The 56,689-nt window shown below is 65.6% G+C and carries 48 protein-coding genes, 3 tRNA genes and 1 pseudogene (1 of these 52 running past the window's edge); 32 read left to right on the top strand and 20 right to left on the bottom strand.

The window, feature by feature from the left end; translation table 11 throughout:
• The 6 genes from rpsD to XarjCFBP7645_RS16785 all read left to right on the top strand — a co-directional run.
• Positions 1–75: the 3' portion of a 30S ribosomal protein S4 gene (gene rpsD / locus XarjCFBP7645_RS16810; RefSeq protein WP_002811641.1), read on the top strand. It extends 552 nt beyond the left edge of the window; 75 of the gene's 627 nt are visible here — the last part of the coding sequence; its start codon lies beyond the left edge, outside the window; the stop codon is at positions 73–75.
• A 53-nt stretch (positions 76–128) separates the two neighbouring features.
• Complete coding sequence (locus XarjCFBP7645_RS16805) at positions 129–1,127, top strand: DNA-directed RNA polymerase subunit alpha (RefSeq protein ID WP_002811635.1); 999 nt, start codon at positions 129–131, stop codon at positions 1,125–1,127.
• 181 nt (positions 1,128–1,308) lie between these two features.
• On the top strand, positions 1,309–1,692 hold the full coding sequence (rplQ, locus tag XarjCFBP7645_RS16800; protein WP_003486665.1) for a 50S ribosomal protein L17: 384 nt from the start codon (positions 1,309–1,311) through the stop codon (positions 1,690–1,692).
• A gap of 325 nt (positions 1,693–2,017) precedes the next feature.
• A complete protein-coding gene (locus XarjCFBP7645_RS16795; protein WP_039523787.1) occupies positions 2,018–2,536 on the top strand; it encodes a disulfide bond formation protein B in 519 nt (172 codons plus the stop codon).
• A 48-nt stretch (positions 2,537–2,584) separates the two neighbouring features.
• Positions 2,585–3,976 (top strand): class II 3-deoxy-7-phosphoheptulonate synthase, encoded by a 1,392-nt coding sequence (locus XarjCFBP7645_RS16790; RefSeq protein WP_104538413.1) that lies wholly within the window; start codon positions 2,585–2,587, stop codon positions 3,974–3,976.
• 84 nt (positions 3,977–4,060) lie between these two features.
• Complete coding sequence (locus XarjCFBP7645_RS16785; protein ID WP_047128220.1) at positions 4,061–5,188, top strand: mechanosensitive ion channel family protein; 1,128 nt, start codon at positions 4,061–4,063, stop codon at positions 5,186–5,188.
• On the opposite strand, the gene XarjCFBP7645_RS16780 is transcribed toward XarjCFBP7645_RS16785, so the two are convergent.
• The 3 genes from XarjCFBP7645_RS16780 to typA all read right to left on the bottom strand — a co-directional run bounded on the left by XarjCFBP7645_RS16780 (position 5,178) and on the right by typA (position 9,207).
• Positions 5,178–6,782 (bottom strand): amidase, encoded by a 1,605-nt coding sequence (locus XarjCFBP7645_RS16780; protein ID WP_181126413.1) that lies wholly within the window; start codon positions 6,780–6,782, stop codon positions 5,178–5,180. The two genes, XarjCFBP7645_RS16785 and XarjCFBP7645_RS16780, sit on opposite strands and share 11 nt — an antisense overlap.
• Before the next feature lie 105 nt (positions 6,783–6,887).
• Positions 6,888–7,307: a DUF2127 domain-containing protein gene (locus XarjCFBP7645_RS16775; RefSeq protein WP_181126412.1), complete on the bottom strand. Its 420-nt coding sequence runs from the start codon at positions 7,305–7,307 to the stop codon at positions 6,888–6,890.
• 70 nt (positions 7,308–7,377) lie between these two features.
• Positions 7,378–9,207 carry a translational GTPase TypA gene (typA, locus tag XarjCFBP7645_RS16770; protein ID WP_104538410.1) on the bottom strand — a complete coding sequence of 610 codons (1,830 nt, stop codon included), beginning with the start codon at positions 9,205–9,207 and terminating at the stop codon, positions 7,378–7,380.
• A gap of 218 nt (positions 9,208–9,425) precedes the next feature.
• Here typA and XarjCFBP7645_RS16765 point away from each other — a divergent pair, with 218 nt between their 5' ends.
• The gene (locus XarjCFBP7645_RS16765; protein ID WP_104538409.1) at positions 9,426–9,920 is read left to right on the top strand and encodes a peptidylprolyl isomerase; all 495 of its coding nucleotides are present in this window, start codon (positions 9,426–9,428) and stop codon (positions 9,918–9,920) included.
• A gap of 116 nt (positions 9,921–10,036) precedes the next feature.
• The gene (locus XarjCFBP7645_RS16760; protein WP_104538408.1) at positions 10,037–11,023 is read left to right on the top strand and encodes a malate dehydrogenase; all 987 of its coding nucleotides are present in this window, start codon (positions 10,037–10,039) and stop codon (positions 11,021–11,023) included.
• Positions 11,024–11,207: 184 nt separating this feature from the next.
• Here XarjCFBP7645_RS16760 and XarjCFBP7645_RS16755 read toward each other — a convergent pair whose 3' ends face one another.
• From XarjCFBP7645_RS16755 to XarjCFBP7645_RS16740, 4 genes are all read right to left on the bottom strand, one after another.
• Positions 11,208–11,822 (bottom strand): glutathione S-transferase family protein, encoded by a 615-nt coding sequence (locus tag XarjCFBP7645_RS16755; protein ID WP_104538407.1) that lies wholly within the window; start codon positions 11,820–11,822, stop codon positions 11,208–11,210.
• A gap of 62 nt (positions 11,823–11,884) precedes the next feature.
• Positions 11,885–12,346, bottom strand: coding sequence for a cell wall hydrolase (locus XarjCFBP7645_RS16750; RefSeq protein WP_104538406.1), 462 nt, complete (start codon positions 12,344–12,346; stop codon positions 11,885–11,887).
• 1,234 nt (positions 12,347–13,580) lie between these two features.
• Entirely contained in the window at positions 13,581–15,620 is a 2,040-nt protein-coding gene (locus XarjCFBP7645_RS16745; RefSeq protein ID WP_104538405.1) for an NADPH-dependent 2,4-dienoyl-CoA reductase, read from the bottom strand.
• A 316-nt stretch (positions 15,621–15,936) separates the two neighbouring features.
• Entirely contained in the window at positions 15,937–16,959 is a 1,023-nt protein-coding gene (locus XarjCFBP7645_RS16740) for a zinc-binding alcohol dehydrogenase family protein (protein WP_104538404.1), read from the bottom strand.
• 416 nt (positions 16,960–17,375) lie between these two features.
• Between XarjCFBP7645_RS16740 and XarjCFBP7645_RS16735 the strand changes: the two genes are divergently transcribed.
• The 3 genes from XarjCFBP7645_RS16735 (at position 17,376) to XarjCFBP7645_RS16725 (ending at position 20,052) form a co-directional block, all read left to right on the top strand.
• Positions 17,376–18,473, top strand: a complete 1,098-nt coding sequence (locus XarjCFBP7645_RS16735; RefSeq protein WP_104532906.1) for an OmpA family protein — start codon at positions 17,376–17,378, stop codon at positions 18,471–18,473.
• A 192-nt stretch (positions 18,474–18,665) separates the two neighbouring features.
• Positions 18,666–19,181, top strand: coding sequence for a hypothetical protein (locus XarjCFBP7645_RS16730; protein ID WP_024938551.1), 516 nt, complete (start codon positions 18,666–18,668; stop codon positions 19,179–19,181).
• A 19-nt stretch (positions 19,182–19,200) separates the two neighbouring features.
• Positions 19,201–20,052 carry a pseudouridine synthase gene (locus XarjCFBP7645_RS16725; protein WP_104538403.1) on the top strand — a complete coding sequence of 284 codons (852 nt, stop codon included), beginning with the start codon at positions 19,201–19,203 and terminating at the stop codon, positions 20,050–20,052.
• On the opposite strand, the gene XarjCFBP7645_RS16720 is transcribed toward XarjCFBP7645_RS16725, so the two are convergent.
• Together XarjCFBP7645_RS16720 and kbl are read right to left on the bottom strand one after the other, a co-directional pair.
• Entirely contained in the window at positions 20,006–20,395 is a 390-nt protein-coding gene (locus XarjCFBP7645_RS16720; RefSeq protein ID WP_104538402.1) for an HNH endonuclease, read from the bottom strand. The two genes, XarjCFBP7645_RS16725 and XarjCFBP7645_RS16720, sit on opposite strands and share 47 nt — an antisense overlap.
• A complete protein-coding gene (kbl, locus tag XarjCFBP7645_RS16715; protein WP_104538401.1) occupies positions 20,395–21,603 on the bottom strand; it encodes a glycine C-acetyltransferase in 1,209 nt (402 codons plus the stop codon). Before kbl ends, XarjCFBP7645_RS16720 begins: the two co-directional genes overlap by 1 nt.
• An 89-nt stretch (positions 21,604–21,692) precedes the next feature.
• Between kbl and XarjCFBP7645_RS16710 the strand changes: the two genes are divergently transcribed.
• From XarjCFBP7645_RS16710 to XarjCFBP7645_RS16695, 4 genes are read left to right on the top strand one after another with little or no spacing between them, the layout of a single operon-like run.
• A complete protein-coding gene (locus XarjCFBP7645_RS16710; protein ID WP_104538400.1) occupies positions 21,693–22,793 on the top strand; it encodes a sulfate ABC transporter substrate-binding protein in 1,101 nt (366 codons plus the stop codon).
• A gap of 3 nt (positions 22,794–22,796) precedes the next feature.
• A complete protein-coding gene (gene cysT / locus XarjCFBP7645_RS16705; RefSeq protein WP_104538399.1) occupies positions 22,797–23,657 on the top strand; it encodes a sulfate ABC transporter permease subunit CysT in 861 nt (286 codons plus the stop codon).
• Positions 23,654–24,607, top strand: a complete 954-nt coding sequence (gene cysW / locus XarjCFBP7645_RS16700; protein WP_104538398.1) for a sulfate ABC transporter permease subunit CysW — start codon at positions 23,654–23,656, stop codon at positions 24,605–24,607. The genes cysT and cysW overlap by 4 nt, the downstream gene beginning before the upstream one ends.
• Before the next feature lie 7 nt (positions 24,608–24,614).
• Positions 24,615–25,646, top strand: a complete 1,032-nt coding sequence (locus tag XarjCFBP7645_RS16695; protein WP_104538836.1) for a sulfate/molybdate ABC transporter ATP-binding protein — start codon at positions 24,615–24,617, stop codon at positions 25,644–25,646.
• 597 nt (positions 25,647–26,243) lie between these two features.
• Here XarjCFBP7645_RS16695 and tdh read toward each other — a convergent pair.
• Entirely contained in the window at positions 26,244–27,278 is a 1,035-nt protein-coding gene (gene tdh / locus XarjCFBP7645_RS16685) for an L-threonine 3-dehydrogenase (protein ID WP_181126365.1), read from the bottom strand.
• A 527-nt stretch (positions 27,279–27,805) separates the two neighbouring features.
• Entirely contained in the window at positions 27,806–30,151 is a 2,346-nt protein-coding gene (locus tag XarjCFBP7645_RS16680) for a TonB-dependent receptor (protein WP_104538396.1), read from the bottom strand.
• Between the two features lie 194 nt (positions 30,152–30,345).
• Here XarjCFBP7645_RS16680 and XarjCFBP7645_RS16675 point away from each other — a divergent pair, with 194 nt between their 5' ends.
• The 11 genes and pseudogenes from XarjCFBP7645_RS16675 (at position 30,346) to XarjCFBP7645_RS16630 (ending at position 42,331) form a co-directional block, all read left to right on the top strand.
• The gene (locus XarjCFBP7645_RS16675) at positions 30,346–32,427 is read left to right on the top strand and encodes a phosphocholine-specific phospholipase C (RefSeq protein WP_104538395.1); all 2,082 of its coding nucleotides are present in this window, start codon (positions 30,346–30,348) and stop codon (positions 32,425–32,427) included.
• 11 nt (positions 32,428–32,438) lie between these two features.
• Positions 32,439–32,612, top strand: a pseudogene (locus XarjCFBP7645_RS21810) (S46 family peptidase); the annotation flags it as partial.
• Between the two features lie 105 nt (positions 32,613–32,717).
• Positions 32,718–33,362 (top strand): histidine phosphatase family protein, encoded by a 645-nt coding sequence (locus XarjCFBP7645_RS16670; RefSeq protein ID WP_166774913.1) that lies wholly within the window; start codon positions 32,718–32,720, stop codon positions 33,360–33,362.
• A 110-nt stretch (positions 33,363–33,472) separates the two neighbouring features.
• Positions 33,473–33,961 (top strand): hypothetical protein, encoded by a 489-nt coding sequence (locus XarjCFBP7645_RS16665; RefSeq protein WP_258079578.1) that lies wholly within the window; start codon positions 33,473–33,475, stop codon positions 33,959–33,961.
• A 149-nt stretch (positions 33,962–34,110) separates the two neighbouring features.
• Entirely contained in the window at positions 34,111–35,403 is a 1,293-nt protein-coding gene (folC, locus tag XarjCFBP7645_RS16660; protein WP_104538393.1) for a bifunctional tetrahydrofolate synthase/dihydrofolate synthase, read from the top strand.
• A 59-nt stretch (positions 35,404–35,462) separates the two neighbouring features.
• Complete coding sequence (locus XarjCFBP7645_RS16655; protein ID WP_104538392.1) at positions 35,463–36,530, top strand: SPOR domain-containing protein; 1,068 nt, start codon at positions 35,463–35,465, stop codon at positions 36,528–36,530.
• 224 nt (positions 36,531–36,754) lie between these two features.
• Entirely contained in the window at positions 36,755–37,501 is a 747-nt protein-coding gene (locus XarjCFBP7645_RS16650) for a CvpA family protein (RefSeq protein WP_104538391.1), read from the top strand.
• A gap of 30 nt (positions 37,502–37,531) precedes the next feature.
• Positions 37,532–38,998, top strand: a complete 1,467-nt coding sequence (gene purF, locus XarjCFBP7645_RS16645) for an amidophosphoribosyltransferase (protein ID WP_104538390.1) — start codon at positions 37,532–37,534, stop codon at positions 38,996–38,998.
• A 266-nt stretch (positions 38,999–39,264) separates the two neighbouring features.
• Positions 39,265–40,068, top strand: a complete 804-nt coding sequence (locus tag XarjCFBP7645_RS16640; RefSeq protein ID WP_104538833.1) for a ferritin-like domain-containing protein — start codon at positions 39,265–39,267, stop codon at positions 40,066–40,068.
• Positions 40,069–40,522: 454 nt separating this feature from the next.
• Positions 40,523–41,776 (top strand): zinc-dependent metalloprotease, encoded by a 1,254-nt coding sequence (locus tag XarjCFBP7645_RS16635; protein ID WP_104538389.1) that lies wholly within the window; start codon positions 40,523–40,525, stop codon positions 41,774–41,776.
• 135 nt (positions 41,777–41,911) lie between these two features.
• A complete protein-coding gene (locus XarjCFBP7645_RS16630) occupies positions 41,912–42,331 on the top strand; it encodes a hypothetical protein (RefSeq protein WP_104538388.1) in 420 nt (139 codons plus the stop codon).
• A 253-nt stretch (positions 42,332–42,584) separates the two neighbouring features.
• Here the strand turns inward: XarjCFBP7645_RS16630 and lpxH are convergent, their stop codons facing one another.
• The 8 genes from lpxH to XarjCFBP7645_RS16590 all read right to left on the bottom strand — a co-directional run bounded on the left by lpxH (position 42,585) and on the right by XarjCFBP7645_RS16590 (position 53,132).
• Positions 42,585–43,328 carry a UDP-2,3-diacylglucosamine diphosphatase gene (gene lpxH, locus XarjCFBP7645_RS16625; protein WP_104538387.1) on the bottom strand — a complete coding sequence of 248 codons (744 nt, stop codon included), beginning with the start codon at positions 43,326–43,328 and terminating at the stop codon, positions 42,585–42,587.
• Between the two features lie 144 nt (positions 43,329–43,472).
• The gene (locus tag XarjCFBP7645_RS16620) at positions 43,473–44,015 is read right to left on the bottom strand and encodes a phosphatase PAP2 family protein (RefSeq protein ID WP_104538386.1); all 543 of its coding nucleotides are present in this window, start codon (positions 44,013–44,015) and stop codon (positions 43,473–43,475) included.
• Positions 43,996–45,132, bottom strand: a complete 1,137-nt coding sequence (locus tag XarjCFBP7645_RS16615; RefSeq protein ID WP_104538385.1) for a glycosyltransferase family 4 protein — start codon at positions 45,130–45,132, stop codon at positions 43,996–43,998. The genes XarjCFBP7645_RS16620 and XarjCFBP7645_RS16615 overlap by 20 nt, the downstream gene beginning before the upstream one ends.
• Before the next feature lie 216 nt (positions 45,133–45,348).
• Positions 45,349–46,869: an exopolyphosphatase gene (gene ppx, locus XarjCFBP7645_RS16610; RefSeq protein ID WP_181126411.1), complete on the bottom strand. Its 1,521-nt coding sequence runs from the start codon at positions 46,867–46,869 to the stop codon at positions 45,349–45,351.
• 63 nt (positions 46,870–46,932) lie between these two features.
• Positions 46,933–49,035, bottom strand: coding sequence for a polyphosphate kinase 1 (gene ppk1, locus XarjCFBP7645_RS16605; RefSeq protein ID WP_104538383.1), 2,103 nt, complete (start codon positions 49,033–49,035; stop codon positions 46,933–46,935).
• 122 nt (positions 49,036–49,157) lie between these two features.
• Positions 49,158–50,486, bottom strand: coding sequence for a phosphate regulon sensor histidine kinase PhoR (gene phoR / locus XarjCFBP7645_RS16600; RefSeq protein WP_166774906.1), 1,329 nt, complete (start codon positions 50,484–50,486; stop codon positions 49,158–49,160).
• Between the two features lie 76 nt (positions 50,487–50,562).
• On the bottom strand, positions 50,563–51,252 hold the full coding sequence (gene phoB / locus XarjCFBP7645_RS16595; protein WP_002806631.1) for a phosphate regulon transcriptional regulator PhoB: 690 nt from the start codon (positions 51,250–51,252) through the stop codon (positions 50,563–50,565).
• A 173-nt stretch (positions 51,253–51,425) separates the two neighbouring features.
• On the bottom strand, positions 51,426–53,132 hold the full coding sequence (locus tag XarjCFBP7645_RS16590; protein WP_181126363.1) for a M48 family metalloprotease: 1,707 nt from the start codon (positions 53,130–53,132) through the stop codon (positions 51,426–51,428).
• An 88-nt stretch (positions 53,133–53,220) separates the two neighbouring features.
• Here XarjCFBP7645_RS16590 and grxC point away from each other — a divergent pair, with 88 nt between their 5' ends.
• The 3 genes from grxC to XarjCFBP7645_RS16575 all read left to right on the top strand — a co-directional run bounded on the left by grxC (position 53,221) and on the right by XarjCFBP7645_RS16575 (position 55,288).
• Positions 53,221–53,529: a glutaredoxin 3 gene (gene grxC / locus XarjCFBP7645_RS16585; protein ID WP_104538381.1), complete on the top strand. Its 309-nt coding sequence runs from the start codon at positions 53,221–53,223 to the stop codon at positions 53,527–53,529.
• Complete coding sequence (locus XarjCFBP7645_RS16580) at positions 53,526–53,921, top strand: carboxymuconolactone decarboxylase family protein (RefSeq protein WP_104538380.1); 396 nt, start codon at positions 53,526–53,528, stop codon at positions 53,919–53,921. Before grxC ends, XarjCFBP7645_RS16580 begins: the two co-directional genes overlap by 4 nt.
• 359 nt (positions 53,922–54,280) lie before the next feature.
• Positions 54,281–55,288 (top strand): isocitrate dehydrogenase, encoded by a 1,008-nt coding sequence (locus XarjCFBP7645_RS16575; protein WP_104538379.1) that lies wholly within the window; start codon positions 54,281–54,283, stop codon positions 55,286–55,288.
• Positions 55,289–55,404: 116 nt separating this feature from the next.
• On the opposite strand, the gene XarjCFBP7645_RS16570 is transcribed toward XarjCFBP7645_RS16575, so the two are convergent.
• On the bottom strand, positions 55,405–56,166 hold the full coding sequence (locus XarjCFBP7645_RS16570; protein ID WP_104538378.1) for a Bax inhibitor-1/YccA family protein: 762 nt from the start codon (positions 56,164–56,166) through the stop codon (positions 55,405–55,407).
• A gap of 152 nt (positions 56,167–56,318) precedes the next feature.
• On the opposite strand from XarjCFBP7645_RS16570, the gene XarjCFBP7645_RS16565 reads away from it, so the two are divergent.
• From XarjCFBP7645_RS16565 to XarjCFBP7645_RS16555, 3 genes are all read left to right on the top strand, one after another.
• A tRNA-Pro gene (locus XarjCFBP7645_RS16565) sits at positions 56,319–56,395 on the top strand.
• Between the two features lie 43 nt (positions 56,396–56,438).
• A tRNA-Arg gene (locus tag XarjCFBP7645_RS16560) sits at positions 56,439–56,515 on the top strand.
• A 31-nt stretch (positions 56,516–56,546) separates the two neighbouring features.
• Positions 56,547–56,623: transfer RNA gene (locus tag XarjCFBP7645_RS16555), tRNA-His, on the top strand.
• Positions 56,624–56,689: the final 66 nt, after the last annotated feature.

Genomic DNA, 56,689 nt, shown 5'->3' with positions numbered 1-56,689 from the left:
AAGGCCGTTCCGGATCGCGCTGACCTGCCTTCGGATATCAACGAAGCGCTGATCGTCGAGTTGTATTCGAAGTAATTCACATTGGAGAGCCTCCGGCACCGCCGGAGGTTCGCAGGAGACCCCGCAACATGACGGTTACCGCCAACCAGGTTCTGCGCCCCCGTGGTCCGCAGATCGAACGTCTTACCGACAATCGCGCAAAGGTCGTGATCGAGCCCTTGGAGCGCGGTTACGGGCACACGCTGGGCAATGCCCTGCGTCGTGTGCTGTTGTCGTCGATCCCGGGTTTTGCGATCACCGAGGTCGAGATCGACGGCGTGCTGCACGAGTACACCACGGTCGAAGGGCTGCAGGAAGACGTGCTTGACGTCCTGCTCAACCTGAAAGACGTGGCGATTCGCATGCATAGTGGCGACAGCGCGACGCTGTCGTTGTCCAAGCAGGGTCCGGGCACGGTCACTGCGGCCGACATCAGGACCGATCACAACGTTGAGATCATCAACGGCGACCACGTGATCTGCCACCTGACCAAGGACACGGCGCTGAACATGCGCCTGAAGATCGAGCGCGGTTTCGGCTATCAGCCGGCTGCCGCGCGTCGTCGTCCGGACGAAGAGACCCGCACCATCGGTCGTCTGATGCTGGATGCGTCGTTCTCGCCGGTGCGTCGCGTTGCCTATGCCGTGGAAGCTGCGCGCGTTGAACAGCGCACCGACCTCGACAAGCTGGTGATCGATATCGAAACCAACGGCACGATCGATGCCGAGGAAGCCGTGCGCACCGCCGCCGACATCCTCAGCGATCAGCTGTCGGTGTTCGGCGATTTCACCCACCGCGATCGCGGTGCGGCCAAGCCGGCTGCCAGCGGCGTGGATCCGGTGCTGCTGCGCCCGATCGACGACCTCGAGCTGACCGTGCGTTCGGCCAACTGCCTGAAGGCCGAGAGCATCTACTACATCGGCGATCTGATCCAGAAGACCGAAGTGGAGCTGCTCAAGACCCCGAATCTTGGCAAGAAGTCGCTGACCGAAATCAAGGAAGTGCTGGCACAGCGCGGCCTTGCGCTGGGCATGAAGCTGGAGAACTGGCCGCCGGCCGGTGTCGCCCAGCACGGCATGCTTGGTTAATGCATCACCGCATGGGCGTCTTCGGGCGCCCATGCTGTTTTTTTTACATCGACGGGCCAAAGCCCGCGGTGACATCCGGTCAAAGGACGGCCGGCTCGGACCAACCGCAGTCCATTCAACAGCGCCAGGATGGCGACAACGTCTCTCAAGCAGTCTCAACATTTCTTAGGAAATCACACTCATGCGTCACCAGAAATCCGGTCGTAAATTCAACCGCACCAGCGCGCACCGCGAAGCCATGTTCCGCAATATGGCCGCGTCGCTGTTCAAGCACGAGCTGATCAAGACCACCTTGCCGAAGGCCAAGGAACTGCGTCGCGTCGCCGAGCCGCTGATCACCATCGGCAAGGTCGATGGCGTTGCCAATCGTCGTCTGGCGTTCGCTCGCCTGCGCGACAAGGAAGCAGTGGGCAAGCTGTTCGTCGAACTGGGCCCGCGTTACGCGACCCGTCCCGGCGGCTACCTGCGCATCCTGAAGGCCGGCTTCCGTGCCGGTGACAATGCGCCGATGGCGTATGTCGAGCTGGTCGACCGTCCGGTCGTCGCCGAGGAAGTGGCCGAGTAATCGGTTCGCTCTTCGCAAAGATTCTCGAAAAGCCCGGCTAGCGCCGGGCTTTTTTATTGCCGGTGCCGGACCATGGCAGTCGATCTTGGTGCCGGTCTTGCACCAGCGCAGCGCAGTGACGTGCGGGGTCGAGGCTGATCGAGACAGACACTGCAAAAGTGACCGCATCCGGCAGCGTCGCACGGTCTGCAGGGTGGCGCATGATTGTCGACCTGCATGGCTGCACGGGGCCTGCTGCCAGGCAACCTGCCCGATGCAGGCATCCGTGGTCACCGCCGCAGCGATGGCTGATAATCGGGCATTCGATCCTAGGCAAGCGGTAGCGATGAATCCATTTCGTTGGGGTTTCCGGGCGCAGTTTTTGCTGGGCTTTCTTGCCTGCGCAGGACTGCTTGCCTATGCGATCTATGTGCAGCTGCATCTTGGGCTGGAGCCTTGCCCGCTATGCATCTTCCAGCGGATCGCGTTTGCGGCGCTGGCGGTGTTGTTTCTGCTGGGCGCCTTGCATGGGCCGCGCGCAGCGGGCACGCGCAAGCTCTATGGCGTGCTGAGCTTCATCGCTGCGGGCGTCGGCATGGGCATCGCGGCGCGGCATGTCTGGGTGCAGATCCGGCCCAAGGACATGATGTCCTCGTGCGGGCCGCCGTTGAGCTTCCTGAGCGAGACGATGGGGCCGTTCGAAGTGTTCCGCACCGTGCTGACCGGCACCGGCGACTGCGGCAATATCGATTGGCGCTTTCTGGGCCTGAGCATGCCGATGTGGAGCATGCTGTGGTTTGTGGGCCTGGCGCTGTGGGCGCTGTATGCCGGCTTCAAGCAGCGTGGTCCGCGCAAACTGTTCTGATCGTTTCGTTCCGGCGCTGGCCGGCGCCCGAGATTTCTGGAGTTCACGATGTCCGCTTCCCCTCATTCGTCCGTCAACCAGGCAGACCAGTGGTCGCCGCAGAGCTGGCGGCAGCGTCCGGCGTTACAGATGCCGGTCTACCCGGACGCCGTTGCGCTGGAACACACGCTGGGCGAGTTGCGGCAGCTGCCGCCGCTGGTGACCTCCTGGGAAATCTTCGCGCTCAAGCGCCAGCTGGCGGAGGCGCAGGAAGGCAAGCGTTTCCTGCTGCAGGGCGGAGATTGCGCCGAGAATTTCAGCGATTGCGAATCGGGCACGATCTCCAATCGCCTGAAGGTGCTGCTGCAAATGAGCCTGGTGCTGGTGCATGGCCTGCACCTGCCGGTGGTGCGGGTAGGGCGCTTTGCCGGGCAGTACGCCAAGCCGCGCTCGGCCGATACCGAAACCCGCGACGGGGTGACCTGGCCGAGCTACCGCGGCGATGTGATCAACGCGCCAGCCTTCACCGAAGCGGCGCGCGTGCCGGATCCGCAGCGCATGATCACCGCGCATTCGCGCTCGGCGATGACGATGAATTTCGTGCGCGCCCTGATCGACGGCGGCTTTGCCGACTTGCACCATCCCGAATACTGGAATCTGGACTGGGTGGGGTATTCGCCGCTGGCGGCGGACTACCAGAAGATGGTGGCATCGATCGGCGACGCGGTGCGCTTCATGGAGACCCTGTCCGGCGCGGAGGTCTACAACCTCAACCGCATCGACTTCTATACCTCGCACGAGGCGCTGTTGCTGCCGTACGAGGAAGGCCTGACCCGGCAGGTGCCGCGCCAGTGGGGCTGGTTCAACCTGAGCACGCATTACCCGTGGATCGGCATGCGTACCGCCGCGCTGGATGGCGCGCATGTGGAATACCTGCGTGGCGTGCGTAATCCGATCGCGATCAAGGTAGGGCCGTCGGTGCAGTCGGATCAGCTGTTGCGTCTGATCGACGTGCTCAATCCCGAAGACGAACCCGGCCGCCTGAGCTTCATCCATCGCATGGGCGCGGCGCAGATCGCCGAGAAGTTGCCGCCGCTGCTGGAGGCGGTCAAGCGCGATGGGCGTCGGGTGTTGTGGGTGTGCGATGCGATGCACGGCAATACCGAAAGCACCGGAAATGGCTATAAAACACGGCGTTTCGACAATATCCGCAGCGAGGTCGAGTTGTCGTTCGATCTGCATGCGGCCGCCGGGACGCGGCTGGGCGGGGTGCATCTGGAACTGACCGGCGAAGACGTCACCGAATGCACCGGTGGTGCGCGCGAGCTGACCGAGCGCGACCTGGAACGCGCCTATCGCTCCAGCGTGGATCCGCGCCTGAACTACGAACAGTCGCTCGAAATCGCAATGGCGATCGTGCGCAAGCAACAGCAGGTGGCGTCGCAACCGCTGGGCGCGTGATGTCACCGTACGCATGACGTGATGCTCATGCCGCGTGCGGCATGATGCTGCAGCCATCCCTCTTTCCCCCACAGGAGGAACGGTTTGACTGCCGATTGGAACGTCATCCGCGAATACGCAATCCCGCTTGGTGCCGCGCTGCTGGCGGGCATCGTCACCTGGTCGTTGATGCTGTGGCTGTTTCGCCGCATGCAGGGCCGCGACTATCGCCGCGCACGCATCATCCGCGTGGTCACGCTGCCGGCTGCCTTCATCCTGCCGCTGCTGTTTCTGGGCGTCGCCACCGAAGCGACGCCGCTATCCGGCAAGGGGCTGGCAGCGATGCAGCATCTGCTGCATGTCGGCATCGTCGGCTGCGTGACCTGGTTGTTGGTGCGCGCCGTCGCCGCCGGCGAGATGGCGATCCTGCGCAGCAACCCGATCGAGGTGTCCGACAACCTCACCGCACGGCGCATCCAGACGCAGACACGCGTGCTGAGCCGGGTGGTGATGGGCGCGGTGATCCTGCTCGGCATCTCGGTGGTGCTGCTGACCTTTCCGCAGGTGCGCCAGATCGGCAAAACGCTGCTGGCATCGGCCGGCATCATCGGCCTGGTGGCCGGTATCGCGGCCAAGCCGGTGTTCGGCAACCTGATCGCCGGTTTGCAGATTGCCTTGACCCAGCCGATCCGGCTGGACGATGTGGTGATCGTGGAAGGCGAATGGGGCCGCATCGAGGAGATCGGCAGCTCGTATGTGGTGGTGCGGATCTGGGACGAGCGGCGCATGGTGGTGCCGTTGACCTGGTGGATCGAGCACCCGTTCCAGAACTGGACACGCAGCAGTGCCGATCTGCTCGGTACCGCATTCCTGTGGCTGGACTACCGCACCCCGATCGCGGCGGTGCGTGCCGAGCTGGAGCGCATCTGCAAGAGCGAGCCGCTGTGGGATGGACGCGTGTGCGTGACCCAGGTGACCGAAACCAGCGAGAGCACGATCCAGGTACGCCTGCTGGTGAGCGCGCGCAATTCCGGCGATGCGTTCGATCTGCGCTGCATCAGCCGCGAGCGCATGATCGACTTCCTGACCCGCGAGCACCCGTACGCACTGCCCAGGATCCGCGCCGAAATCGCCGCGCAGGAAAAGCCACCCCTACGTGCCGCCGCGCCGATCGCCCAGGAGAGCGTGCGCTCGCCCGGTGCCGAAGACGGCGAGCCTGCGACTACGGTGTAGCTGCAGGCGCGGCCGCCGACGCGCTGGGCGCAGTCGGTGCATAGCGGGGCGCAACACGCGCCTTGCTGCGTTGCTCGTAGGCGTAGGCCAGTTCGATCAGGCGCGGCTCGCTCCAGGCGCTGCCCATGAACAATAAGCCCAGCGGCAGGCCCTGGGTCTGCCCCATCGGCACACTCAGGCTGGGATAACCGGCCACCGCAGCCGCACCATAGCCGGCTCCGGGAAAGGTATCGCCCTTGACCAGGTCGGTGACCCAGGCAGCACCGGTGGTCGGCGCGATCAGCGCATCCAGGCGATTGGCCTGCAGCGCGGCGTCGATGCCGTCCGGCCCGGCCAGCCGTTTGGCCGTGGCGCGGGCCGTGAGATACGCGGCATCGTCCAGTCCGGCCGCGGCCTGCGCCTGCTCGAACAGCTCCTGTCCGAAGTAGGGCATCTCGCGCTGCGCATGGTTGCGATTGAAGGCAATCAACTGCTCCAGGCTCGACACCGGGGCGGCGTGGCTGCGCAGATACGCGTTCAGGCCGGCCTTGAACTCGACCAACAAGACTGTTTGCTCGGCGGCATCCCACTGGCCATCGGTTGCCAGGCTGGTTTCGATCACGGTGGCGCCGGCGGCGCGCAGCGTCTGCACGGCGCGCTCCAGCGTGGCGGCAATGGCCGGATCTTCGCGCAAGGGGTTGCGCAGCAGGCCCAGGCGGGCGCCGCGCAGGCCATCGGGCCTGAGATGCGCCAGATAGTCCGGTGTGGACGTCGGTGCAGTGCGCGCCGCTGGATCCTGCGGGTCGGGCGCAGCGATCGCCTGCAGCACGGCGGCCGCATCGGCGACGTTGCGCGTCATCGGGCCGGCGGTGTCCTGGGAGGCCGAGATCGGAATGATGCCGTCGCGGCTGACCAGGCCCACGGTCGGCTTGAGCCCGACCAGGCCGTTCACCGAAGCCGGGCAGGTGATGCTGCCGTCGGTTTCGGTGCCGATGCCGACCGTGGCCAGGCTGGCGGCGATCGCCGCGCCGGTGCCGGCACTGGAGCCGCAGGGATTGCGATCCAGGGCGTACGGATTGCGGGTCAGCCCGCCGCGCGCGCTCCAGCCGGAGCTGGATTTGGTGGAGCGGAAGTTGGCCCACTCGCTCAGGTTGGTCTTGCCCAGGATCACCGCGCCAGCGGCGCGCAGGCGCTGCACCAGAAACGCATCGCGGCCGGGCCTGAAATCGGCCAGTGCCAGCGAGCCGGCGCTGTTGACCATCGGCAGCGCATCGATGTTGTCCTTGAGCAGCACCGGAATGCCATGCAGGGGCCCGCGCACGTGGCCGGCGAGGCGTTCGGTGTCCAATGCAAGCGCGTCGGCTTCGGCTTGCGGGTTGAGTTCGATCACTGAATTGAGGGTGGGGCCGGCGCGATCGATGATCGCGACGCGCTGCAGGTACGCGCGGGTCAGATCCAAACTACTGGTCTTGCCGGCAGCCATGCGTGCCTGCAGGCCGATGATGTCGGCATCGATCAGATCGTCTTGCCTGGCAGTGGCTGCGGTGGCACTGGCCGGGGTCAGGCTATCGGCATGCGCACAGCCGCACAGCGCAAGCAGCAGCGCGAAGGACAAGGTGGTGGATCGCATTGGCGGTGTTCCCCGGGGACTATTCGCAGGCTAACGGCGCTGCGTCGGGGTGACAACGTGTATGAGCTGCCCGCAGGCGGGCAGGATGCGTCAGCGATGCCGGCGCCTGATCAGATCGCGTGCCAGCACGCCGACCACGATCAGATTGATCGCCAGCACGCCCCAGGCGGTCCAGCCGGGATGGCGGACGATGGCGTAGATATCGAAAGGCAGGTAGATGGCCGCCGACAGGCAGCCCAACAGCGACGCCCAGGCCTTGGCACGCCACAGACCCCAGGCTTCCACCACGTGCAACAGGCCATACGCCAGCATTGCGGCAGCGGCCAGATGGACGGCGTCGGGACTGATAGTCTTGAGCAACGACGGCAGGGCGCCGTGCTCGGGGTCCAGATTGAAGCGGCGGATCAGCGTGCTGACCGCGTTCTGCAGCGGGAGCGGGCCCAGAATTTCCAGGCCCGTTGCCGCCAACAGCGCAAGCGTCCCCTTGACCGCCTCTAGCAATGCGATCACATGCAGACCCGGATGCGCACGCGGATCCGGGCTGTAGGGCGTGTTGCTCACGGAGATGAACTGCCCGTGCTTAGCCGGAACGGCCAGCGCGTTTGCGGTCGCTTTCGGTGAGGAACTTCTTGCGCAGGCGGATTTCCTTCGGGGTGACTTCCACCAGCTCGTCGTCTTCGATGAAGTCCAGTGCCTGCTCCAGGGTGTACTTGATCGCCGGCGTCAGCTTGATCGCATCGTCCTTGCCCGAGGCGCGCATATTGGTCAGCGGCTTGGTCTTGATCGCATTGACGGTCAGGTCGTTGTCCTTGGAGTGGATGCCGACCAGCTGACCTTCGTACACGTTGTCGCCTTCGGCAGCGAACAGGCGGCCACGCTCTTCCAGCGGCCCCAGCGCATAGGCCGGGGTGGCGCCTGGCGCATTGGCGATCATCACGCCGTTCTGGCGCTTGGCGATGGCGCCCTGTTCCTTCGGGCCGTAATGGTCGAACACGTGGAACAGCAGACCCGATCCCTGGGTCAGGGTGCGGAACTCGTTCTGGAAGCCAATCAGGCCACGCGCCGGGATCATGTAGTCAAGGCGCACGCGGCCCTTGCCGTCCGGCTCCATGTTCTTCAGCTGGCCCTTGCGGGTGCCCAGCTTTTCCATCACGCCGCCCTGGTGCTGTTCTTCGATGTCCACCACAAGCTGTTCGATCGGCTCCATCTGCTTGCCGTCGATCTCCTTGATGATCACTTCCGGACGCGACACGGCCAGCTCGTAGCCTTCACGACGCATGTTCTCGATCAGCACCGACAGATGCAGTTCGCCACGGCCGGAGACCAGGAACTTGTCGGCATCGGAGCCTTCCTCGACCTTCAGTGCCACGTTGTGCACCTTCTCGCGGTCCAGACGGTCGCGCAGCTGGCGGCTGGTCAGGAACTTGCCGCCGGACAGGTCCTTGTTGCCGGCGAACGGCGAGTTGTTGACCTGGAAGGTCATCGAGATGGTGGGCTCGTCCACGGTGAGTGCCGGCAGCGCTTCCGGGGCGTCGAGTGCGCACACGGTGTCGGAAATGGTCAGCTCGGCCACGCCGGAGATGGCCACGATGTCGCCGGCCTCGGCGGTGTCCTGCTCGATGCGCTCCAGGCCCAAAAAGCCCAGCACCTGCAGCACCTTGCCCTGGCGCTTCTTGCCTTCGCGGTCGATCACGCTGACCGGCATGTTCTTCTTCAGCACGCCGCGCTGGATGCGGCCGATGCCGATCACGCCGACGAAGTTGTTGTAGTCCAGCTGGCTGATGCGCATCTGGAACGGGCCGTCCGGATCCACGTCCGGTGCCGACACGTGCTGCATGATCGCTTCGTACAGCGCGGTCATGTCGCCGTCGCGCACGCTCGAATCCAGGCTGGCGTAGCCGTTCAGGGCGGAGGTGTAGACGATCGGGAAGTCCAGCTGCTCGTCGGTGGCGCCGAGCTTGTCGAACAGGTCGAACACCTGGTCGATGACCCAGTCCGGGCGTGCGCCGGGACGGTCGATCTTGTTGACCACCACGATCGGCTTGAAGCCCATCGCGAACGCCTTCTGGGTCACGAAGCGGGTCTGCGGCATCGGGCCGTCCATCGCGTCGACCAGGATCAGCACCGAGTCCACCATCGACAGCACGCGCTCGACTTCGCCACCGAAGTCGGCGTGTCCGGGGGTGTCGACGATGTTGATGCGGTTGCCGTTCCAGGTGATGGCCGTGTTCTTGGCCAGGATCGTGATGCCACGCTCCTTTTCCTGGTCGTTGCTGTCCATCACGCGCTCAGCCAGCACGGTGCGCTCGGACAGGGTGCCGGACTGCTTCAGCAGGCAGTCGACGAGGGTGGTCTTGCCATGGTCGACGTGCGCGACGATGGCGATATTGCGGAGTTTTTCGATAGACATGCGGAAAGGGCCCCTGTCTGGCGCCAGTCTTGAGATGAGGTAAGCCCGACATTATAGCGGTTTCGTTGCCGTGCCGTTGCGTTCGGCCGCCGGGCGGTCCAAAACGCCCATTCAGCTTGATCCGGCACCCCCGACGATGGTCCAACCTGCACGGTCGCCTGCACGGCCGGGTGTATCCTAATGGGCTGTCATACACCCTGAAACCTGCAAGGATTTCCATGTCCCTGATTGCCCATTTCGACACCACCCGCGGCCCGATCGCGGTCGAGCTGTTCGCCGACAAGGCCCCGCTGACCGTCGCCAACTTCGTCAACCTGGTCCAGCGCGGCTTCTACGATGGCCTGAGCTTCCACCGCGTCATCGCCGACTTCATGATCCAGGGCGGTTGCCCGGAAGGCTCCGGCCGCGGCGGCCCCGGCTACCGTTTCGAGGATGAAGCCAACAACGGCGTCGGTCACGACCGCGGCGTGCTGTCCATGGCCAATGCCGGCCCCAACACCAACGGCAGCCAGTTCTTCATCACCCACACCGCCACCCCGTGGCTGGACGGCAAGCACACCGTGTTCGGCAAGGTCACCCAGGGCCTGGACGTGGTCGATGCCGTCGCCCAGGGCGACGTGATCAACAAGGTGACGATCGAAGGCGATACCGACGCCGTGCTGGCCGCCAAGGCCGACCGCGTCGCGGAGTGGAACAAGATCCTCGCCGCCTGATGTCGTTCCCCGAACGGCCGCCCTGTGCGGCCGTTCGTCTGTCACTGCGCGCCGCCAGGCCCTGCGCCACGCCAGCGTTCACCTCCACCCACGTTTTTTAGCAGAGGAAACTCCCCATGAAAGCACCTGTTCGTGTTGCCGTGACCGGCGCTGCCGGCCAGATCGGCTATGCCCTGCTGTTCCGCATCGCCTCCGGCGAAATGCTGGGCAAGGATCAGCCGGTGATCCTGCAATTGCTGGAACTGTCCAATGAAAAGGCCCAGGCCGCGCTCAAGGGCGTGATCATGGAGCTGGAAGACTGCGCATTCCCGTTGTTGGCCGGCGTGGTCGGCACCGACGACGCCGAAGTGGCGTTCAAGGACATCGACGTCGCCCTGCTGGTCGGTGCGCGTCCGCGCGGCCCGGGCATGGAGCGCAAGGACCTGCTGCTGGAGAACGCCAAGATCTTCACCGCGCAGGGCGCGGCGCTGAACAAGGTCGCCAAGCGTGACGTCAAGGTGCTGGTGGTCGGCAACCCGGCCAACACCAATGCCTACATTGCGATGAAGTCGGCGCCGGATCTGAACCCGAAGAACTTCACCGCCATGCTGCGTCTGGACCACAACCGCGCGCTCAGCCAGCTGTCGCAGAAGCTCGGCAAGCCGGTCGGCGGCATCGAGAAGCTGGTGGTGTGGGGCAACCACAGCCCGACCATGTACCCGGACTACCGTTTCGCCACCGCCGATGGTGCGTCCATCGGCGATGCGATCAATGACCAGGAATGGAACGCGTCCACCTTCATCCCGACCGTGGGCAAGCGCGGCGCGGCGATCATCGAAGCGCGCGGCCTGTCCTCGGCTGCGTCGGCCGCCAATGCCGCCATCGATCACGTGCGTGACTGGGTGCTGGGCAGCAACGGCAAGTGGGTGACGATGGGCGTGCCGTCCGACGGCTCCTACGGCATTCCGGAAGGCGTGATCTTCGGCTTCCCGGTGACCACCGCCAACGGCGAGTACACCCTGGTCAAGGATCTGCCGATCGACGACTTCAGCCAGAAGTACATCGAGAAGACCCTGGCCGAGCTGGAAGAAGAGCGCAGCGGCGTATCGCATCTGCTGGGCTGAGTTTCTCGCCTTGCTGCTGTAGCAAAAACGCCGGGCAGTGCCCGGCGTTTTTTATGTGCGCTTATGCTATGCAGTGCGCGAGACGCGGTGGCTGCGGCGCGGAAAGGACACAGGCATGTCCATCGATGTTGCAAAACCGGTGCGAGACGTGTGGCCACCGCACCGATCGGCTGGTGCGATGCACTCAGGCCAGGCCTTCGGCCTTCAATGCGGCCTGCACATCTGCATCGTCCAGCATGCGCTGCACGAACGCATCCACCGCGCTCAGGCCGCTCAGGTCCACGCCCACCTTCTGCGCCCATCGCAGCGTCACGAACAGATACGCATCGGCGCCGGTGTGGGTATCGCTTGCCAGCCAGTTGCGCCCCTGCAGATGCGTGTCGACACGTTTGTACAAGGTGCGCAACTTGCTGCGTGCGTCGTCATGGCTGCGCGCGATCAGTGCGTCGTCCTGCAGATAGGCGGTGCTGCCGAAGATCGGCTTGAAGGCCGGATGCACATCGGCGTTGGCGAAGGCGATCCAGCGATTGATCTCCGCACGGCTGCGCGCGGTGCCATCGCCGGACAGGCCGGTGAGCGGTGCGATGTCGGCGATGTAGTTGAGGATGGCGGCGTTCTGGGTCAGTGCCCAGTCGTCGACGACCAGCAGCGGCACGGCGCCGGCCGGGTTGAGGCGCAGATACTCGGGGGACTTCATCGTGGCGGCGTCGACCACCTGCAGATCGAAGGGCAGCCCCGACCAGCGCAGCACGATGTGATCCGCCAGCGAACACGCGCCCGGCTTGGTGTACAGCTTCATGAGAATTTCCGCACAGGAACGAAGACGCAAGCTTAGCGGCAACGCGTGAGTGCAGGGCGGCGTCAGGATGCGGTGCGCGGGCGCAGCTTCTGTACGCGATAGAACGTGTGGTCGCCGATGGTGGCCACCTGGTACGCGTTGCGCCAGCTTGGGCTTGCGATCGCGCTTGCGGCAAAGTGACTGGCGCCCGGCACGATTTCCTTGCGTTGCCCGACCGGCAGTGCCCAGTTGCGCTCTGCAGCCATCGCCACATCCAGCGCCTTGTTCCAGGCATCGTCGTTTTTCAGCTGCGTTCCCGGAGCCACGATGGTGGGCGCGAACTGCTTGCGCGCGGTGACCACCTGGCACATCGAATCGCCCCACAAACCGCTATCCAGCCGACGCAACGCAACTTCGGCGACGGCTTGCTGGCCGCGCAAGGTCTGATCACGCGCTTCCAGGTACACGGTGGTGCTCAAGCACAACGAATCTGCAGCCGGCTGCGGCAACAACTGCGACAGCCAAAGTATCCAAACCAGTTTCATATAACTCCTTGCTCCGTATGGGCCGATCCGCAGGGCATCCAATGTGGATGCACCAGTGCAGAGGGCTTGGCGTCATGGGGAGGCGACCTGCCACGGGTCGCCCGGTCTCCGGCGAAAGAGGATCTACCGGAGGTGCCCGCCAGATGCGGCGGGTCAAAAAGTTGGCGCAAGGTAGGCGTCGATCACAGAATCGCGGCTGAATAGGCAGGTTGACGCGTGTGATCGCTTGGGGCATCTACGGCTTTGCTCGCTCACACAACGCGACCCTTCGTTGAATGCGTCGCATCGCGGTGGCGACAGCGGGTGTCGCAAGACATCTTGGCGCAGGGTGCATGCAACGGTGTGCGTTTGCGTAGTTGTCAGCGAGACGTCATGCGTTGCGCTGGACTACAGATGCGGCACCATCTCCAGTCTGGATTACACATCATCGTCACCGATGAATGTGCTTGTGCGCTGGCGTCTTGCAGTAGTGGCTACACATCGAGATGCACACGCAGGTGCATGAAGGCACTGTCAGTGCCCGATGTCTGCTGCTAATGGGATCGCGCATTGCGCGCTTGCTTGCGCATCGCAGAATCCGGGGTTGCACGCACTAAAGGAGGCAGCCGAATCGCCCGACGCAAAATTGATGGAGATAGGCAAAAAGCGCCACAAGGCTGTTTGCTCTCGCACTGCATCATCAAGTCGCTCGCCAAAGCTTGCGTGCACAACCCGCAGCAATGACTCAATGGCGTTTCAGATGGGCTGTAATGTCCGCACCAAGATATGCAGCCGAAGTCGCCAGAACTATCGGTACGATTTTTTCGACGATATCAGTGGCGCATCTGCGTTGACCAGGTGGCGACTGCATCGCACGCCTGCTGCACCTTTGCTCATTTACGCTGTGCATGTTCGAACGTATCAGGCGTGTTGAATCACACGCATCAAGTTCGACACGGTGCGAGATGATTTCATGCAGACATGCAGACATGCAGACATGCAGACATGCAGACCAGCGGCATTCGCATTGTCACCGGCGCGATCGATGGCAGCGTCGGGGTTCGCACCGATCTGGCCACTCGGATCTCGGCCTACAAACTCGCGCCGGCATCGGACGGATGGATCGGTCATCGCTCACTAACGCCATTACTAGCGTTGACGTTGAGTGAGTCAGGCGCCACGACACTCGCACACGGGTTCGTGCCGGTATCGCGAGCAGGCTGCTGTGGCTTTCAGCGCTTCGCGGCAACGCGCGTCACAACCTGGCCGCCAATCGGCACGCCTGATTGATCGCACGCTTGGCATCCAGTTCGGCAGCGACATCCGCACCGCCGATCAGATGCGGTTGTTGGCCGGCCGCCTGCAGCGCGGCAAGCAAGTCGCGACGCGGTTCCTGGCCGGCGCAGATCACCACCGTGCCGACATCGAGCAGCTGTTCCGTACCTTCCACGCGGATCCGCAGCCCGGCGTCGTCCACGCCCAGATATTCCACACCGCCAAGCATCTTGACGCCCTTGGCCTTGAGCGTGGCGCGGTGGATCCAGCCGGTGGTCTTGCCCAGGCGCGCGCCGGGTTTGCCGGGGCTGCGCTGCAGCAGCCAGACCTGACGGGCTGGGCCCTCGGGCTGCGGTCTGGCCAATGCGCCAGCTGTCTCGAAGCTGGAGTCCACGCCCCATTCGGCCATCCAGCGTGCAGGGTCCAGCGACGGCGATGGCCCTGTGTGCACGAGAAATTCGCCGACATCGAAGCCGATCCCGCCGGCCCCGATGATCGCGACCCTGTCGGCAGCGACATGGCGGCCCAGCACCACATCGAGATAGCTCACGACCATCGGGTGATCGGCGCCGGGGAAGTCCACCTTGCGCGGCTCGATGCCGGTGGCCAGCACGATCTCGTCGAAGTCTTTCAGGTCTGCCGCTTCTACATGGGTATTCAGGCGCAGCTGCACCCCGGTCGCGTCGATGCGGTGACCGAAGTAGCGCAGCGTCTCGTTGAATTCCTCCTTGCCCGGGATGCGTCTGGCGACGTTGAATTGCCCGCCGATTGCATCGCCTGCATCGAACAAGGTGACGCGATGACCGCGCTCGGCGGCCACCGTCGCGCACGCCAGGCCGGCCGGGCCGGCACCGACCACCGCAATGCGCCTGGGGTTGGCAGTCGGTGCATAGATCAGTTCGGTTTCGTGCGCTGCGCGTGGGTTGACCAGGCAGCTCGCCAGCTTGTTGTCGAATACATGGTCCAGGCAGGCTTGATTGCAGGCGATGCAGGTGTTGATGGCGTGCGACTGGCCGGTGCGGGCCTTGTTGGCCCACTGCGGGTCGGCCAGCAGCGGGCGCGCCAGCGACACCATGTCGGCCGCGCCGTCGGCCAGGATGCGTTCGGCCACTTCGGGCATGTTGATGCGGTTGGTGGCCACCACCGGAATGCGCAGGTGCGGCTTGAGCTTGGCGGTCACACCGGCAAATGCCGCGCGCGGTACCGAGGTGGCGATGGTCGGGATGCGTGCCTCGTGCCAGCCGATGCCGGAATTGATGATGGTCGCGCCAGCCGCCTCGATTGCCTGCGCCTGCGTCAGGATGTCCTGCCACTGGTTGCCGTCTTCGACCAGGTCCACCAGCGACAGCCGGTAGATGATGATGAAGTCCGGCCCGCAGGCCTCACGGATGCGTCGCACGATCTCCACCGCAAAGCGCATGCGCTTGGCCGCATCGCCACCCCAGGCATCGCTGCGCTGGTTGGTGCGCGCAGCGGTGAATTCGTTTATCAGATAGCCTTCCGATCCCATCACCTCCACCCCGTCGTAGCCGGCGTCGCGCGCCAGCCGCGCCGCACGCGCGTAGGCGGCGATCTGCCGGTCCACCGCACGTGCCGATAGCGCGCGTGGGGTGAACGGATTGATCGGCGCCTTGAGTCTGGACGGCGCCACCGACAGCGGATGATAGGCGTAGCGCCCGGCATGCAGTAGCTGCAGGCAGATCTTGGCGCCGTGGGCGTGTACCGCCTGGGTGACCTGACGATGCGGGCGCACTTCCCACGGCCACGACAGCTTGCCGCCGAACGGCTTGAGCCAACCCACCACGTTCGGCGAAAAACCGCCGGTGACGATCAAGCCGACCCCGCCGGCAGCGCGCTCGGCGAAATACACGGCCAATTTGGGGAAATCGCGCGCACGGTCTTCCAGACCGGTGTGCATCGAGCCCATCAGGACGCGGTTGCGCAGTTGCGTGAAGCCCAGATCGAGCGGTGCGAACAGGTGCGGATAGGACGAGACAGACGGGCCGGTGGCGGGCGACATGGCAAGATACGCTGGCGTACGGAGTGCGCACGATGCAGGCAAACGGGCGTGACGGCAAGTCTTGACGCCGCGCTGCTGCTATCGGCAGCGTGGGGCCGGGGAGGTCAGGGCGGCTGGCTTGCGCACCGGGCCGCGCACCAGCTAAGGCGCTCCACACCTGACTAAGCCCGACCAACCGCGCCAAGAAGACGCCGATCGGGAGCTTCTGGATGGCTGACGCTCGATCCGGCGCTTGCCGACGCCCTGATCAGTGGCGTATGTGCGGGCCAACAGGCCTGTGCCCCATGCAGCAGCCGAACTCAAGCGGTAACGCCCATCACCACCCCGCCAGTACCAGCTTGCCGATCGTGCTGCCGCTTTCCAGGCGTCGATGTGCCTCGCGCAATTGCTGCGCATCGATGGGCGACAGTGTCTCGGTATGCGTGGTGCGCAACTCGCCCGCATCGATCAGGCTGGCGGCGCGGTTGAGAATGCGGTGCTGCTCGACCATGTCCTCGGTTGCGTAGCGGGCGCGGGTAAACATCAGTTCCCAATGGATGCCGATGCATTTGGATTTATAGGGATCGCCGATCGACAGCGGGCCACGCGGCTCCACGATCAAGCCGACATGCCCCTGCGGTGCCAGGATCTCTCCCAACTGCTCCCAGTAGCGGTCGGTGTCGGCCAGGTTGAGCGCTACGTCCACGTTCTGCATCCCCAGGGCCCGCAACTGCGGATGCAACGGCTGGTGATGGTCGATGACATGCTGGGCGCCCATCTGCCGCACCCATTCGATCGTTTCCGGCCGCGAGGCCGTGGCGATCACGCTGAAGCCGGCATGCCGCGCCAGCTGGATGGCGATCGAACCCACGCCGCCCGCGCCACCGATGATCAGTACGTGCCTGCCGCGATTGCGTGCGCCGTCGAAAGAGAACGGCATGCGATGGAACAGCAGCTCCCACGCGGTCAACGTGGTCAGCGGCAGGGCCGCTGCCTGGGCGAAGCTGAGCGAGGTGGGCTTGCAGCCGGCGATGCGCGCATCGACTAACTGATATTGCGCATTGCTGCCAGGTCGTCCGATATCGCCCGCGTAATACACCTCATCGCCAACCGCGAACGCGGTGACATCGGGACCTACCGCTTCGACGACTCCGGCCGCGTCATAGCCCAGGATCTTCGGCGCATCCAGCGGTTGCGGCTTGGGAGCGCGCACCTTGGTGTCAACCGGATTGACCGAGATCGCCTCGACACGCACCAATAAGTCGTACCCGGAAGGGGCCGACGGGGCCGGAAGTTCCATGTCAAGCAACGCGGCGGGATCGTCGATTGGAAGATGACGGGTGATGACGACAGCTTTCATCGGGTCGCTCCATGTGGGAGGTTCAGGGTGCGTTGTGGAGCAGGCGCGCTGCAACCACCTCCTCCATAATTCAGCTCGGACAGGGCTTGGCGTTCACCAATGTGGTTTTCGCTTCACCGCGCAGCCCACCGGCGGGGTAGAGCCGTCACCGTATTCAACTGACTTAATTGGGCTGCGGTTCATGCAGGCGAAATGTGCAAACTGCGTGCCCGGTCCTTTCCTTCATGAAACTGTATACGTAGTATTGAAAGGGAACGTCGGCCTTGGTGATTGCTTTCACATGTTATATGACCGTTAACGCGATCTTCACTAAGGCCGGCTTAATCTGCGCCCCGATGGCTCTGGATGTGACGAGCATCTTTACCAAGAACAACGCCTCTATCGGTTTTATCTCCCAAAGAAGGAGCTGTATACACATGAACAAGAAAATTCTCACTGCCGCGTTGCTCGGTGGTCTGGCGGTTGCCCAGGCTGCTTCCGCGCAGGAGTTCGATGACCGTTGGTACCTGACCGGTAGCGCTGGCTTCAACTTCCAGGACAGCGATCGTCTGACCAATGATGCCCCGTTCGTCACCCTGGGTCTGGGCAAGTTCGTCAGCCCGAACTGGTCGATCGACGGCGAGCTGAACTATCAGAACCCGAATTTCGATGCCAACCAGGATCAGAACTGGAGCCAGTACGGCATCTCGTTCGACCTGCGTCGCCACTTCATCCAGGAAGGCCGCGGCTGGAACCCCTACCTGCTGTTCGGTCTGGGCTACCAGCGTTCGGAAGAAGAGTTCGACGCCACTCCGAACCCGGTGTCGCCGGGTCAGCAGAAGGACGGCAACTTTGCCGCCAAGGCTGGTGTCGGTCTGCAGACCACCTTCGACAAGCGCGTCGCCGTGCGTGCGGAGTTGGCCTACCGCGCTGACTTCAACGACCAGAGCGTTGCTGCTCCGCAGGAAGACTGGTTCGGCGACGTGCTGGCTTCGGTCGGCGTCGTGATCCCGTTGGGACCGGCTCCGTCGACCGCTCCGCCGCCGGCTCCGGCTCCGGTTGCTCCGAGCTGTGCAGATCTGGATGACGACGGGGACGGCGTCAACAACTGCGACGACAAGTGCCCGGCTTCGCAGCCTGGCCAGACCATCGGTCCGGACGGTTGCCCGGTGCCTGTGTCGATCGATCTGAAGGGCGTGAACTTCGACTTCAACAAGTCGACCCTGCGTCCGGACGCTGTCTCGATCCTGAGCGAAGCGACCGAGATCCTGAAGCGTTACCCCGACCTGAAGGTCGAGGTTGCTGGTCACACCGACTCGAAGGGTACCGACGCGTACAACCAGAAGCTGTCCGAGCGTCGTGCGACCACCGTGTACGACTACCTGACCAAGAACGGCGTCGATGCGTCGCGTCTGGTCGGCCCGATCGGCTACGGCGAGAGCCGTCCGATTGCTCCGAACGCCAACCCGGATGGTTCCGACAATCCGGAAGGCCGTGCGAAGAACCGTCGTACCGAGCTGAACGTCCAGAACTAATTGGACCGCTAGCTGTTGCATACAAAACCCGGCCTTGCGCCGGGTTTTGTCTTTGTGGGAACCGGAAAACTTTGCGCCTGGGCGGTGCAAATCCTGTCTGCGTTGCCATCCAGGCACGGTACCGGTTGAAACGGCGTTCATCGCTGCCTACACTCGCCGCGTCACCACCACACTCCTAACTGGAAGAACCCGATGCTGCGTACCGCCACGGCAGGATTGCTCTGTCTCGCCTTGATTCCCGCCGCCTACGCCGCTCCGAACTGCGCCGGCAGCACGGTGTCCCAGCCACTGCCGTTGCCCGCTACCGTCATTGCGCCGGCAGCCGCCGAGTTCTACACCCGTAGCGTGCAGCTGGGCATGCCCACCGGCGTGCTGGCACAGCCCTACACCACCGAGCAGTCGGTGGACCGCGTGTTGCTGCGTCTGCGCGTAGAAGGCTGCCAGGATCTGGCCAAGGTCATTCCGCCCGGTGGCACCGTCAATCCGAACGATCCGGCTGCCTACAAGGCCACCACCGCATTCGACAACACCCCGTGGCGCTTTGACATGAGCCAGAACGGCAAGCGCATGACCGCCGAAGAATTCGACGCCTGGATGAAGGCGCGTGGCGTGCGTGTGGTCAAGGCGCGTCCGGTGGCGGCGCCGGCGCCGGCTGCTGCGGCAACTGCAACGCCTGCGGCCGACGCCAAGTCGGTCGAAAACAAGTAAGCGGCGCGGTCGGGACGGCATGACCCGGCGGCATGCGCCGGCGACGTCCCGGCAGCGCACGCGTGGTCCGGCGGGCCCGTCGCGCGTCTCCACTACGACCGTGGCGACCACCGCGCCACGCCATGGGCTGGCGCGCGTGCTGTCCAAACTGGGTGTGTGTTCGCGTACCGAAGCGGCGCGCTGGATCGCCGACGGGCGAGTCAGCGTGGCGGCACGTGTGGTGCACGATCCCGAATATCCGATCCGTGCCGATCAGCAATCGGCCATCCGTGTCGATGGGCAGCCGTTGGCCGGGCCGGCGCGGTGCTACCTGATGCTCAACAAGCCGCGCGGCGTGGTCACCACCGCACGCGACGAGCAGGGCAGGGACACGGTGTATCGCTGCTTCGATGGCGCCGGCTTGCCGTGGATCGCCCCGGTCGGGCGCTTGGACAAGGCCAGCGAAGGCCTGCTGCTCTTCAGCAACGACCCGCAATGGGCGGCGGCAGTGACCGACCCGGCGACCGGGCCGGACAAGACCTATCACGTGCAGATCGATTGCCGCCCGAGCGCTGCGCAACTGGCGCAGCTGCAGGCCGGCATGATCGACCCCGATCCGGACGGCGAGGGCGTGCTGCTGCGTGCCAAGCGGGTCGGCGTGCTGCGCGAAGGCGAGCGCAATGCGTGGCTGGAGATCGTGCTGGACGAAGGCCGCAATCGGCAGATTCGCCGCTTGTTGGCCGCGGTGGAGATCGGTGTGCTGCGCCTGGTGCGGGTGGCGATCGGGTCGCTGGCGATGGGCGAGCTGGGCAAGGGGACGTGGCGGATGCTCAGCCCAGAGGAAGTCAGTGCGCTGACGGTGGCTCCCGCCAGCGCGCCAGGCGCGCGCTGAGCAAGGCGCTGACCACCTCGACGGCGCGGGCGTCGCCGGCACCATTGGCATCGTGGTGCCGAGCCTTGGCGTGATTGCAGCCGGCACAGGCCAGGGCGAGATTGCGCGCCGCATTCGCATCGTCGCCGACCAGCGCGCACAGTGCCGTCGCCGCGCGACGGCCGAACCAGGCCTGCGGGACCACGTGTTCCAGCGTGGTGTGCCCGTGCGGCTCGCCATCGGCGCGCAGCTGCAGGCGCCGACGGCAATGCAGGCAGCGGGTTTCCCAGTTGCCGTCCAACAGCTGCGCCTGGGTGTCGGTCTGCGCCGCCAGCAGCAGCCGTTGGCGCAGCGCCGTGCGCATCAGTGCTGGATCACGTCGAGTTCGCGCCCGATCTTGATGAACGCGTCGATCGCCTGATCCAGCTGCTCGCGGGTGTGCGCGGCGCTGATCTGGGTACGGATGCGCGCCTGGCCCTTGGGCACCACCGGGAAGAAGAAGCCGATCGCGTAGATGCCTTCTTCCAGCAGCCGCTCGGCGAATCTTTGCGCCAGCGGCGCGTCGTAGAGCATCACCGGGCTGATCGGATGCACGCCGGGCTTGAGGTCGAAGCCGGCGGCGGTCATGCGCGCGCGGAAGTAGCGGGTGTTGTCGACCAGGTGCGTACGCAGCTCGCCGGCGGCTTCCAGCATCTCGAAGGCCTTGATGCCGGCGGCCACCACGTGCGGCGGCAGCGAGTTGGAAAACAGGTAGGGACGCGAGCGCTGGCGCAGCAGTTCGATGACTTCGCGCTTGGCGGTGGTGAAGCCGCCCAGTGCGCCGCCCATCGCTTTGCCCAGCGTGCCGGTGATGATGTCGATCCGGTCCAGCACGCCCTTGACCTCGGCCGAGCCGCGGCCGGTGGCGCCGAGAAAGCCGGTGGCATGGCATTCGTCGATATGCACCAGCGCATTGTATTTGCGGGCGAGGGCGGTGATCTCGTCCAGCGGGGCGATGAAGCCGTCCATCGAGAACACGCCGTCGCTGGTGATCAGCTTGGTCTTGCAGCCGGCCGCATCGGCGGCCTGCAGCTGCGCTTCCAGGTCGGCCATGTCGCAGTTGGCGTAGCGGAAGCGCTTGGCCTTGCACAGGCGAACGCCGTCGATGATCGAGGCGTGGTTGAGCGCGTCGGAAATGATCGCGTCCGCTTCGCCGAGCAGCGGTTCGAACAGGCCGCCGTTGGCATCGAAACAGGCCGCGTAGAGGATGGTGTCCTCGGTGCCGAAGAAGTCGGCAATAGTGCGCTCTAGCTGTTTGTGCAGGTCCTGGGTGCCGCAGATGAAGCGCACCGAGGCCATGCCGAAGCCGTGCGTGTCCAGCGCGTTCTTGGCGGCCTGGATGATGTCTGGGTGGTCGGCCAGGCCCAGATAGTTGTTGGCGCAGAAGTTGAGCACGCTGCGGCCATCGGCCAGGGTGATCCGGGCCGACTGCGGGCCAGTGATGATGCGCTCGGACTTGAACAGGCCCTGGGCCTGGATGGTTTCCAGTTCGGCGGCGTAATGGGCAGTCAGCGCAGCGGGAGCGTTGGTCATGGCGGTCGCAGTGGCAGGAGACGCATGATTTTAACGATCACGGTGGCATACCACTACGTCATGCAAAATCGGCATAAGGTGCGGCCTTGATGTCATTTCACCGCCTGCGTGCCGCTGCGCAGCATGGCATGCTTGCTGTTCAGCTGCGCCCCAACGGTCTGGAGATTGCTGTGACCCACCCCCGCTTCCGTCTTATGGCGACTGTGTTGTGCAGCCTGCTGGTCCTGGCCGGCCCGGCAGGCGCGCGCGACATCGGCCTGCTCAATGTCAGTTACGATCCCACCCGCGAGTTCTACCGCGACTACAACAACGCGTTTGCCGCGCAGTGGAAGCAGCAGCATCCGCAGGACACCGTCACGGTGGAGACCTCGCACGGCGGCTCCGGCAAACAGGCACGTGCGGTGATCGACGGCATCGAGGCCGATGTGGTCACGCTGGCGCTGGCCTACGACGTCGATGCGATCGCCGAAAAAGCCAAGCTGATCGACAGCGACTGGGAAAAGCGCCTGCCCGACAACAGCGCGCCTTACACCTCGACGATCGTGTTCCTGGTGCGCAAGGGCAACCCGAAGAACATCCATGATTGGCCGGACCTGCTGCGCTCCGGCGTGGCGGTGGTGACGCCCAACCCCAAGACCTCCGGTGGCGCGCGCTGGAATTACCTGGCCGCCTGGGCCTATGCCGACCACATCTTCAAGGGCGACCGCGAGCGCATCATGCGCTACATGCAGGCGCTGTTCCGCAACGTGCCGGTGCTGGATACCGGTGCGCGCGGCGCCACCACCACGTTCGTGCAACGTGGCATCGGCGATGTGTTGCTGGCCTGGGAAAACGAGGCCCTGCTGGCACGCGAAGAGCTGGGCAAGGACAAGTTCGAAATCGTGGTGCCCAAGCTGTCGATCCTGGCCGAGCCGTCGGTGGCGCTGGTCGACAAGAACGTCGACAAGCACGGCACCCGCGAGGTGGCCGAGGCCTATCTGCGCTACCTGTACGCGCCGCAGGGGCAGAAGCTGGCGGCCAAGCATTTCTATCGCCCGCGTCATCCGGAATTTGCCGACCCTGCCGACCTGGCAAGGTTCCCGGACATCAAGCTGGTAACCATCCAGGATGCGTTCGGGTCATGGGACAAGGCGCAGCAGGAACACTTCGCCGACGGCGGCGTATTCGATCAGATCCAGGCAAAAAAGTAGGCAATGCCGATGTCGGTTGCACCCCACCCAGCGCCGTCACCGCGCCGACGCGTGATGCCGGGGCTGGGCTTGAGTCTTGGAATCACGCTGACCTGGCTGGGATTGGTCGTGCTGATCCCGCTGCTGGGCGTCTTCATCAAGACCAGCGGATTGGGCTGGGATGGCCTGTGGCGGGTATGGAGCGAGCCGCGCGTGCTGTCGGCGCTGCGGGTGAGCTTCGGCACCGCATTTGCGGCCGGCGCCTTCAATGCGGTGATGGGCACCGGGGTGGCATGGGTGTTCGTGCGCTACAGCTTCCCGGGCAAGCGCTTGTTCGATGCGGTAATCGACCTGCCGTTCGCGTTGCCGACTGCGGTGGCCGGCATCGCGCTGACCGCGTTGTACGGCGGCAACGGCTGGGTCGGGCGTTGGCTGGAGGCGATCGGCATCAAGGTCGCCTACACCCAGTTGGGCATCGTGCTGGCGCTGGTGTTCGTAGGGTTGCCGTTCGTGGTGCGGGTGGTGCAGCCGGTGCTGGCCGAAAGCGAACGCGAGCTGGAAGCGGCCGCCGCCACGCTGGGCGCGTCGCGTTGGCAGACCGTGTGGCGGGTGGTGCTGCCGGGACTGTGGCCGGCGGTCCTGACCGGATTTGCGCTGGCGTTCGCGCGTGGGGTTGGCGAGTACGGTTCGGTGATCTTCATTGCCGGCAACCTGCCCAATTCCACCGAGATCGCACCGCTGCTGATCACCATCCGGCTGGAAGAGTTCGACTACGCCGGTGCCACCGCGATTGCCGCGGCGATGCTGCTGCTGTCGTTCGTGGTCCTGCTGGTGGTCAATACGCTGCAGGCACGCCTGCTGCGTTATCAACGGAGGACTGCATGAACGATGCTGTTTCGCCGCTGCCCGCCATGTTGCACACCCGCCAGATGACCGAACAGGCGCGCCGCATCACCGAGTCGGCCACCAACGAGCCGCGTTGGGTGCAGTGGTTGATGATTGCGGGGGCGCTGCTGTTTCTGCTGGCGTTTTTGTTGCTGCCGTTGGTGCTGGTGTTCGCCGAGGCGCTGCGCGGTGGCTGGGACACCTTCCTGCGCGCGATCGTCGACCCGGACGCGTTGTCGGCGATCAGGCTGACCCTGATCGTCACTGCCATCGTGCTGCCGCTGAATCTGGTGTTCGGCGTGGCGGCGGCGTGGGCCGTCAGCAAGCATCGATTTCCCGGCAAACGCTTGCTGATCAGCCTGATCGACCTGCCGTTCTCGGTATCGCCGGTGGTGGCGGGTCTGATCTTCGTGCTGATCTTCGGCCGCAGTGGCTGGGCATGGCCGTTGATCGACGAAGGCTGGCGGCTGCAGTTGCCGTTCTTTGGCGAGATGCTGATCCAGCTGCCGCGCATCGTGTTTGCGTTGCCCGGCATCGTGCTGGCGACGACTTTCGTCACGTTCCCGTTCATCGCGCGCGAGCTGATGCCACTGATGGAACAGCAAGGCAGCGACGAAGAACTGGCTGCATTGAGCCTGGGCGCCAACGGCTGGCAGATGTTCTGGCGGGTGACCTTGCCGAACATCCGCTGGGGCCTGCTGTACGGCGTGTTGCTGTGCGCGGCGCGTGCTATGGGCGAGTTTGGTGCAGTGTCGGTGGTGTCCGGGCATATCCGCGGGCGTACCAACACGCTGCCCTTGCACGTGGAAATTCTCTACAACGAATACGCCTACAGCGCCGCGTTCGCGTGTGCCTCGTTGCTGGCGCTGACCGCGCTGCTGACGCTGGCGCTGAAGACGTATCTGGAATGGCGGCATGGCGATTCGCTTGCCGCCAACCACCGACATTGAGGTGAACATGGGCATCCGCATCCACCGCCTGCGCAAGCAGTTCGATACGTTTACCGCGTTGGACGACATCACCCTGGACGTGCGTCAGGGCGAGTTGCTGGCCTTGCTGGGGCCGTCCGGTTCGGGCAAGACCACCTTGCTGCGGATCATGGCCGGGCTGGAGCATGCCAATGGCGGGCAGGTGCTGTTCGGCGACGAAGACGCCACCCGCATGAGCGTGCAGTCGCGCCGGGTCGGCTTCGTGTTTCAGCATTACGCGCTGTTCAAGCATATGGACGTGTTCGAAAACATCGCCTTCGGCCTGCGGGTGCGACGCGGTCCCGAGCGCTGGGCCGAAGCGCGTATCCGCGCACGTGTGGAGGAGCTGCTTGCGTTGGTGCAGTTGCAGGGTCTGGAGCAGCGCTATCCCACCCAGCTGTCCGGCGGTCAGCGGCAGCGCGTGGCGTTGGCGCGCGCGCTGGCGATCGAGCCGCGCGTGCTGCTGCTGGACGAGCCGTTCGGTGCGCTGGATGCGCAGGTGCGCCGCGACCTGCGCCGCTGGCTACGCGAGCTGCACGAACGGACCGGCCTGACCACGGTGTTCGTCACCCACGACCAGGAAGAGGCGCTGGAGCTGGCCGACCGGGTGGCGATCCTCAACCGTGGCCGTATCGAGCAGCTCGACACGCCGGCGATGATCTACGACAAGCCGGCCTCGCCGTTCGTGTATTCGTTCGTGGGTGCGGTGAACCGCATTCCCGGTGTGTTGGCGCAAGGCCAGATCCAGGTCGCCGGGCATGCCTTGCCGGCAGCCGACACCGCGCTGGCGGCCGGCCCGGTAGAGGTCTACGTGCGGCCGGAAGATCTGGTGCCGGACGACGCTGGATGGCCGGCCACGGTGGCCTGGTCGCAGCGCAGCGGTGCGCGTCTGCGTCTGCGCGCAACGCTGGAGCCGGCTGGTAATGAAATAGAAGTGGAGCTGCCGGCATCGGCGGGGAGCTTTCAGCCCGGGCAGCAGTTGTTGCTGGCCGCGCGGCATTTTGGCGTGTTCCCAGCCTGATTGAGGCTGGGATTGATGATTCGGATTGGCAGCGATGCGCTTGGCCTTAGCAAATCCCGTGCGGAGCTGGCGTCTATACCTTCTCGTTGAGTGAGGTAGATATGACTACAACGACTTCGGCGTGAATGGTGGCAAGGCCTTCGGTCCGCAGGGGCTTGAACGTGGGCTATTACGACACCAGCGAGCGCAAGTACGTCCATGTAGGCTCTTACGCGGCATCCATGTCGCGTATGGCCCCGCGACGGTAGGCGGACAAGGGCCCGTCGAGATGGTCGGTGGGTGTGGTGCGAGCAGGCACAACGTCCGCTGCTCGGATAACGCCGCGTCCAGTCGTGTTACTAATGCAAGCGGATCGACGGACAAGCTTTCAAGCAGCAACCCACCAACTCTCGGGCGGTGTCCTTGCCGGTTGCGGGACCCTCGGCGCCATGGATGCCGCCACGAAGCCTCCAGGAACGGATTCACGGCCTGTCCCGAGTGCGGCAAGTGCGCCGCGCGCTCGACCAGTGAGCTTTGCCTGTTGCGTCAGCTGCGCTCTGAAGATGGACACACAAGAGGCGCCTTGCGGCGCCTTTTGTGTTGAAACGCATTGGCCGATCAGTTCCAGCTCAACACGACCTTGCCGGCCTTGCCTTCTTCCATCAGGTCGAAACCCTTCTGGAAGTCGTCGATCGGCAATTGATGGGTCAGCACCTTGTGCAGCGGGAAGCCCGATAGCACCAGTTGCGTCATCTTGTACCAGGTCTCGTACATCTTGCGGCCGTAGATGCCTTGCACGGTGAGGCCCTTGAAGATGATCTTGTCCCAGTCGCAACCGGCGCCGCGCGGCATGATGCCGAGCATGGCGATCTTGCCGCCGTGGTACATGCAGTCGAGCATGTCATTGAAGGCGCGCGGATTGCCGCTCATTTCCAGGCCCACGTCGAAGCCTTCCATGTGCAGGTCGGCCATCACTTCCTTGAGCGAGGTCTTGGATACGTTGACCACGCGCGTGGCGCCCATGTCGGCCGCCAGCTTGAGGCGGAAGTCGTTGACGTCGGTAACCACCACATTGCGCGCACCGATGTGCTTGCAGATGCCAGCTGCAATGATGCCGATCGGGCCGGCGCCGGTGATCAGCACGTCCTCGCCGATCACGTCGAATTCCAGCGCGCAATGCGCAGCGTTGCCGTAAGGGTCGAAGAACGCGGCCAGTTCGGAGGGAATCTGGTCGGGGATCGGCCACAGGTTGCTGGCCGGCATCACCATGTATTCGGCGAAGGCGCCGTTGACGTTGACGCCGATGCCGACCGTGTTCGGGCACAGGTGCGGGCGGCCGCCGCGGCAGTTGCGGCAATGCCCGCAGACGATGTGGCCTTCGGCCGACACGCGCTGGCCGACCTGGTAGCCGGTCACCGCCGAACCGAGCTCGGCCACGCGGCCGACGAACTCATGGCCGATGGTCAGGCCGGGCTTGATGGTGCGCTGGCTCCATTCGTCCCACAGGTAGACATGCAGATCGGTGCCGCAGATTGCGGTCTTTTCCAGCTTGATCAGCACCTCGTTGGGGCCGGGGCTGGGGACGGCGACCTGTTCCAGCCAGATGCCCTTGTTCGCTTCGCGCTTGACCAGCGCCTTCATCGTCTGCGCCATCTGGCGGGACCTGCTGAGTGAAAGTAAGGCGCCGATTATATGCGGCGCGAGGTCGGTGCCATGCGGCGGTGCGGGAATGGCGGTGTTGGCCGACACGGATCATGGCGGGTTAGGGCCGGTGCCGCCCGTCTCCCATCGGAAGAAGATGGCGCGCAACGCCGGATGCGGGGGCGAGCGACGCCTCGTGCGGTTGGAATACACAAGAGCTTCGCACCGTACCCTCACCCCAACCCCTCTCCCGAAGGGAGAGGAGCTTTGATCTTCCTTCTCCCTCCGGGACATTGGCCTCTTCACGAGGCGAAGGTGGCGCAAAGCGCCGGATGAAGGGCGCCTCGAGATCTGTCACCGCCTGCGACGGCAAGCGCGTCGCCACGCGTCGCCAGGGTGAATCGTCGGCGTCACCCTCACCCTCAAAACCCCCGCTCCGCGCCCCTGCCCGCTCTGGCAGCGGGGCGCTCTAAGGCGCGTGCCGGTGGCGCGCAAGCCGTGCCTTCCCGTCCCGGGGAGAGGCAAAGGGCGCCAGCGACTCAGAACTTCACATCCAGACTCATGAAGGTCTGCCGCGGTGCGCCGACCACCATGGTCTGGTTGTAGCCATCCGGATCGGAGGCGACGTAGCCGTTGGTGCCGGTGCTGGCGAAATAGCGCTTGTCGGTGAGGTTGGTGATGTTGAGCGCCAGCGCCACGTCGGCCACCCCGCCCACGCGACCGAAGTCGTAACGCGCGCCCGCATTGAACAGCCAGTACGAGGGCACCTGCGAATCGTTCAGGAAGGTGATGTAGCGCTTGTCGACGTACTTGCCGTCCAGATCCAGGCGCAGTTTGCCGAGCTGGTAGCTGGCGCTGGAGGAGAACATCAACGCGGGGATGCCGACCACGTCCTTGCCGGAGGTGGCGACCACGCCGTTGTTGAGGTAATCGTCTTGATAACGCGAGCGGTTCCACGACAATGAGTTCAACCAGCTCAGGCCTTCCAGCGGGCGCCACATCAAGGCCAGGTCGGCACCCGCGCTATGCACGGCGCCGACATTGCTCAGGATCGCCGCGCAGGTCTGCACCGCGGTGCACGGCGAAGTGGTCAACAAGCGGTTGGAGAACTTGGTGAAGTAGGCGTCGGCCGAGAGCTGGAACTGCGCATCCTGCACGCGGTAACCCACCTGCACGGTCTGTGATTCTTCCGGTTCCAGCGTGGAACGGCTGCGATCGAAGGCGGCCTGCGAGGTGCCGAACGGAGTGAAGCCGAAGGCGGCGATGTTCTTGCTGTAGGAGGCGTACAGGTCCTGGCGCTCGTCCAGCTTGTAGTTCACGCCGACCTGCGGCAGGAAGTTGTCCTCGGCACGGATACGGCCCTGCGCCAGTGCGGTGGTCGGCACCAGCGATTGTGCGCGCGTGGTGGTGCTGAGCGCCTTTGCGCCGTAGTTGAGGGTCAGTCGATCGTCGAGCAGGCGCACGGTGTCCTGCAGGTACAGCATGCGGGTCTGGGTGGTATAGCGCTGCAGGAAATCGCGACGGAACGGGGTCTGCACTTCGTACACGTCGTACAGCGAGGTGTAGCCCTCGTTGCCGAGCGCAAAGTAGTTGCGCTGCTGCGTGGTACGTGCGTTTTCCGCCCACAGGCCCGCTTCCAGATCGTGGTTGCCCCACGACCATTTCAGTGCGCTGGTCCCGCCATAACGATCCAGGCCGTAGTCGGTGGTGCGCATGGACAGCGGAACCTGCGCAGACGTCGGTACATACGGCGTTACCCACTGACCTTCGCCACGATTGCCGTGGTAGTAGCCGGTGGCATCCAGGGTGGCGCCGCCGAACACGAACGTGCCCGACAGCCCGGCAAGGTTGTCGCGGCGCAGGCCGCCGCCGGCGTAGTAGCTGGCATCGAGCCAGCTGTAATCGTCGGGCAGCCCGGCCAGCGATTGCGGATAGCCGTTGGCCACGCCGCTGGTGGCACCGGTGTTCTGATACGCACGCGCCATCTGTACCGCCGTGGCCCAATCCGGCTGCAGATAGTCGTAGTCCCAGCCCAGCGCGCGCTGGCTGGTCAACGACAGGTCCATGTAGTCGTACTCCTTGCGCCGCGAGGTATCCACGAACAGGCTCAGACGGTTGCCGTCGCCCCACTGGTAGACGGTCTTGAGGTTGGCCTGCTCGGACTGCTGGTCGCCGAAGCCTTTCCATTTGTCGGTACTGGCATTGGCATAAGACAGGTACGCCGACAGGCCGTTGCGATCGCCGGTGTCGCCGCGCACGAAGGTGCGGCGCGTGGCATCGCTGCCGACCGTCTGCACCAGGCGCAGGCCGGGCGTGGTCTGCGGGTCGGCCGAGTAGAACTGCATGGTGCCGCCGAGATTGGTGTTGGATGCAGTGCCGAGCGCGCCGGCGCCTTGCGCGATTTCCACCGAGCCGAGGTTTTCCGAAATGATGGCGCGGGTGATATGCAGGCCGTTGGTGACGCCGTAGCTCATGTTGCCGAGCGGAATGCCATCAAGCGTGTAACCCAGGCGGCTCTGATCGAAGCCATGCAGGGTCACCTGCGTGGACCACTCGTAGGTGCCGAACGGATCGGCCGACTGGAACTGCACGCCCGGCAGTTTTTCCACCGCCTTGAAGGCGCTGCTGCCCGGTGTCAGCTGCTCGATGTCCTGCCGGCTGATGCGCTGGACCTGGCGGGTGCTGCCTTGCGACACCACGTTGATCGCATCCAGCTGGGTGGCATTGGTGGCGGCATCGGCCGCGGTGACCGGGGCATCGGCTACCGGCGCGTCTGCACCGGCAACCGGGTCGGCCGCCGGTGTGGCGGCAGAGGCGATGACGGGAAGCAGCGCGGCCAGGGCAAGCGCCAGCGGAGTGACATGGAAACGGCGAGCGGAAGTCATGGGGGAATCCTGTTCGAGCACGGCTGAGGGCAACGCACGGTGCAGGACCGGCGTTTCGCGACGCAGGGTGTCAACGACGTATGAAACATTGATGACGGGGGCTGTCGCAAAACTGTCGTGCTTGCCCGCTATACGTGTGGTACCCAGCCGCGCTGCGCGGCGATGTACACGTATTTCCTGCAGGTCCCATAGCCATGACGTCCTCCCCCTCGCGCCGCGATTTCCTCAAGCGCGTCGCCGCGCTCACTGCCGCCGGCGTCTTGCCGTCCTCGATCGGCCGCGCACTCGCGCTGCCGGCCAACTCGCGCACCGGCACGCTGCGCGACATCGAACACGTGGTGATCCTGATGCAGGAAAACCGCTCCTTCGATCATTACTTCGGTGTGCTGCGCGGCGTGCGTGGCTTCGGTGATCCGCGTCCGTTGCAGCTGCGCGACGGTCACCCGGTATGGAGCCAGCCGGCCGCAGACGGGCGTCGCCTGCTGCCGTTCGCTTTTAATTCGCAAGACACCTGCGCGCCGTTGATCAAGAGCCTGGATCATTCGTGGAAAGCCGGCCACGGGCAGGACCCGGCACGCTGGGCCGAGTACGACGCCTGGGTGCCGTACAAGGGCGAATTGACGATGGGGTATTTCCAGCGTCACGACATCCCGTACTACCACGCGCTGGCCGATGCGTTCACCATTTGCGATGCTTACTTCTGTTCGCTGCACGGGCCGACCAATCCCAATCGCATGTACCTGTTCACCGGCACCAGCGGCCCGAGCGTGGGCAATCTCGGCGCGCAGGCGGTGACCAATGCCGACGATGGCAACTGGACCGCCGACATGGCGCGCGACAAGCCCGGCTATGCCGCGATGGACTGGACCACCTATGCGCAACGCCTGCAGGCCGCAGGCGTGGACTGGCGCGTGTACCAGGAGTACGACAACTTCGGCTGCAACTCGCTGGCGTATTTTTCGCACTACCGCGATCTGCACCCTAGCGACGAACGTTATCGACGCGCACGTGCCTGCGTGCCCGGGTCCACTGCAGACAATGCCGCCACCACGCAGGCCGAGCATCTGATCGCCGCAATCGCCGCCGATGTGCAGGCCGATCGCTTGCCGCAGGTGTCCTGGATCGTGCCGCCCACCGCGTACTGCGAACATCCGGAAGCGCCGCCGGCCTACGGCGAATCGCTGGTGGCGCGCTTGATCGACGCGCTCACCGCCAATCCGCAGGTGTGGGCGAAGACCGCGTTGATCATCAACTACGACGAGAACGACGGCTTCTTCGATCACGTGCCCGCAGCGCTGCCGGCCCTGGACGCGCGCATGGGGCGCAGCAATGTCGATACGCGCGGGGAGGTCTACGAGGGCGTGCCGATGGGCTTGGGCATCCGCGTGCCGATGCTGGTGATCTCGCCCTGGACGCGCGGTGGCTGGGTCAATTCGCAGGTGTTCGATCACACCTCGGTGCTGCGCTTGCTGGAACGTCGCTTCGGTGTGGCCGAACCCAACATCAGCCCGTGGCGTCGCGCCGTCAGTGGCGATCTGACCAGCGTGTTCGATTTCCGCAAGCCGGACGATTCGGCACTGAGCGCATTGCCGTCGGTCGACGACTACCGCGCGCGCACCGCTGCGGTGCGCAGCAAGCCGCTACCGGTGCCGCCGGCCCGGCCCAGCATGCCGCGACAGGAGCCGGGACAACGTCCGGCACGCGCGCTGCCGTATGCCTTGCACGTGCATGCGCGCGTGCAGGACGAAAGCGGCGTGCAGCTGCAGTTCGTCAACAGCGGCGCCGCGGCGGCCGCGTTCAATGTCTACACCAGCGCTGCCAGCGGCGGCCCGTGGTACTACACCGTGTTGCCCGGCACCCGGCTCGACGATGTGCCGGCCGGCGCTGCGCATGACGGCGCCTATGCGTTGAGCGTGCATGGACCCAATGGCTTCCTGCGCGAATTCGCTGGCGACCTCGCTGCAGCCGGGACGCAATCGGCAGCGCCGTGGTTGGAGGCGCGGCAGGATGGCGACGTGCTGGTGCTTGAAATTGGCAACGCCGGGCAGCAGCCGTGCACCCTGCAGCTGCGCGCGCTGGACTACGCAGATCCGGCCGTGCGGTCGTTGCATCTGGCCGCAGGTCAACGTCAGACCGTGCGTCTGGCGCTTGCTGCCAGTGATCACTGGTACGACGTGGTGCTGGAACAACCGGGAGCCGCATTCCGCCGCCGCCTGGCCGGGCATCTGGAAACAGGCAGGCCCAGCCGCAGCGATCCGGCATTCGGGCGCGCCTGAGCCGGCGCCGGCCAGTGATGGACGCGCAGGGCAGGCGGGTCGGCCTGGCCTTCGACGGCAGCTGGGAGTCGGTAAGCAGCAGCTGGGTCTTCGATCCTGCGATGACGCGCATGAGCGCCTCGGATAGCCGGTATTTGCGCTGGGTCATGACGGAAGTCGCTCCGGCGCAGCTGTTGCAGGAACTTCCGGGTGCGCTGACGCGGGCAGCCGGCACCGCAGCGGGAGGGGTTATCATGCGCTCCCGTTTCGCTGCGGCGAGCCGGCCCCTTCCCCCAAGGAATCTCTCGCGCATGCGCATCCTGCTTGCCCGTCACGGCGAGACGCCGTGGAACGCCGAAGGCCGTTACCAGGGCCAGATCGATATCCCGCTGTCGCCGGTCGGCGAAGGCCAGGCCGCCGCGCTCGGCGCGCGGCTGCAGTCGTTGCAGATCACCCGCGCGGTGGCGTCGCCGCTGTCGCGTGCGCAGGCCACCGCCAGGCTGGCGCTGGGCAACGACCGCGAACGCCTGCTGCAGACCGATGCGGACCTGCAGGAAATCGCCCACGGCGAATGGGAAGGCCTGCTGGCCAGCGAGATCAACGACAAGGATCCGGCACGTCTGCGCGCCTGGCGCGACGAGCCCGATACCGTGCTGATGCCCGGCGGCGAATCCCTGCGGCAGGTGCTGGATCGCAGCTGGCGCGGCCTGGCGCGCGCGGCCGAAGGCCTGGGCGCCGACGACACCTTGCTGGTGGTCGCGCACGATGCGGTCAACCGCGTGATCCTGTGCAAGATCCTGGGCCTGCCGCTGTCCCGGCTGTGGACCTTCCGGCAGGCGCCGACCACGCTCAACCTGCTCGAAGGCGAGGACGTGGATCACCTGGAAGTGGTGCGGCTCAACGACTGCGCGCACCACACGCCGTTCTTCGGTGAAGCCAAGCATCGGGCGCTGTAAGGCAATGCTCGGCACGGACGCTGGATGAGGCTGTGGTCCGTCATATCGGCACGATTGCCAAGTGGCCCAAGGCGTTTCGGTACGCTGCGTTGGGCAGTGTGTCCGGCCTGTTGGCGCTGGGCGCGTTCTCCGACTTCATTCCCGCACCTTTCCTGTCCGGTCGGGCCTGGATAGCGCCGATGTTGCTGGCGGGAAGCGGATTGACGGTGTTGATCGTCGCGCCGGCCTATCGCATCGGCGGGTGGAAGGCGGTCGTCGGCAAGCAGCTGTTCAACACCATGCTGGCGATCTGCCTGGCGCCGCCGCTCTTGGGATTGCTGTGCTGGCTGGTGCTGGCCAGAGGCGGACCCTGGGTCTACACCCGCATCGTCGGCGTCGATTTCGAACAAACGCATGTCATGCAGACCACCTCCATGCCCAACGCGCGGGCGTGCAAATACCGCTTGAGTGGCGGGCCGCTCGCGCATCGTTTCCCGGGCCATCTGTGCATCGACGAATCGCTGTATCGGCGTCATCCCGAGCAGCGTGTCTCGGTGCTGTTGCGCGGTCAACGCTCGGTGTTGGGCATGCGCATTGCATCCATTTCCGATGTCCCTTGAATGCGGGCGACAGCGCTCCCCAGTTGCTCGCTGAGGCGCGCGCACCCTGTCGATTCACGTGATGGCGCGCGATCTTCAGGCATGCCTGGTGATGTGCGCTGCACGCCGGCAAACGGCGATAATGCGGTTCTTCTCGCATAGCCCTGACCGTGAACGCGACCGACTCCCTCTCCGACTGGCTCGCCTACATCGAGCAGCAGCATCCGCAGAACATCGCCATGGGCCTGGAGCGCGTGCGCGAGGTCGCTGCGCGGTTGCAGATTGAAGCGCCAGCCAGGCATGTCATTGTCGTAGGCGGCACTAATGGCAAAGGCTCCACCGTGGCCTTTATCGAGGCGATCGCGCAGGCCGCCGGCTGGAAGGTGGGCAGCTACACCTCGCCACATCTGCTGCGCTACAACGAGCGCGTGCGCATCGACGGCAACGAGGCCGGCGACGCGCAACTGGTGGACGCCTTTGCCGCCGTCGAGGCGGCGCGTGGCCAGACCGCACTGACGTATTTCGAATATGGCACGCTGGCGGCGCTGTGGCTGCTGCAGCGCTCCGGGCTGGATCTGGCGGTGCTGGAAATCGGCTTGGGCGGGCGCCTGGATGCGGTCAACCTCATTGATTCGGATGTGGCGGTGATCACCACCGTGGACATCGACCACACCGATTGGCTGGGCGAGGACCGCGAGGCGATCGGCACCGAGAAGGCCGGCATCATCCGCGCCTGGAAGCCGGTGGTGCTGGGCGAAATTGACCCACCGTCGAGCGTGTTGCGGCGGGCCTACCAGGTGGGCGCCAATGCGATCCGCGCCGGCAGCGATTATTTCTTCGAGCCGATCGAGGCGCAGCACTCGGACGCGCCGCAGTGGCGCTGGCGCGATGTCGCGGTGACCTTGGAGCTGCCGATGCCGGCCTTGCAGGCGCCGGTGCAACTGGCCAACGCCGCGGCGGCGATCGCCGCGCTGCAGGCCCTGCCGGCGGACCTGCCCGAGGCCGCCTGGGCGCAGGGCATTGCCAATGCACGGGTGGCCGGGCGCCTGCAGCGCAGCGACATCGATGGCGTGCAGGTGCTGCTGGATGTCGGCCACAACCCGCAGGCCGCGCGCGCGCTGGCCGATGCACTCGGCGCGCAGGCGCACACCGGCAGCACCCATGCGATCTACGCCGCACTGGCGGACAAGGATGTGCTGGGCGTGGTGGAGGCGGTGGCCGCGCAGGTCGACCATTGGACCCTGGCCGGGCTGGATGGCGCACGTGGGCAGTCGGCGCAGGCCCTGCAGGCCCGTCTGCAGGGCAGTGCCGCAGCGCAGGCGGCCTGCCATGGCGATGTGGCGGGCGCACTGCGCGCGGTGCTGGCGCAGGCCTCACCGGGCGATCGGGTGCTGGTGTTCGGCTCGTTTCAGACTGTTGCCGACGCGCTAAACGCACTTCGTTCAGTCCACCCGGGTCGGTAGCCCGGCTGCGGCCTTATAATCGCCGCGGCATCCCGCCACGCCGCCTCTCGTCTCTTTACGTGGATACTGCTCTGAAACAGCGACTGATTGGCGCCATCGTCCTGGTGGCGCTTGCCGTGATCTTCCTGCCGATGCTGGTCAAGGGCCCTGCGCCGTCGAGCGGCGTGGCCGATGTGCCGCTGGAGGCGCCTGCCGCACCGGCCAATGGCGAGTTCGAAACCCGCGAATTGCCGCTGGTCACCCCGGGCGATGCGCCGGCCGGTGGCGCGCTGGGCATGCGCGGCGGCGCCCCGGCGCCGGCTGCGGTGCAGGACAACCCGGATGCGGCCGACCTGGCCAACCCGTCCAGCGCGCCGTCGGCGCCTGAGGTGGCGGCCGGCAACTACGCGGTCAACTTCGGCGCCTACGCCACCAGCGCCGACGCCGACGCGGTGCTGGCGCGGCTCAAGCAGGCGCAGCTGCCCGGTTTCAGCGAAAAGACCCAGATCAACGGCCGCCCGGCCTGGCGCGTGCGCGTGGGGCCGTATGTCGACCAGGCGCAGGCCGAATCGGCGCGCCTGCAGGCAGTGAAGGTGCGCAGCGACGTCAACGCCCAGGTGGTGACGCTGGATGCCAACGCCGCCGCGCCAGCGCCTGCAGCCAGCACACCGGCGCCGGCACCGGCCGCCAAGCCCAACAGCAGCGTGGCCGCCGCCAGCACCGCCGCCCCGACCAGGACCGAGAGCCTGCCACCGGAGCCGGCCAAACCGGTGGCCGCCACGCCCAAGCCGGCCGAAGCGCCCACGCCTGCACCGGCCAAGCCGGAGGCGGCGAAAACGGAGCCTGCCAAGCCCGAGCCTGCCAAGCCGGTCGTCGCGGCACCTGCCGCGCCGGCAGCCCCTGCGGCCAGTTCGGTCGGCTTTGCGGTGCAGTTGGGCGCCTTCGGTCGCGCCGAAGACGCCGACGCCTTGCGCGACCGCGTGCGCGCCGCCGGCTTCAGCGCCTTTGTCGAGCAGGTGCGTACCGACAAGGGCGCGCTCAACCGTGTGCGTGTCGGCCCGGTAGCCAACCGCAGCGATGCCGAACAGTTGCGTGCGCAGGTGGCGGCCAAGGTCGGCATTTCCGGCATGGTGCGTCCGCATCCGTAAACCACCGCGCCGCCATCGGGCGGGCGCGGTGCATGCTGGAGATCGGCATGACGGTCGGTCCGCTGCGCGCAGTGCGGCCCGTCCGCTGCACGCCTGATCGCCGCTTGCGTGGTATCGCCAGCGGCGAGCGGATTTCCTGATCGCCTCACGCCCATGGAGGGGAGCGCAATGAACACCAAGCCAGGTTGGACCAGCGGCACGACTGCCGCGCGGAGAAGTGGGCAATGATCGACATGGTGCTGGGCGTCATCATCCTGGTGTCGGCCCTGTTGGGCTTGCTGCGCGGGTTTGTCGCGATCGTGGTCGGCACGCTGTCGTGGTTGCTGGCAGGCTGGGCGACGTTCCAGTTCGGCGGCCCGGCCGCGGGCTGGATTGCCGACGGCAAGCACCCGTCGGCCACCGAATCGTTTGGCGGCTACGCGATGGTGTTCGTCGGCGTGCTGATCACCGTGGCGGTGACCGGCATGGTGATCCGCGCTGGCGTGGACGCGGTGCGTCTGGGCGGGATGGACCGCATGCTCGGGTTCGGCCTGGGCCTGGTGCGCGGCGGCTTTCTGGCCAGTGTGCTGGTGCTGCTGATGAGCTTCACGCCGCTGCCGCGCGAGGCTTCCTGGCGCCAGTCGATGCTGATGCCGATGCTGTCGCCGGGCGCGAGCTGGATGCGGGCGCAACTGCCGGCCTGGCGGATGCCGTCGATGGACATGCCATCGATGGAACTTGGCAACTTGCCAACGGAGTTGGGGAAGTTGCCCTCGGCAGGCGATAATACGGACCTGGGCAAGGCGCTGTCCGGGTCCGGTCTGAGCGACACCATCACGCGTGCGCTCGGGCAACCCGGTAAAGCCGCCAGCGACGGACGCGATCCGGCGCAGGCGATGCCGGCCAATATCGATCCGGCGCAGGTTCGCGGCGGAGAAAGCGACCCAGCCCGGGTCGAGTCCCAAGGCCAGGCACGGCCCCCTTCACAGTAACGGCGCAAGCCGTAGCGGAGAACGCGCACCATGTGTGGCATCGTCGGTATTGTCGGCAACCAGAACGTCGCCGGGCAGCTGTATGACGGCCTGACCGTCCTGCAGCATCGTGGGCAGGACGCCGCAGGTATCGCCACCGCAGACGGCACGCGCCTGCGCGTGCAAAAGGCCAACGGGCTGGTGCGCGATGTCTTCGACGAAAAAAAGATGGCGGTGCTGGAAGGCCGTGTCGGCATCGCGCATTGCCGCTATCCGACCGCCGGCTCGGAAGGCATGGACGAGGCGCAGCCGTTCTACGTCAACTCGCCCTACGGCATCGCGCTGGCGCACAACGGCAACCTGATCAACACCGAGGCCTTGCGCCAGCAGGTGTTCGAGGCGGACCGACGCAACATCAACACCGATTCGGACAGCGAAGTGCTGCTGAACGTGTTCGCCTACGAGCTGGACGCGCAGCGCATGCTCACCCCCGAGGCGGCGATCCGCGCGGTGGCCGGCGTGCACCGCCGCTGCAAGGGCGGCTATGCGGTGGTCAGCGTGGTGCTGGGCCTGGGCCTGGTGGCCTTCCGCGACCCGCACGGCATACGTCCGCTGGTGCTGGGCAAGCGCGAGCACGCCGAAGGCACCGAGTACATCGTCTCCTCCGAATCGGCCGCGCTGGACATCCTCGGCTACCAGCGCGTGCGCGACGTGCGTCCCGGCGAGGCGATGGTGATCACCGCGCGTGGCGAGCTGTTTTCGGAAGTCTGCGCCGCGCCGACCATGAACGCGCCGTGCATCTTCGAGTACGTGTACTTTGCGCGTCCCGATTCGATGATCGACAACATTTCGGTGCACAAGGCGCGCATGCGCATGGGCCTGAAACTGGGCGAGAAGATCCTGCGGCTGCGCCCGGACCATGATATCGACACCATCATTCCGATCCCGGACACCTCGCGCGATGTAGCGCTGGAGATGTCCAACGTGCTCGGGGTGAAGTACCGCGAGGGCTTCGTCAAGAATCGCTACGTGGGCCGGACCTTCATCATGCCGGGGCAGGGCGAGCGTCAGAAGTCGGTGCGGCGCAAGCTCAATCCGATCCACCTGGAATTCCGCAACCGCGTGGTGCTGCTGGTCGACGATTCGATCGTGCGCGGCACCACCAGCCGGCAGATCGTGCAGATGGCGCGCGATGCCGGCGCGCGCAAGGTGTATCTGGCCTCGGCCGCGCCGCCGGTGCGTTATCCCAATATCTACGGCATCGACATGCCGGCGGCCGAAGAACTCATCGCCCATGGCCGCAGCGAGCTGGAAATCCAGGAATTTTTGGGCTGCGACTGGCTGATCTACCAGGATCTGGAAGACCTGGAAGTGGCCGTGCGCGAAGGCAACCCGGACATCCGGCAGTTCGATTCCTCGTGCTTCAACGGCGAGTACATCACCGGCATCGAACCGGGCTATTTCGAACGCATCCAGCAATTGCGCTCGGACGATGCCAAGAAGCGTCGCCGCGCGTGAGGGTATGCGGTAGCGCTACAGCTCGGCGCTACCAAGACGTGGCCTAGAGCCCGCTGTGCCACGCAGGAGTACCTGCGTGGCGATCGCGCGATTTGGGTGCCGCCGATCGACAAGCGGGTGCGCTGCACTGGTTCGATAGTGGCGCCAGCCGCCGGTTGGTCCCAGACCGCACCTGCGACGGCTGCGTGGTGGTCTTGATCGCCGCTGCAGATCGAAGCGCCAGTTGTCGATTTAGCGGCTACCGCAACGATGGAGTGATGGACACGATGGATCTTCTGCAAGCCGCATACGCCTGCCTGCAAGCGGCCGATCCGCTGGAGAAGGTCGCGTTGACGCAGCGACATGCAGCCGCGTTCCGTGCCGGCACGTTGCCGTTGCCACCGCCGCAGGCGGCGCCCCCGGAGCCGATCCGCATGCCTGGCCGACCTGCAAGGCCGGTGCTGGTGCATCCGCGGCAGGTGCCGCGGCGTGGGCTGGGCAACCCGGAAGGCCGCGCCGCCTTTATCCACGCCATCGCGCATATCGAGCTCAACGCCATCGATCTGGCCTGGGATGCGGTGTATCGCTTCCGTGGGCTGCCGGCGGCGTTCTATGCCGACTGGGTTGGCGTGGCCGACGACGAATCGCGCCATTTCATGCTGCTGCACGCACGATTGCACGCGCACGACCACGACTACGGCGACTTCGCCGCGCACAACGGCCTGTGGGAAATGTGCGAGAAGACCGCGCACGATGGCCTGGCACGCATGGCGCTGGTGCCGCGCGTGCTGGAAGCGCGTGGCCTGGATGTGACACCGGCGATGATCGTCAAGCTGCGCTCGCTCGGCGATACCGCCACGGCCGAGGTGCTGGACACCATCCTGCGCGAAGAGGTGGCGCATGTGGCCGCCGGCTCGCGCTGGTACCGCTGGTATTGCGCGCAGGCCGGCATCGAGCCGCGCGCGCGCTTCAAGGCACTGCTGCACGAATACGCCGGTGGTTACCTGCATGGGCCGTTCAATCTGCAGGCGCGGCTGCTTGCCGGTTTCGATGAGGACGAACTGGCCGATCTGGTGGAGCAGGCCGGCTGAGCGGCCGGTGATGGGTGCATGGGCGGGCCGCAGTGCGCGATCTGTCGCTCGCCGCTTGCGTGCAGATCGAATCGGCCAGTACCGACGCCACGCTGGGTGATGCACATTCGCAGCGTCGCGCGTGAGCGATGAGCTCAGTGCGTGGCGGAGCGATCGCAGCGCGCTGGATCGACGTGCATCGCTGCCCGTCGTGATGACGTCGTGCCCGCGCTCGGATGCCGACAACACGTGACAGGCCACCTGCGCGGCAACGCGCCTTCGCTCACCGGACTGTGCGCTGGGTCCTCCGGCACAGCTGCCGAAATCGTATCCATTCACGGCCGACATCACAGAACTGTAATTTTCTTTTGTAACGACTTGCAATCGGTACGGCCAGGCGCGCCTTAATGACGTCCCGGGGGCAGGGGCCCGGTGTTTCACATCCGTTGCTTCCATGTCTAAGGAGAGAGAGACGATGAAGTCCAAGTCGATGTGCACCACGGTGGGTCTGATCGCCATGTGTCTGGCCGGTTCGGCCGCCGCTGCCGGCAAGCCGCTGTATCAATCCGGCCCTGCGCTGAGCCGCAGCGCGAGCGCCACCGCAGCCGCCGAACCCTCGTTGCAGCGCCTGCTCAGCGCACCGTCCACCGCCAACGCGCAGGTGGTCCAGCTCGACGCCGAAGCCGTCACCGCTTCGGAGAAGCTGCTGGAACTGCAGCTGGACGGCCAGACCATCACCGCCACCCAGGCCAAGGTCGATGCCCTGGAAGGCGGCGACAGCGTGTGGTACGGCAACCTCGGCCCGCGCGCCGGCACCCGTGCACGCACGCTGTCGGGTGTGGATCCGCTGAACTCGGCCATCCTGGTGCGCAGCGGCGACACCGTCACCGGCACCATTCGTTACGCCGGCAAGCTGTATCGGCTACGCCCGCTCGCCGATGGCCGCCATGTGCTGGTGCAGGTGGAAGAAAGCCGCCTGCCGCAGGAGCACCCGGCCGAATACAGCCTGCTGCCGAAGATCGACATGCCCAGCGACGGGCGCGTCACCGCGGCCGCCGCGTCGTCGGGCAGCCCGGCGACTATCCGTGTGCTGGTGGTCGCCACCAATCAGGCAGTGACCGCATACGGCGGCAACATGCAGTCGCTGGTGCAACTGGCAGTGGCCGAGGCCAACCAGGGCTACGTCAACAGCAACGTCGGCATCACCTTGCAGCTGGCGCGCTACGAGACCACCAGCTACAGCGAAACCGGCAATTTCACCACCGATCTGCAGCGCTTCCGCGTGACCAACGACGGTTACATGGACAGCATCCACACCAGTCGCAACACCTACACCGCCGATGTGGGCGTGATCGTGTTGGACAACAGCAGTTACTGCGGCCTGGCATCGGGCATCGGCTCCACCGCGGCGACCGCGTTTGCCTCGGTGTACTGGGACTGCGCCACCGGCTACTACAGCTTCGCGCATGAAATCGGCCATCTGCAGAGCGCCCGGCACGACGCCACCAACGACCCGAGCACCTCGCCGTATGCCTACGGGCACGGTTATCGCTACGGCAACAGCTGGCGCACCATCATGGCCTACGACTGCAGCAGCAGCTGCCCGCGCCTGAACTACTGGTCCAACCCCAACATCAGCTACAACGGCGTGCCCATGGGCAATGCCAGCACCGCCGACAATCAGCGCGTGCTGGTCAACACCAAGGCCACCATCGCCGGCTTCCGCTGAGTACCAGGTTGATCGTTCCGCTGTCGGCCCGGCACCGCAGGTGCCGGGCCATTGCCGCTACACGCAGGCGCCGTGATCGCGCAGACTAGAGGCATTGCCGGCAGCCGCCGGCGTGTCCTGCGGAGCGGAGCATCCATGTCCAAGTCCCTGCGTTATGCGGCGCTGTGCCTGGCCGCGCTGGCGGTCGCCGGTTGCAAACAGCAACCTGCCGACCCAGCCCCTTCGGTACCCAAACCGGCCGTGTCCGCACCGGCAGCGACGACCGGCAACGATGCCCGGGCTCGCGCGCTGCACGTGCTGGAAACCCGCTTGCAGGGCGACCATTTCTATCCGGACAACTGCATCAGCATCATCGCCGAAGACGACGCTGCGCCGACGCCGGATGCATTCGAATTCGCGGTGCACGAGCGGCATGGCAACGAGTGCCCCGGCGACCCGCAGACCAGCCCGGTGCGCGATCGTTTCCGCGTGCAGGCCGATGGGACGGTGCTCTGGTACGACGTGGTCAACGCCGACTTCGTCGACTACGCCGAGCATGCGCGCAGCACGCAGTGACACTTCTGAATGCCGCAGGGACGGTGCGGTTGCGTTTCAGCAGGCTGGCGCGATCAGGCGTGCCGACAGCGCGTCCAGCTGCATTCCAGCACGGGTGGGCAGCACACCGAGCGTGCGCAGGCCTGATCTCGAAACCACAGCGCTCACCTGCAGACGGCGCGGCCGATGCCCATCGCGTCTGCCGCCCGCAGACTGGTTCCGAGCGAGCAGCCTGTGCCCGGCGGGCGCCGCTCGCTAGCTGCTGACAGCCACGTTAAAGCGGCAACTGCTCCAGCGACACGCCGTCGGCATCCACATGCAATACCGAGCCTTGTTCGTACCAGTCGCCCAGCACGATGCGTGTGCAAGTCTGGCCACCGGCCTGAAGGGTGTGGATCGCAGGGCGATGGGTGTGGCCATGGACCAGGCGGTCCAGGCCATACCGCACGAAGGTGGTTTCCACCTCGGCCGGGGTGACATCGGTGACGGTCTCGAAGCGCGATTGGTCGCCCTGCTTGAGTTCTGCATGACGCGCCTGGCTGGCAGCGCGTGCCTGTTGCGCGAAGGCCACCCGCGCAGCCAGCGGTTGCGCCAGGAACTGCGCCTGAAAGACCGGATCGCGCGTCTGCGCACGGAACGCCTGGTAGGCGGTGTCGTCGGTGCACAGCAGATCGCCATGCATCAGCAAGGTCGGATGCCCGTACAAATCGACCACGGTGGGGTCGGGCAGGATGCGCAAGCCCGCACGTTGCGCATACGCCTGGCCGACCAGGAAGTCGCGGTTGCCCGGCATGAAGTACACCGGCACGCCGCTATCGGCCACCGCATGCAGCGCCACGGCCACCGCATCGGCAGCGGTCGATGGCGTGTCATCGCCGATCCAGGCTTCGAACAGATCGCCGAGGATGTAGAGCGCGTCGCTACCGGGCACCTGCGTGCGCAGGAAGTCCAGAAACAGCTCGGTGATCGCCGGCCGGGCCGGATCCAGATGCAGGTCGGAGATGAACAGTGTCGTCATTGCGCCATTGTACGGCGGGAGCGCGGGACGGGAATCGGGGAATGGGAATCGGTAGAGCGTTGCATCGCGCAGCGAGCGGCCAGCTACGGTGACGAGGGGTCATCTGCCTGGTCAGGGTAACTCGGCGGTGGCAGCGCTCACTCTTTAGCCAAGCAGTACCGGCAATCCCCACAGCGACAGACTGGCCAGCACCACGCCGATCGCCGTGGCAGCCAGCACATCGCTGGGATAGTGCAGGCCCAGCACCACGCGCGACAGCGCCACGCCGGCCGAAAACGGCACCAGCAGGGGCGCCAACCATGGGTAGTAGGCCAGTGCCACGATGCTGAAGGACACCGCGTGCAGCGTGTGGCCGGACGGAAAACTGAACTCGTCCAGCGGCGCCACCCAGGCGCGGATGCGCACGTCGGCCGCATACGGGCGTGGCCGCCGCGTCCAGCGCTTGAGCGCTTTGTACAAGGTCAACGCCAGCACGCCGGTGGCGGCCATGTGCGCAGATGCACGCACGCCGTCCATGCCGTCGAGCAGCACCAGCAAGCCCATCAGGCCGTACCAGAACATGCCGTCGCCGAGCCGGCTGATGGTGGCGAACGCGCGCCGCACCGGGTGGCGGCGGCACCAGTGGTTGGCGCGCCGGCACCAGCGCGCTTCGCGACCGCGCAGAAGTTCAAGCCGCGTTGCCGACATAACGCCCCCGTGCCGCAGTGATGCCCATCAGCAAGGCCTCGAAGTCGGAGACCACATTGTCCGGATGCAGTTTCTTCATTGCCTGCGCGGCCGCCGCACCCAGGCGCTGGCGCATCGCATCGTCGTCGGTGAGTGCGACGGCGGCCTGGATGAACGCCTCGTCGTCGTCCACCGCCGCACCGCTGTGGCCGCTGCGCAGATACTCGCGTGCGGCGCCGTAGTCGAAGGCCACGGTGGCCACACCGCTGGCCATCGCCTCCAGGGTCACGTTGCCGAAGGTCTCGCTGCGGCTGGGGAACAGAAACAGATCGCCGCTGGCGAAGTGGCGCGCCAGCGCCTCGCCGCGCTGGATGCCGCAGAAGACGAAATCCGGATTCTCGTGCGCGATCCTTTCGCGTGCCGGGCCATCGCCGACCCAGACGAAGCGTGCCTTCGGGCGGATCTGCTGCAGCTTGCGGAAGGCGCGAATCGCCAGCGGCAGATTCTTTTCGTTCGCGATGCGTCCGACGTAGATCGCGGCGAAGCCTTCGCCTTCGATGCCCCAGTCGGCACGCAAGGCAGGATCGCGTCGGGCCGGATCGAACTGCTGGCTGTCCACTGCGCGCGCCAGCAATTGCACCCGCTCGAAACCGCCGTCGCGCAGGAACTGCTGCAGCTCGCGGGTAGGCACCAGGGTGGCTTCGGCCTGATTGTGGAAGCGACGCATCCAGCGCAACGCAGTGCCCTGCAGCCAGGCGGCACCGTAGTCGGGCAGGTACTCGTCAAAGCGCGTATGGAAGCCGGTGGCGACTGGAATGCCCAACCGGCGTGCCGCACGCATCGCCGACCAGCCCAAGGGGCCTTCCGTGGCCACATAGACCGCATCCGGTTGCGAGCCTGCCCAATGACGGACGAGACGTTGCGTTGCCGGCAACCCGAACTTCAGTCCCGGGTAGCGCGGCAGCGATGCGCCGCGCACCAGTAGTGCCATGGCCGCGTCGGTATCGCTGCTCTGCCGCGGACGCACCACGTCCACTTGGTGTCCGCGTGCGCGCAGGCCGGTTTCCAGCCCGTGCACGGTCAGCGCTACACCGTTGACTTCGGGCGGATAGGTTTCGGTAACGATCGCGTAGCGCATGCCCGTTCTCCGGTTTTCGCTAGCTTCCGGGAGGGCGATGGCATGGATGTTGCGCGCACAAGTCGCGGGGGTGACAAGTGCGACGGGATTGGGAATTCGGGATTGGAGATTCGCAAAAGCGGCCTTCGCGCATCTGGGCGAGCACGCAGTACATCACGTGCCGCGATCAACAAATCCCGAATGCCAAATCCCGAATCCCGTCTGAGGCCGTAGGCCTCAGGTCACAAACGGTTTGAACGCGATCCCCAGCCCGGCCATGCTTTCGACTTCGCCGATCAGGTCGGCGCGCAGCAGCGGGCGCGAGTCGATCCAGCTTTGCGACAGGATCAATGACAGGCGTGCGTCATCGGCGGTGAGTTCCAGGGTCGGAATCGGGTCGGACTCATGCGCGCGATGCAGCAGCACCGCCAGCCGCAGCAGTGCGGCCTTGCGTCGGGTTGGCAGCAGCAAGCGATCGGGCAGCGCCTCGAACGCGGTCTTGGGCACATTGCGCCGGTGCGTGCGCACCAGCGATGCCAGCACCTGCTGCTCCTGCCGCGAGAAACCGGCGATATCCGAGTGCTCCAGAATGTAGCTGCCGTGCACGTGGTACTGGCTGTGCGCGATGATCAGGCCCAGCTCGTGCAGGCGCGCAGCGCGGCGCAACACCTGCGCGTCGTCGCCATCCAGCTGCCAGGATTCGCAGACCTGGTCGAACAGGCGGCAGGCAGTGGCTTCCACGCGCTGCGCCTGCACTTCGTCGATGCCGTAGCGCTGCACCAGCGAGGCCACCGAGCTGTCGCGCGGGTCGTTCTCGCCGCCGCGGCCGAGCATGTCGTAGAGGATGCCTTCGCGCATCGCCGCCTTGCTGACCATCAGCTTCTCCAGCCCCAGGGCCTGGAATGCCGCTTCCAGCACCAGAATGCCGCCGGCGATGATCGGCCGCCGTTCGGCGGCCAGGCCAGGTAGCTGGATGTCTTCGATGCGCTTGGCCTTGAGCAGTTCCTCGCGCAGCGCCGGCAACGCCTCGGCAGTGATCGCGCCCTTGGTGAGCTTCATCGCCGCACAGATCTCGCCGATGGCCTTGTGCGTGCCGGACGAACCGATTGCCTCATGCCAGCCCAGCGCCTTGTACTGATTGGCGAACTGCTGGAACTCGGCGCCGATCTCGGTCAGCGCATCCTTCCATTTCTTCTTCGACAGCTTGCCGCCGGGGAAGAAGCGTCGCGTGCTGGCGATGCAGCCGGCCTGCAGGGATTCGCGTTCCAGGGTCTGGAACCCACGGCCGATGATGAACTCGGTCGAGCCGCCGCCGATGTCGATCACCAACCGGCGTTGGTCGGGTTTGGGAGGTTGCGCATGTGCCACGCCAAGATAGATCAGGCGCGCTTCCTCGCGTCCGCTGACCACCTCGATCGCATGCCCGAGCGCGGTTTCGGCCGGCATCAGAAACGCCTGCGGCGAGCGCAGCTGACGCACCGTGTTGGTGGCCAGCGCGCGCACGCGCAACGACGGCACGTCCCGGATGCGCTGGCCGAAGCGCGCCAGGCATTCGAGCGCACGCTGGCGCGCTTCGTTGGAGATGCCGCCCTTGCCATCCAGGCCGTCAGCCATGCGCACGGTTTCGCGCAGGCGATCGACCACGCGCAGCTGACCCATCAGGTAGCGCGCGATGACCATGTGGAAGCTGTTGGATCCTAAGTCGATGGCGGCGAGGAAATCGCCATCGCGCAGGGGCGGGACCGTGGGGGGGGGCATTGGCATGGGCGCATGGTAGCCGATGGGCCGTTGGCCCCGTGAGGGGCCGCGCCCACGCCGCTTTCAGATCCGCTCGAGCAAGGTCATCTGCGCCGAATGCGCCGGCTCCCCGGGGCCGGGTACGCGCTTGTGATAGACGCCGTCGGCATCCAGCTCCCAGGCGTTGACGTTGTCGTCCAGGTAGTTCTGCAGCACTTCGCGATAGACGCGCTTGGCCAGATCCGGGTCCAGGATCGGGAAGCAGGTCTCCACGCGCCGCAGCAGGTTGCGTTCCAGCCAATCGGCGCTGGCGCAGTACAACTCTGCCGCGCCATCGTTGCCGAACCAGTAGACGCGGCTATGTTCCAGAAAACGCCCCACGATCGAGCGCACGCGGATAGTGTCGGATACGCCGGGCACGCCCGGCCGCAGCGTGCAGGCGCCGCGCACGATCAGGTCGATCTGCACACCGGCCTGCGAGGCGGTATACAGCGCACGCACGACTTGCGGCTCGTTGAGGGCATTCATCTTGGCGATGATGCGGCCCGGGCGGCCGTTGCGGGCCAGCCGCGTTTCGCGCTCGATCCGCTTCAATACACCGGCGTGCAGGGTAAAGGGCGACTGCAGCAACTGTTCCAGTTTCATGCGCGGGGCGAGCCCTGACAACTGCTGGAACAGCATGTGCACGTCGTTGCCGATTTCCACATCCGCGGTGATCAGGCTGATGTCGGTATACAGGCGTGCGGTGCCGCTGTGGTAGTTGCCCGTACCCAGATGCACGTAGCGCTTGAGCTTGCGTCCCTCGCGGCGCACGATCAGCAGCATCTTGGCGTGCGTCTTGAAGCCGACCACGCCGTACACCACCTGCACGCCGGCTTCCTGCAGCTTGTCGGCCAGGCCCAGGTTGGCCTCCTCGTCGAAGCGCGCGCGCAACTCCACCACCACGGTGACGTCCTTGCCGTTGCGCGCGGCCAGGATCAGTGCATCGACGATCAGCGAGTCCTTGCCGGTGCGGTACAGCGTCTGCTTGATCGCCAGCACGTTCGGGTCGACCGCGGCCTGACGGATCACGTCCAGCACCGCAGTGAACGCATCGAAGGGGTGATGCAACAGCACATCGCCCTTGTTGACGATCTCGAAGATGCCGTCGTTGTCGCGCAAGGTGCGCGGGTTGAACAACGGATACTTCAGCTCCGGGCGCTGCACCAGATCGTAGACCTGGGTGACGCGGCTCAGGTTGACCGGCCCGACGATGCGATACACCGCGTTTTCGTTCAGGCCGAAGTTCTGCAGCAGGGTGCGCATGATCGGCGCCGGGCAGTCGTGCGCGATCTCCAGACGCACTGCCGGGCGATAACCGCGGGTGACCAGTTCATCGCGCAAGGCCAGCGCCAGGTTCTCCACTTCTTCCTCGTCCACCACCAGCTCGGAATTGCGGGTGACGCGGAACTGATACGAGCCCTTGACCTGCATGCCGGGGAACAGTTCGTCGACGAACTCGGACAGCACCGAGGAGAGGAACACGAAGCCTTGCGTACCCTCCGGCGACAGGCTCGCCGGCAGCTGGATGATACGCGGCAACGAACGCGGCGCACGCACGATGGCCAGATGACCGGCACGGCCGAATGCGTCCTGGCCCTCCAGCACCACCACGATGTTCAAGGTCTTGTTGAGGATCTTCGGAAACGGATGCGCCGGGTCCAGGCCCAGCGGCGACAGCACCGGCATGATCTCGTTGCGGAAGTACGCCCGCAGCCAGCGTTTCTGACGTGAGGTCCACGCCGTGCGGCTGAGCACCGCCACGCCGGCATCTTCCATCGCCGGGCGCAGCACTTCATTCCATGCGTGGTACTGCTGTTCGACCAGCTTGGCGGCGCGGTCGTGCACCGCGTTGAGGATGGCGGTCGGGCTCAGGCCATCCGGCGCCGGCGGCAGGCCGAACTCCTGCGCATGCCGCACGGTGGCCGCGCGGATCTCGAAGAATTCATCCAGGTTGGTGCAGGAAATGCACAGGAACCGCAGCCGTTCCAGCAATGGCACCTGCTCGTCCAGTGCCTGCGCCAGCACCCGGAAATTGAAGTCCAGCTGCGACAGTTCCCGGTTGATGTACAGCGCCGGATCGCGCAACGGATCGGTGGCGATATCCTCGGAAGGTGTGACGTCGTGCAGTTCTTTGGCGTGGCCCATTGGAGTCGGTCATCAAGACGGAGATGGTGTGCGGCATGGCAGCGCGCCAGGTGCAGCGCAGGCAATGCAGCGCGTCGTGCGCGCGCGCATCGCACCGCAGTGCGGCGCGCACCCCTTACATATCACGCCGAACGTGACAGTGGCAGGGACTGATCGCGCTGCACGATGCGCGCAGCGACAAAATGGCATGAGAATTCGCTACCGCGTCCGACCTCGCTTTCGATTTCCAGACGCGCCTGGTGCAGTCCCAGGATGTGCTTGACGATCGACAACCCCAGCCCGGTGCCGCCGCTCTCGCGCGAGCGGCTGCTGGACACGCGATAGAAGCGCTCGGTGATGCGAGGCAGATGCGAGGCGGGAATGCCGTAGCCGGTGTCGCGCACCGCCAGGGCCGCGCCATCGCCCTCGCGCACGAAGCGGATCGTCACCGTGCCGCCGCCGGGGGTGTAGCGCACCGCGTTGGTGACCAGGTTGGAAAAGGCGCTATGCAGTTCCTTGTTGGAGCCGAGCAGGTCCACGCCGGCCTCGTCGAACACTTCCACGGTGTGGCGGCCCTGGCTGTGCGCTTCGGCCTCGCGGCGCAGCGTCGACAGCATCGGCGCCATCGCCACGTGTTCCTCGCCGAGTTCTTCCTGCGATTCCAGCCTCGACAGCGTCAGCAGGTCTTCGACCAGCTGGGCCATGCGCTGCGATTGCTTGCGCATCTCGGCGAGCATCGGGCCGGAATCGGGAAAGTCTTCCGGGTCGAGCATGTCCAGATAGCCGTGCACCACCGTCAGTGGCGTACGCAGTTCGTGGGAGACGTTGGCCACGAAGTCGCGGCGTACCTGCTCCAGCCGCAGCAGCTTGCTGACATCGCGCGCCACCAGCAGCCAGTAGTCGTCGGAGTAGGGGATCAGGCGCAGATTCAGGCGCAGATCCGGATCCACAGGCGAGGCGGCGTCGAGCATGGGTTCGGCATTCCGACCGGCCGCCAGCCAGTGCGCCAACGGCAACGGCTGCAACCGCTCCACCACCGACACGCCCATGTCGCCAGGATGATGCAGGCCCAGCAGCCCGCCTGCGGCCCGGTTGAACCACTGTACGCGCTGGCTGTTGCGATCCACTACCACCACCGCGTCCGGTAGCGCCTGTGCGGCGGCGCGGTAGGTGCGCAGCATCTCGATCAGGCGACGCTTGCGCCCACGCATTTCGGCCTGGCTGCGATAGAGCAGGCGATCCAGTTCGTTCCATGCACCGATCCCGGCGGCCGGCTCGGCGCGCTGGCGCGCGGTCAGGCGCCGCAGCACCTGACGCAGCCGCCAGTAATGCCAGGCCAGCGCCCCCAGCGCGGTGAGCGTCAACGCCATCCACACATGCCCGATCAGCATGCCGACCAGCACGGCAGCGCCCAGCAACAGCGCGAGAGTGCCGAGCGTCTTGAGCCAGGCGGAACGGATATGTCGAGGCATGGAAGGCGTTACCACGGAGCGTCAGGTAGGCGTGCGAACCGGCCGGCCCTATGGGCGACCGGCCGTGCGGCAACCACTAAGTTGCCGAAGAGAAACGGTAGCCCGAGCCACGCACGGTCTGCACCATGTTTTCCAGACCGAACGGCTCCAGCGTCTTGCGCAGGCGGCGGATGTGCACGTCGATGGTGCGCTCCTCCACATACACGCTGCCGCCCCAGACATGATCCAGCAGCTGGGTGCGCGTATACACGCGTTCGGGATGTGTCATGAAAAAGTGCAGCAGGCGGTATTCGGTCGGGCCGATCGGCACCGGCGCGTCGCCGGCAAACACCCGGTGCGCAGCGCCGTCGATGCGCAGGCGTCCCACGGCCACGCTGCCGTCTTCGTCGTCCTCGCGGGTGCGGCGCATCACCGCACGGATGCGCGCCAGCAACTCACGCGCCGAGAACGGCTTGACCACGTAATCGTCGACCCCGGCTTCCAGGCCACCGACGCGGTCGTTCTCTTCGCCGCGCGCGGTCAGCATGATGATCGGAATCTCGCGGGTCAGCTGTTCCTTGCGCCAGCGCCGCGCCAGGTCCAGCCCGCTGGTGCCTGGCAACATCCAGTCCAGCAGGATCAGGTCCGGCACGCGGTCGGCGATGGCAGTCTGCGCCTCGCGGGCATCGCCGGCGTGGATGGGTTCGAACTCCCCTTTGCGCAGCGCGAATGCCACCATGTCGCGAATCGCGGGTTCGTCGTCGACGATCAGAATGCGTTTTTGCACGCGGGGCTTACCGTCTGGCTTTGGTTGATCGCCAGTAGACTACGGTTTTGTGACTCCAATGTGACATCCCCGACGGCTGCGACCGCGACCAAAGCGGCCTGTGCCAGTCACCCGTGCAGTGCTGAACGCTTTGACGTACGCTGAAATGACCACTGCGCCGACCGTCACATGCGCTAGCGCGTCGACAGATCCGGGTCGCGGATGCCTTGCCGGCGCAGCTCCAGCACGGTCGGGGTGATCGCCGCGATGCGTGCGTCCACCCGCGCCCTTGTCACATAGTCGAGATCTTTCTTCTTCAACGCTTCCAGCTGGATCAGCGCCTGTTCCGGGCGTCCATTCAAGTACGCAGATTCGGCGTACGCTTCGCTGGCGCGCAGATGGTCGCCGGACAGCTCGCAGGCGCGGGCGTAGGTCTGTTGCAACAAGGGGTCTTCGCTACTGCGATGCAGTAACGGCTCCAGTACCTGGCGCGCGCGCTGGCCGGACTCCTTGCCGGCCTGCTCGTTGAGCGCGCCGGCATAGGTCAGCGCCACCGCGCGGTTGTTCGGCAATTGCTTGAGCAGCGCGTCGAAACGCGCATTGGCCACCTCGCGCTGGCCCACCCGCGCCTGCGCCTCGCTCAGCCCCAGCGTCAGCCACAGGTTGTCCGGGTGCGCTTCCAGCAGGCTGGTCAGTTCGGCCACCGGCTCGCCCGGCCGGCCGCCGCTGTTGCGCAGGCGCGCCAGTGCCAGTCCGTAGCGCTGGGCATCGGTCAGGCCGTGCTTGGCACTGCGGCGCAGGGTCTCGTATTCGCGGATGGCCGCATCCGGCGTGGCCGCGCTGAGCACGCGCAGGCGCTCCTTGGCCCAGTCGAAGTTCTGCTGGTCGCCGCCTCGGCTCAGCGCATCCACCGGCAGCCGCAGCGCATACGGCAGCAGCGCGTTGCCGTTGCGGCTCAACGGTTCGGACAGCGACGGGTCGGCCGGGTCCACCCGTTCCTGGCGCGTTCCGCCGGGCACCGAGGTGGTCAGCACCACGGTGTTCTTCTTCATCTGCTCTGCGCGCGCCTTGGCCTCGCTGATGCGGGTGACCGTGACCGGGTGGGTCTGCAGAAAGTCCGGCGCGCTGTAGCCGCCCTCGTTGGCGCGCATCGCCACCGACATGCGCTCGAAGAAGCCGGCCATTGCATCCACGTCGTAGCCGCTGCGCACCAGCGTGCGGATGCCCAGCCGGTCGGCCTCGGATTCGTTGGAGCGGGTATAGTCGATCTGGCGCTGCTGCATCAGCCCCATCGCGCTGGTGATGCCGGCCATGGTGGCATCGCCCCTGGAATTGCCGCCGGCCTGTTGCGCGGCGACCACCGCTGCCAGCATGCCGAGCAGGATCGGGATCTGGTCGCGCTGCGCCCGTTCCACCCCGCGCAGCACATGCTGCTGGGTGACGTGGGCGATTTCGTGCGACAGCACCGCGGCCACCTCGTCTTCGCGCTCGGCGGTCAACACCAGCCCGGCATTGACCGCGACATACCCGCCCAGCGTGGCGAAGGCATTGATCTGGCGGTCGCGCAGCATGAAAAACGTAAACGGCTGCTGCGGCTGGTCGCTGTTGGCACCCAGCCGGGTGCCCATGGTCTGCAGCCAGTCGGTGATCAGCGGGTCGTCCAGCACGTAGTCGTAATTGCGCAACTCGGCCAGCATCATCTTGCCGTACTCGGCCTGGCGCGCCGGTGTCAGCAGCTCGCCGGCTGACGAGCCGATGTCGGGCAGGCGGTTTTCCTGCGCGGGTGCCACCCCCATGGCAACGGCCAGCGTGAGGGCGGTGGCGAGCGGTAGCAGGCGCAAGTGGAACTCCCAGGTGGTGCGCGGAGCATGCGGGCAGCACGGCGCGATGGCGTGAATCATCGGTTAATCCACAGTGTTGCGGTGACGACATGGAAATTCCAGTCGCCCGGTACCATTGTCAGACCTCAGACCAACCACGGAGTTTCCCGTGAGCCAAGACACCAACGTGCAGGATGCGGCCAGCGGCCCGCAGATCACCCTGTATTCCTCCGCGATCTGCCCGTACTGCGTGGCGGCCAAGAACTTCCTCAAGAGCAAGGGCCGGACCTGGACCGAGGTGCGCATCGACCTGGACCCGGCCGAGCGCAACAAGATGGTCGCGCTGGCCAAGCGCACCAGCGTGCCGCAGATCTTCGTCGGCGACGTCCATGTGGGCGGCTACGACGACATGATGGCGATGCACCGTGCCGGCAAGCTCGAACCGCTGCTGGCCGGCGCTATAGGCGGCCAGGCATGAGCGAGACCGGCAACGGCAGCGACGACCGGCTGCGCGAGTTCACCGAATTTCGCCAGCGCATGAACCAGCGCATCCTGGCCGAGCCGAACCAGGTGGTGCGCCGGTTCTTCGCGTTGGACACCCAGACCTACCAGGCCGGCGCGCTCGACGTGAAGACCAAGGAACTGCTCGGTCTGGTTGCCTCGATGGTGCTGCGCTGCGACGACTGCATCAGCTACCACGTCGCCCAGTGCAAGGACGCCGGCGTGACGCGCGAGGAATTCTTCGAAACCTTCTCGGTCGGCCTGGTGGTTGGCGGCTCCATCGTCATCCCGCATCTGCGCCGCGCGGTCGACTTCCTCGACCAGCTCGAGGACGGCGCGCCGGCACCGGAGCAGCACGCGCACGGGTGATTGGGGCGGGAGTGGGGAGTGGTGATTCGGGATTCGTAACGGCGGGCGGGGTGGGCGTGCCGCCTTTTGTTGGCGGCGTTGCCTTGGGCGGTCCGATTTCGGCACCGGCCGCTGGCTAGGGGCCGGTGCTTTCAGGGCATCTGCACTGAAGTTATGCCTGCATGCGCTGGTACGCGCGGCCGTTTCTGCCGCCGTTCGCTGCACCGAATGGCCGTCGTGCGCAGCTGTAGCCTCTTAGACCAAGGTCGGTTTGGGCGCCTTCACCGGCATCGGGCATAATTGCCTGTGAAACCTCCTTGCGCCGCTCTGCCGGGTACTGCGGCTGGCGCTCCCCCCTTCAAGTTCGGAAACCCAACGTTATGACGCAGACAATCACGGTCATCCGCGGCGACGGTATCGGCCCGGAGATCATGGATGCCACGCTGTTCGTGCTCGACGCGCTGCAGGCTGGCCTGACCTACGAGTACGCCGACGCTGGCCTGGTCGCGCTGGAGAAGCACGGCGATCTGCTGCCCGAGTCCACCCTGGCCTCGATCACCAAGAACAAGGTGGCCCTGAAAAGCCCGCTGACCACCCCGGTCGGCGAGGGCTTCAGCTCGATCAACGTCGCCATGCGTCGCAAGTTCGACCTGTACGCCAACGTGCGTCCGGCCAAGTCGTTCCCCAACACCAAGTCGCGTTTCGCCGATGGCGTGGACCTGATCACGGTGCGTGAGAACACCGAAGGCGCCTACCTGAGCGAAGGCCAGACCGTGTCCGAGGACGGCGAGACCGCGTTCTCCGGCGCCCGCGTCACCCGCAAGGGCTCCGAGCGCATCGTGCGCTACGCCTTCGACCTGGCGCGCGCCACCGGCCGCAAGAAGGTCACCGCGGTGCACAAGGCTAACATCATCAAGTCGACCTCGGGCCTGTTCCTGAAGGTGGCACGCGATGTGGCCACGCAGTACCCGGAAATCGAATTCCAGGAAATGATCGTCGACAACACCTGCATGCAGCTGGTGATGCGTCCGGAGCAGTTCGACATCATCGTGACCACCAACCTGTTCGGCGACATCATCTCCGACCTGTGCGCCGGTCTGGTTGGCGGCCTGGGCCTGGCCCCGGGCGCCAATATCGGTGTAGACGCGGCGATCTTCGAGGCCGTGCACGGCTCGGCGCCAGACATCGCAGGGCAGGGCAAGGCCAACCCGTGCGCGCTGCTGCTCGGTGCCGCGCAGATGCTGGACCACATCGGCCAGCCGCAGAACGCAGAGCGCCTGCGCGAAGCGATCGTGGCCACGCTGGAAGCCAAGGACGCGCTGACTCCCGACCTGGGCGGCACCGGCAACACCATGGGCTTCGCCAAGGCGATCGCCAGCCGCCTCTGAGCGACACGGCGACAGCAAAAAGAAAGGGCGCCCAGGCGCCCTTTCTTTTGCTCGCAATCCGGATGCTGGAGGGAACCGCTTTTACGACTCCCCAATCCCGACTCTCGATTCCCGGCTCAATTACGCGACTGCAGCTTCGACAGCAAGCGCAGGAATTCGATGTACAGCCACACCAGCGTCACCATCAGGCCGAACGCGCCGTACCACTCCATGTGCTTGGGAGCGCCCTGTTCCACACCGCTTTCGATGAAGTCGAAGTCCAGCACCAGGTTCAGTGCCGCCACCACCACCACGAACAGACTGAAGCCGATCCCGATCAGGCCCGAGTCGTGGATGAAGGGAATGCGCACGCCGAACAAGCCCAGCACGATGGTCGCCAGATATACCAGCGCGATGCCGCCGGTGGCCGCCACCACGCCCAGCTTGAAGTTCTCGGTGGCCTTGATCATGCCGCTGCGATAGGCGAACAGCAAAGCGAACATGGTGCCGAAGGTCAGCAGTACCGCCTGGAACACGATGCCATTGAAGCGCGCCTCGTAGACCGCCGAGATCGAGCCCAGGAAAAAGCCTTCCACCAGCGCGTACAGCGGCGCGGTGACCGGAGCCCAGGTCGGCTTGAAGCTGGTCGCGAGCGCAAACACCAGCCCACCGATCGCGCCGGCAATCATGTAGAGGCGCGCGGCAGGCAAGGGAACGCCGTCGGCCCCGATCGACTGCGACCAGGCAAAAGCGGCGGTGACCACCGCCATCAGCAACAGCAGTCCGGTCTTGTTGACGGTGCCGTTGAGGGTCATCGCCTGACCGTCGTGCGTGACCACCGAGCCGGAACCCAGGTCGAGGAAGGTGGATTCCCGAAGGGCGGGATTGCCGCTACGCATGCGTGTTCTCCATGAAATATAGATGCCTGCCGACTTGGCGAGCGATGTCGCGAGGATACCGGATCATCGGATTTACACAGAGTGATTGACAGCAAGGCCAATCATTCCCAAAATAGCCGACCTTTCCAGCCTTCGGGATGGAAAGGTCCCGCCGGGGTATAGCGCAGTCTGGTAGCGCGCCTGCTTTGGGAGCAGGATGTCGGGGGTTCGAATCCCTCTACCCCGACCATTCCGAGGCTCTTGGCGGCGTGGGAATGCGAAGTTCGGTCCGGGCGCCCGTAGCTCAACCGGATAGAGCACCGGCCTTCTAAGCCGGCGGTTACAGGTTCGAGTCCTGTCGGGCGCGCCATCGGCGGGGCGGTAGGAAGTAGGTTTCAGTGGTGGCTGTAGCTCAGCTGGTTAGAGTACTGGATTGTGATTCCAGATGTCGGGGGTTCGAGTCCCCTCAGCCACCCCACTGATTGCAGGAAAAGTTGGACCCGATGCATCGCGGGGTGTTGCAACGAAGCAAAAACGCGCATAC

The organism is Xanthomonas arboricola, assembly GCF_002940665.1.
GTDB classification, from domain to species: domain Bacteria; phylum Pseudomonadota; class Gammaproteobacteria; order Xanthomonadales; family Xanthomonadaceae; genus Xanthomonas; species Xanthomonas arboricola_B.
This window is presented reverse-complemented; position numbering and strand designations above follow the sequence as displayed.

What these genes read in the sequence shown, in the direction of transcription:
- kbl (WP_104538401.1), bottom strand. Translation starts at nt 21,603, where the DNA reads ATGACCAACGCTCCCGCTGCGCTGACTGCCCATTACGCCGCCGAACTG.
- XarjCFBP7645_RS16735 (WP_104532906.1), top strand. Translation starts at nt 17,376, where the DNA reads ATGAACAAGAAAATTCTCACTGCCGCGTTGCTCGGTGGTCTGGCGGTT.
- XarjCFBP7645_RS16720 (WP_104538402.1), bottom strand. Translation starts at nt 20,395, where the DNA reads ATGCGCACGGCGCTGCGCCAACGGCTGCTGCTGGCGGCGCAGACCGAC.
- XarjCFBP7645_RS16650 (WP_104538391.1), top strand. Translation starts at nt 36,755, where the DNA reads ATGATCGACATGGTGCTGGGCGTCATCATCCTGGTGTCGGCCCTGTTG.
- phoR (WP_166774906.1), bottom strand. Translation starts at nt 50,486, where the DNA reads ATGCCTCGACATATCCGTTCCGCCTGGCTCAAGACGCTCGGCACTCTC.
- XarjCFBP7645_RS16805 (WP_002811635.1), top strand. Translation starts at nt 129, where the DNA reads ATGACGGTTACCGCCAACCAGGTTCTGCGCCCCCGTGGTCCGCAGATC.
- XarjCFBP7645_RS16620 (WP_104538386.1), bottom strand. Translation starts at nt 44,015, where the DNA reads ATGTCGGCAACGCGGCTTGAACTTCTGCGCGGTCGCGAAGCGCGCTGG.
- XarjCFBP7645_RS16640 (WP_104538833.1), top strand. Translation starts at nt 39,265, where the DNA reads ATGGATCTTCTGCAAGCCGCATACGCCTGCCTGCAAGCGGCCGATCCG.
- cysT (WP_104538399.1), top strand. Translation starts at nt 22,797, where the DNA reads ATGCCGATGTCGGTTGCACCCCACCCAGCGCCGTCACCGCGCCGACGC.
- XarjCFBP7645_RS16760 (WP_104538408.1), top strand. Translation starts at nt 10,037, where the DNA reads ATGAAAGCACCTGTTCGTGTTGCCGTGACCGGCGCTGCCGGCCAGATC.
- XarjCFBP7645_RS16740 (WP_104538404.1), bottom strand. Translation starts at nt 16,959, where the DNA reads ATGAAAGCTGTCGTCATCACCCGTCATCTTCCAATCGACGATCCCGCC.
- XarjCFBP7645_RS16755 (WP_104538407.1), bottom strand. Translation starts at nt 11,822, where the DNA reads ATGAAGCTGTACACCAAGCCGGGCGCGTGTTCGCTGGCGGATCACATC.
- rplQ (WP_003486665.1), top strand. Translation starts at nt 1,309, where the DNA reads ATGCGTCACCAGAAATCCGGTCGTAAATTCAACCGCACCAGCGCGCAC.
- XarjCFBP7645_RS16790 (WP_104538413.1), top strand. Translation starts at nt 2,585, where the DNA reads ATGTCCGCTTCCCCTCATTCGTCCGTCAACCAGGCAGACCAGTGGTCG.
- tdh (WP_181126365.1), bottom strand. Translation starts at nt 27,278, where the DNA reads ATGGCGCAGACGATGAAGGCGCTGGTCAAGCGCGAAGCGAACAAGGGC.
- XarjCFBP7645_RS16675 (WP_104538395.1), top strand. Translation starts at nt 30,346, where the DNA reads ATGACGTCCTCCCCCTCGCGCCGCGATTTCCTCAAGCGCGTCGCCGCG.
- XarjCFBP7645_RS16575 (WP_104538379.1), top strand. Translation starts at nt 54,281, where the DNA reads ATGACGCAGACAATCACGGTCATCCGCGGCGACGGTATCGGCCCGGAG.
- ppx (WP_181126411.1), bottom strand. Translation starts at nt 46,869, where the DNA reads ATGCCCCCCCCCACGGTCCCGCCCCTGCGCGATGGCGATTTCCTCGCC.
- XarjCFBP7645_RS16590 (WP_181126363.1), bottom strand. Translation starts at nt 53,132, where the DNA reads ATGATTCACGCCATCGCGCCGTGCTGCCCGCATGCTCCGCGCACCACC.
- XarjCFBP7645_RS16710 (WP_104538400.1), top strand. Translation starts at nt 21,693, where the DNA reads ATGTCATTTCACCGCCTGCGTGCCGCTGCGCAGCATGGCATGCTTGCT.
- XarjCFBP7645_RS16725 (WP_104538403.1), top strand. Translation starts at nt 19,201, where the DNA reads ATGACCCGGCGGCATGCGCCGGCGACGTCCCGGCAGCGCACGCGTGGT.
- XarjCFBP7645_RS16615 (WP_104538385.1), bottom strand. Translation starts at nt 45,132, where the DNA reads ATGCGCTACGCGATCGTTACCGAAACCTATCCGCCCGAAGTCAACGGT.
- cysW (WP_104538398.1), top strand. Translation starts at nt 23,654, where the DNA reads ATGAACGATGCTGTTTCGCCGCTGCCCGCCATGTTGCACACCCGCCAG.
- XarjCFBP7645_RS16670 (WP_166774913.1), top strand. Translation starts at nt 32,718, where the DNA reads ATGCGCATCCTGCTTGCCCGTCACGGCGAGACGCCGTGGAACGCCGAA.
- XarjCFBP7645_RS16570 (WP_104538378.1), bottom strand. Translation starts at nt 56,166, where the DNA reads ATGCGTAGCGGCAATCCCGCCCTTCGGGAATCCACCTTCCTCGACCTG.
- lpxH (WP_104538387.1), bottom strand. Translation starts at nt 43,328, where the DNA reads ATGACGACACTGTTCATCTCCGACCTGCATCTGGATCCGGCCCGGCCG.
- XarjCFBP7645_RS16630 (WP_104538388.1), top strand. Translation starts at nt 41,912, where the DNA reads ATGTCCAAGTCCCTGCGTTATGCGGCGCTGTGCCTGGCCGCGCTGGCG.
- XarjCFBP7645_RS16580 (WP_104538380.1), top strand. Translation starts at nt 53,526, where the DNA reads ATGAGCGAGACCGGCAACGGCAGCGACGACCGGCTGCGCGAGTTCACC.
- purF (WP_104538390.1), top strand. Translation starts at nt 37,532, where the DNA reads ATGTGTGGCATCGTCGGTATTGTCGGCAACCAGAACGTCGCCGGGCAG.
- XarjCFBP7645_RS16730 (WP_024938551.1), top strand. Translation starts at nt 18,666, where the DNA reads ATGCTGCGTACCGCCACGGCAGGATTGCTCTGTCTCGCCTTGATTCCC.
- XarjCFBP7645_RS16695 (WP_104538836.1), top strand. Translation starts at nt 24,615, where the DNA reads ATGGGCATCCGCATCCACCGCCTGCGCAAGCAGTTCGATACGTTTACC.
- XarjCFBP7645_RS16680 (WP_104538396.1), bottom strand. Translation starts at nt 30,151, where the DNA reads ATGACTTCCGCTCGCCGTTTCCATGTCACTCCGCTGGCGCTTGCCCTG.
- XarjCFBP7645_RS16795 (WP_039523787.1), top strand. Translation starts at nt 2,018, where the DNA reads ATGAATCCATTTCGTTGGGGTTTCCGGGCGCAGTTTTTGCTGGGCTTT.
- XarjCFBP7645_RS16635 (WP_104538389.1), top strand. Translation starts at nt 40,523, where the DNA reads ATGAAGTCCAAGTCGATGTGCACCACGGTGGGTCTGATCGCCATGTGT.
- XarjCFBP7645_RS16765 (WP_104538409.1), top strand. Translation starts at nt 9,426, where the DNA reads ATGTCCCTGATTGCCCATTTCGACACCACCCGCGGCCCGATCGCGGTC.
- typA (WP_104538410.1), bottom strand. Translation starts at nt 9,207, where the DNA reads ATGTCTATCGAAAAACTCCGCAATATCGCCATCGTCGCGCACGTCGAC.
- ppk1 (WP_104538383.1), bottom strand. Translation starts at nt 49,035, where the DNA reads ATGGGCCACGCCAAAGAACTGCACGACGTCACACCTTCCGAGGATATC.
- XarjCFBP7645_RS16750 (WP_104538406.1), bottom strand. Translation starts at nt 12,346, where the DNA reads ATGAAACTGGTTTGGATACTTTGGCTGTCGCAGTTGTTGCCGCAGCCG.
- XarjCFBP7645_RS16745 (WP_104538405.1), bottom strand. Translation starts at nt 15,620, where the DNA reads ATGTCGCCCGCCACCGGCCCGTCTGTCTCGTCCTATCCGCACCTGTTC.